Raw genomic sequence first — 57,671 nt, 5'->3', positions numbered from 1 at the left:
TAATCCCTTGTGGCTCTAAGGCTTAACCCTCGTAGACCACTGGACCACTAGGTTTCAAACTTTTGGCATGTGTCCCTCCGCCACCCTTAAATAATTAACACACTATAAAAGTTTTAGTAAAAATACGTGGTCTAGTGGTCCTTTAGGGGTCAAAGCACTGGTATGATAGGCTTTCAAGTGGACCACGTACGTGGTCCTTTAGTGGTCCTAGTGGTCCACTTTTACGTATCCGCGTCGCTTTATTCCCTTAATTGTCTTTCTTTTGTACTCCCAACCTTCTTTGTTATCCATGACATATTTGATTTTTTTTGCCATTTTAGGGTTGGTTGCGAGATTTTTTATGTCCAAAGCCTGATCAGCAATATCGAAACTAGTAATGAACTGAACGTTCGCGTTTTCCAAGAACTTATCAATTTGTTCTTCAAACGGTTCGATATAAACAAACTGTTCTCGATGCTCATCAAGCATTTTTTCTTCTGCTGCTGATAAATTAAAACTGAATCCATCACGGAATAAGTCCATTGCTTCACCCCAAACTTGATCAACCTCGTTCTGATCTAAGTATTCTACCGGATGAAGCATTTGCTTGGACTTATCAACAAGGTTTGGCAAAAACCTACGCGAACCTGTTTTATCCTTCAAGTATTGAACCTGATTGGTGGTACGTGCTAAAACAAAATTCTTATACTCGTTAGTGGTATTACGTCCGTAGGCTTTACGAAACTCAAGCTTTTCAGCACTGGCAAACTTCTTTAAATCCTCAAAACTACTTCTCGCTGTAGCAGTCATTTCATCATCATTAACAATCCACGCTCTCAGCATATTTACGTAAGAATCTTTATCTTTAAAATCTGAAAACTGATCTGTATACCAGCCGTTAGCTAACTTTTTAAGTAAGGTTGTTTTACCAGCACCTTGCCCACCAGCTAAATCTAAAACATAATCAAATTTAGCTTTAGGATTAAAAACCTTTGTCACGGCTCCAACTAAAAATAACTTAGTTTGGAGGGTGGTCACGTCCGACTTTTCAACTCCTAAAAACGTTGGTAAAAAATCTGCGAGACGTGGTTTCTTATCCCACTTTGAATAGCAATCTTCCAAATAATCTTTCATAGGGTTATAGCTATGGCTGCGTGCTTCATTTATTACTGCCATTTCAGTTAAATTTTTAGGAAATAGAACCTCAAATTTACTTTCCATGTACCACATTAAAGCTGGTGTATAATCGTCCTTCATCTGACCCTTTTCAATATTTAATTGTTTAACGTCTTTTTGAATTTCGATTTCATGAGTAAATTCATTGAAGGCGAATGTGCCTTTAAGCATTGGATCACGTTCAAGAATTAAACCGACATTTTTCAAGCTGTTTGCTTTAGGCTTACTGTACTGATTAAGCAGGAATGGATAAGGGAATGATGTTACCTTTTCTTCTTCTTGAACCTTTTGGAGTTTCTTAACCTTTTCTTCAACACTCAAACATTTGCCCCCCTTCTTCTGAGTTCCTTATTTAAAATCGACTCAAACGTTCTATTAAATTCTTTATCTGGTAAAGGCTCATCTGTATTCTCATTAGCTTGCATTGCCAATTGATAAGTAACACTAGCATCAACGTTTCTGAACAGCAAACCACCCACAAAACTAGTTAAATCGTTATTTCTGCTACCCTTTGAGCCAAAACCATTTACGATAGTTTCAAACAAATCAGTAGTTAGTGTCTTCTTGCCATTCAAATTTATTTTTGACGGATCGTAGTTTGAATTGTTATCTCTTTGGTTAATAAGCTGAATCAGCTCTCTACTGGCCGTAACGATAGGATTATGATTTTCCCACTCATAGAACTTTGAATTTCGTTCTGATGGTGCTACTACTACATAATTGTTAGGGTGGGCTTTTACATCAACGCCTGGTAACCAGCCAATATTTTGCCTAACGCAGATATCATCACGTTTTAAATAAAATAACTGTCTTCCACCACCAGCAGTCTTTTGAGAAAGCGTTGGAACTAATAAATCTTTATGACTAAACTCATCAATAGATTTAAACCCATCAGCACCACCATCGTGTTCATCTATATCAATCACAAAGAAATTAATTGTTCTTAATGCTAGTTGTGCATCTGGATATCTACTCCAAATGTGTTTAATTTCTTCTTGAGAAAGAGGAGGTTGGTTGGCAAACTTTATAAGCGGTTGTTTATTGTGCATTGGCAAAACGCTCATACCTTTTTTTGCATAAGCTAAGGCATAATTGACTAAATTAGTCATCTCAAATCACCTCACAAACAATTAAAATGGAAGGTCTGATTCTTTAACGTCAACTGGCTTAGATTGGTTAGGATCCATAGGATAGTCAGTTTTATAGTAATCCCAAAATGCAACTTCGTTACTCTTCTTGCCGTTGTACTCATTGATTCCTACTTTGATTTTCACTGCTTTACCACCTACTAACGTATCAAGGCTCTTAGCTGTGTTTTCAAATGGTGTTCCTTCTGGATATCCAGCAGCTTTCAATAGATTTAGACAAGATTCCGGTTGCAACATATACTCCTTATCATGATTTTTACCGTTACTAAACCAAATATCGCCCCAAATATAACGTCTGTGTTGTTTACCATTAGTTTTTGGAAGAGCCTGGTCTAAATCATCACGAATCTGCATATGAACTTGAATTTTTTCTTTACCGCTTGGTGTAGGTTGTCCTTCAATCACATCTACGATTTTTGCCTCGTAATAACCGGCTGGCATTGGCTCGTTGCTGTTATTGTTTGATTCTGTCATTTTTGAATAGTTTGTTGTAAATCGCATTTAAATTATTCCTTTCAATTTGGCTTGGTAGTAAGTCCAGCCATTCTTGTAATTTTTAGCTTTTTGGTAAGCCTTGAGTTCAGCCATTGTTTTTAATTCTGATGGCTTCTTAGTCAAAATATAATTAGTTGTGAAGCTGTCTGACTTTTTAATTTCTTTCAGTTCAACATCTTTTTTTACTTCTACTTCTTGTTCCTTGATTTCACACTTAGCACCGCAATATGGACAAACTTTTAAACCGGCCTTGAACACTCCAAAACATTTATCGCATTGATGAATAGAAATTGAATCTGTATTAGTTTTCTTCTTTGATTTCCTGACACCTTGCAATTGCCATTTATGTTCTGAATCAGGTAGTCCAAAACGTTCATAGTTAGCAACATGATCAATAATTATCGCCTGTTTTTTTGGCTTATATCTCATACAGCGCATTGATTGTTGAATAAATAGTGATAACGACTCGGTAGGTCTTAACATGATCACTGTTTGACAGTCAGGAACATCTACTCCCTCGCCATAAAGTTCAGCATTAACCAGTATTTTTACCTTACCCGTCTTGAAGTCACTCATAGCCTGTTCTCGAAGGTTCTTAGGGGTTTTTCCGTCAACTTGCAAGGAACTATAGCCTGCTTTATTGAACTCATCAGAAACCTTTTTGCTTGATTCAACGTTGTACGTGTAAACAATCGTTTTAGTGTTGTTTGCAATACGTTTGTACTCTTTAATAACATCCCCATAAATAATATTTTTTGAAGCATCGTTCATTGAACTAGAACTAAAATCACCTGTAGAATTATGCTTCAACTTCTTATTATCAATGAGGGTCACAGAATAATATTTGTAGGGTGCTAAAAAGTTATTGTCTATTAGCCATTCAATACTTGGACCAATGATTAAATCATCAAATACTTTTGATAGTCCTTGTCCGGATAATCTAATAGGTGTAGCTGTGAATCCCACAACGTTAGCTTGCTTAAAATAATCAAATATTCGAGTGTATGATTTAGCTAGTGCATGGTGGCATTCGTCAACAAGTATCAACTGCGGTTTGTCTAATTTTTCCAGTCTTCTCGTTACCGTTTGGACCATACCCACATAGCAGAGTTTCATATTCACTCCATACGCTTTGAACGTACTTTTAACTTGTTCAACAATCTCACGCCTGTGAACGATGAATAGAACGCTATTTTGCTTATCAGTTGCACCTTTGGCAATGGCTGCCATCGTTACCGTCTTACCTGAACCAGCTGGGGATTGAACCACTACATTGTGATTACCGTGAACTAAGGAATTCTTTAAGTCATTGATCAGTTTGTTTTGATAGTTTCTAAGAATGAATGTCATTCGGCATCTGTGGGCTTAGTTCCCCACTTAAATAGGTCTTCGATTGCACAAGCTTTTCTATCATCTAATCGATTCTTGGCATAAATCCCATCGTTACCTTCTAGGATTACTCCACGCTTGCCAGTATCAGGATTGACCATCACACGACCAACTACATCAGTTAATCCCATGAAAGTATCTCTAACTGAATCTCTCAGCTGTGGACTATATTGGTCAAATGTTTGACCAGTCATGGAAGTGAAATCATTTTGAGTTTCCCAAGCGGTAACCAGAATATTAATAGGTAACTTGTAAAATGAATCGATTACACGAATGAAGAAATTTGTCCATCCTGAGTAATCTTGTAATTCGTTTCTAATACCGCTTTTTGAGTTTCGACCTTGTTCAATGAACCAAGCTTTTTCCAAAGCTGATACGTTATCCAAAATCAAGTTGTTGAATCCCGTTAATTCCTTAGGTAGTTCTGTTACTAATCTTGCTAGTTCTTTAGTTGGAATCGATTTATCAAATGTTTCTGCTTCGATATTATCTAAACCGCCCAGGACTTTTTCAGAATTATCAAACGGGACAATGATTGATTTGCCTGTTAAATATTTAGCTGCTGATGTCTTACCTGTTCCGGGTTTTCCATAAATTGCGACTCGAAATTTATCCGTTTTAGAAACATCTTTCATTGAATGTAATGTCACTTATCTAAACCTTACCGATGACCCAGTTACTAGCTCAGCTCCTGGGACTTCGGTTCCTTTCTTCAATAATTCTTTGATTCTGGTCGTATCTGGAACGATATTAGTCTTAGTTAGATAAGCTGGAATCTGGCTCTCATCAGGAATCTTAAGAGCTGGTGGATTATTTTGAATATAAATAGTAAATTCAGGAGTTTTAATCTTTTCTGTTCCAGTCAATTCCATTGTGTTTTGCAAGCTTTGCTTTAAGTTCTTACGATTGTTAGCGATAGTCTTAGCACGTGCCGAAAATCGTTTAGCTTCTTCTTTAAGAGCTTTCTCATCTTTTGCTAACTCTTTATCGACTTTTGCATATCCGACTGCTTTGTCTTCGATTGCATCTGTGATACTGTCCATCGTGTCACTGAATAGTTGTGGGTCTGTTTCTTCCGCAAGCTCAGCTAACTGTAGATACTTGCCTGTTAGATCATATAAAGTTGCCATTAAACTCATTCCCCTCTCGTGGTATAATTTAACTAATAACTAGTTAATGTATGCGCCTCTGCTGATTGCCGTCAACAGGGCGTTTTTCTTTTGCTCTAAATCTTGAGCAGCCGATATGTACTTGTGCCTATTGTGTTCAGACATACACCACCTAAATACCAATTGCCTATTTCGGTAGTGAATCGATGCCATGATTATCTGATTCACTCGTTCACTGATTGTCACTCTCTCACCTCCCTTCAAGCGTAGTAATGGTCAAACGCTTCTCTAACATTCTTTTCGGCTCTAGCCTTATCAATCATCAAATCATCTCGATGATGCTTTAAACGCTCGATGTGATAGGTTATTGATTCATTCTCAATCCCTTGGACATTTTCCACATACTTCTTGGCTTCGTATGCTTCAATCTGCTCTGACTTACGTCCAATTTCCTCGCCGATTCGAACGAACTCATCTAAAGCATTCTCAATCGCTAACACGTCTTTATTGATATTCATGGTTAGCCTCCTGGAACGCTTTAATTAGCTTGCTTTCAATGTCATCATTCTCAGATTTATAACGGCTGTTCGTGACTTGCAGTCTTAAAATACAATTGCTGTATGCCTCCTCATCGTCTCGACTCTCAGCATTTGCCTGGAGTTGTCTTTGTTCATCGATTAAGGTTTCAGTGTATTCAATAGTTCTATTTATCTTTTTGTGTTCGGATAGTAATTCACTAAACTCTTTATAATTCACGTGGTTCATCTCCTGTTAATTTATCGTCCACATAAGTGTCATATGGTTCAGTATCACCGATTGGATTGTAGTCATCATCTGTTTTAATTCGAATATTGTTATTCATATGTTTGCTCCTTTGATATAATTTTTGACGGAAAGAGGTGAAAAAATGGATTTCACAATATCTTGGGATACCATCATCGGGGTACTTGCATTACTTGTAGCTATTGGTTCATACATTTATACTTGGCGGTTTAATCACTACGCAATTGACCTTATAAACCTAAAAGTTGATCAGATTTGTGAACACAACAATATATCATTTGAAATAGTGAATATATCTACCAAGCCAATAAAAATCACAGATATTACCTTATTTGATAATGCTGGCAAAAAAATTGTAGATAATGGTTTCAGCCCTAAACAGTTTAGAAAATATCAGAATTCACTAAATGCAAAAAAATGGGAAATGGAACATGCTAAGGATTTTATCCCCGGACTAAACCCTTATACATCGCCGATAAACAATATGAATTTATCCAATAGTTTAAACAATGATGAAAGTTGTCCATTCGACGAATCTACGTACTTGAAATCTGACGACTCAGAATATTTTTCATATTTTGTCGACACTTTTCCTAGTACAATTAAGGTAACAACAAAGCAACATATTAATTATTTTTCAAAATTCAAATCATTTTCTACTAATTTTAATAAGAGCAATTAGCGTTAATATATTGATTATTAATATTAGTAAAAATAAAGTTCCATCAATATTCATAAGACACCTCCTCTGATATAATTTTTCTTCACAGCTATTGAAACCGCTAAAGCAAGTCATTTGCCACCTGACTATTCTTCAGAACAATAACCGTATAGCTATCTGGTAAATCTAGCTTAGTTCCATACTTACTAACCAGTTCATAGGGCTGGTATCTTCCACAATTCAATAAAGTTATCTCATCACCACATGAGATGGCTTTTTTTAATGCACTCATAACATCCCTCCTTACATATAGAAATCTGTATACTTCTTTAACCAGTTTTTTAATCCACCAGTCTTAGTAAGCTGGTAAGTCACGAACCAGACTAAGATTGGTAACCATATAATCATTGGTACTGGAATACTTCTCATAAAATTTATACTCCCACGCTTGTTTTTTTATAATGATTTAATATATTCGTCAATTTCGTTCGGATCATAAAGTTTTATTGTGCCTACCGTATGAAATGGTAATCCTGGCAAGACTTCTCTAATTGTGCTATCAGCCATATTTAAATAGCCTGGTAAGTCTTTAGTTCTTAGCCATTTACGTGATACAACTTGAACGACGATTTTCTTTAGCTCGCTAAATTGTTCATCGTTTAGCCCTGGCTGTCTTGTTTGTGTGGATTCCATTAGTATTCGTTCTCCCAAACTTTATTTTTAATAGCGAAGTCTTTAACTACAGACATATAGATTTCTTTTAAACGTTTATCGTTTTCAATTACATCAAGCTTGTTGGCCTTATCTCGCTTACTCTTTGAAGCACCCTCTAATGCCATATTCTTACGTAAATTAGTAAGTCTAGTCTTCAAGTTAGATCCAGCACGTCTATCCGTTTCAGCGTAGGCATCACTAGCAACTTCTTTGTAAGCTCCATAACCACCTTGAGCTAAAGCAATCTTTCTAATAATTGATTGAGATGTCTTACGCCAATCGGTTGTGTTCAATGAAACAATTTCAGCGATATTATCAACTTTATGATTAAGTTTCTTATTCTCTAACTCTTGATTGGCCACTGATTTAAAGATTTGATTGAACATTTTAAGTTCTGGGCTTAATTCCTCTGTGTCAATTTGGTGTTGCTTATGTTCATTTTCAAGCTGATTAAAAGCTTCAATGTATTTGAGTTTGAATGTATCTGCTTTAGAGCCTGTGAATCCCATAGCGATGAAAGTAAAACCATCTCTATTCATGTAGTACATTTTTTGATTTCTTCCACGAGTATCTTGATAAGTTCCTTCGCAAAACATCTTTTTGTAATCGGCCGAATTTTCGGCTGATTGAATTTTGTTATCAATCGCTTCTAAAACATGCTTGTGACTCTTTTCGAAATTCTCTGCAACTTGTAAGCTACTTGTCACTGCCTGTTGATCTTTCATAATTACTAAATCGTTCATTATTTCTTGCCTTCTTTTTTATAGATTTAAAACTCGTGCAACTTGTTCACGTAACTCACGTGACTTAGGTGTCATGTCACCTTTAATAGCTCTATTCAACTGTTGTGGATTAGCATGAATCAATTCAGCTAACTCTTTTTGAGTCATATCTCGATTAAGCAATGCAATCTTAATTGATCGTTCAATGTCATGTGCTACCTTTGCGAATTGTTGTTCTGGCATGTAATCAACCCCTTTACTGTTATTTTTTCATCAAGTTATTGACCTTAATTAGCACAGGTGCTAATATGAAGACATACTAAATAAGCAATGAAAGACCTACTACTACCACAATTCTCGCCAAAGCATTGTATCGGTGGTCGTGTGTTTTTGTTGCTCAATTACTTGATGAATTAATTATTACGCATAAATGCTAATTTTGCAAGTACATTTACGCATTTGTGCTAATTAAATTCGTCAAACTTATGGAGAACATTGTTATGACAACGTTTGAACGAATTAAAAAAGTTTCAAAAGAACAGGGGTATTCCCTAACAAAACTAAATGACAAAGCTGGCTTAGGCACAAATTCCATATATCATTGGAAAACTAAGACGCCTAGTACTGAAAGCCTATCTAAGGTAGCTAATGTTTTACACGTATCTGTGGATTACCTTTTGGGAAAGACTGATGATCCAAGTACTAGTTCTAAGTCTAAAAAAGTAGACATTAAAGATGCTATGCAAGACGACTACACCATCATGAGTTATGGTGGTAGAGAAATACCACCAGAAGAATTAGAAATGATTAGACGTATCTTAGATGGGGGAAAATAATGTATGAGCGATGTTACAACTTATTTATTGAATTACGCACTAGATCATCACATAGGATTTGAATTTCTAAACGGTCTAGATTCAGACTGGCCCTCCGTGGCTATTCCAGAACGTAACATGATGTTTATTAATACGAATTGGTACAAGCAAGAGGAACTACCAATGGTGGTGGCTCATGAGATTGGTCATATGCTTAATGGTGATTCTTGCTATACGTATGACAAGTCTAGTGTGGGAAAAATTAATGCTGAAAGTGCTGCTAATAAAGTAGCCATAGATTTACTACTACAGTATTGCCGTGATAATGATATTCACTTTAATAGTTATATTATGTTCATTCAACAATTCTGTATACCTCTTCAATACGAGTATGTTGTTAGAAATAAAATGGCTGCTGTTTAATTTCTATCCCTTTTCTTCTGATATACTGAATTTATAAAATATGTTTTTATGGGGGAAATATTATGAGCAGCGATTTTGAAAAAACTGTCGTAACTAATGACAACTTGCCTAAACTTCTTTCAGAATGGACTCGGTATTTAAAAGATAGTGAGCCTGAGTCACTATTTGATGGCATGTCTAATAATGATATTAAAGAACAAACTTTTGGAGAAAAGGTGTATCAACTAGACAGTTTAGGATTCGTTACAATGGGGTTAATTCCGAATGTTAAGGATAACAAACTTTTTCTAACAAGCAACTTTAACAATGGAACTAATATTGATTTTGGATATGTGGACATGGATGAAGATGTAAAAAGCACGTTAGACCAAAAATATAATTTGACATTGATTCCACAAGGGGGCAAATATAAGCAAGTTATCACTGATGAAGACGGCACTCAAAGTGTAAAGCAATTTTTTGAACCTGTCTCATTAAAGCTCAGATTTACGGCTCATTTAAAAAATGAAAGAAAAACAACCGCTAAACAAGAAAATAACCAAACTATTACCCCACAAGAAATGCAAAGACGTGTGGCCAACGGAAAAAAAGAAGCTGATAACGATCAAGCTCTCGGAGGTTGTCTAGGAATGGTTGGACTTATAGGTGGTTTTGCCTTCTTTGTTTCTGGACATCCAATTATAGGAATTGCTTTCTTTTTAATTCTATTTGCTGGATCTATATATTCACTAATGCCACATTAATAATCATCGAAAATAAACTAAGTCTCACGCTAGGCTTATTTATTTTTACCAAAATTAAGGAGGTGATGCCTGTTTAAACTCTAAAATTTATGCTCCCACGCTAAATTTGGAGGATTAAAAATGGCAACAATTACAAAATATAAAATCAAATCAGGTAAAGAATTGTGGAGATGTGTCTACCCTAGTAGCATTGACCCATTAACTAAGAAAGTAAAACGTACTACTAAGCGTGGTTTCAGGACTAAAGCTGAATGTCAAAAGTTCTTAAATGCTAAGTTGTCCGAGATTGATAATCACGGATATTCAACTGATAACGATTTAACTTATAAGAATGTTTATGGTTACTTTCTTGATTCGTACAAGAACACGGTTAAGGAAAGCACGTTAAATCGTGTTAAGCACCACATCATACCCGCATTAGGAAAGTTCAAGGTAAAAAAAATAACCGCTCCTATGTGCCAGAAAGCGGTTAATAAGTGGTCTTCAAAGTTCTCATCGTTTAAGATGATTAAATACTACGCAAGCATGGTTTTTAAAGAAGCTATTCGATTAAGAATCATCTTTGAGAATCCAATGGATTTAATTATCATGCCAAGAAAGAAAACTAAGGTTAGTAATAAGCCTTTAAACTTTTGGACTAAAGAAGAAACAACTAAATTCTTTGACCAACTTTATAAGACATATTCTGATCATAACCAGAAAGCTATTGCAGCATTTCGAGTGCTATTCTTCACGGGTATGCGTAAAGGCGAATTACTAGCCTTACAGATTTCTGATGTTGACTTTAAGAATAAGACTTTATCAATCAATAAGTCCGTCAGTCGTGGAATCGACAATACACCAATCATTGACACGCCAAAAACTAAAACTTCAATTAGAACCATTGGACTTGATGAGCAAACTTTGAAGATTCTTAAATCTTGGATTTCATTTCTAAGAAAAGGCATGCTTGCTCGTGGATATAATATCGATACTGAACCTAACCAGCTATTATTTCCCAACACAGAAAATAAATTACTTAGCTTAACTAAAATCAACAAATGGCTACAGTTCATTATCGATGAATACAATAAAACTCATAAAGATGAGTTGAAACGTATTAACGTCCACGGAATCAGACATACAGCATGCTCGCTCATGCTTGAATCTGGATCAAGTATCAAGGCTGTTCAACTTCAACTTGGACATTCTGATACATCTCAGATAATGAAAGTCTATTGGCACATCTCTACTAAAACACAATTAGATACGGTTAACAACCTAGCTAAATTCGTTAATTTTTAAAGTGTGTCACGAGTGTGTCACGGATATATTTTAGTAGGCTGTAGCCCTTGTACCTATTGCTATTAAGGCATTTTGACCATTGAGGGTATAGTCCTCGTAGTTCGCTTCGTATAAAAATCCTTAAGCTGTTAGTCAATTGACTAATGGCTTTTATTTTGCCGTCAAACTAGTAATACCATTCAGAAACAGCTCTTTAAAAAAGTTGTATAATTCTTCGACTGTCATCTCTGGATGCTTGGTCCAATAAGCAATCAGACCTACTAAAGCAGACGAAATGTATTGTATCAATAGTTCTTTTTGACGCTGATCTAAACCATTGAACTCATTAGAATCTTCAATTACTTTAAGACCTTTCTGTGCCAAATAAGCGATAAAACGTTCATGAAAACGAGGATCCCCAAAGTCCCCCAATAAGAGACTTATCACTTTTTTGTTTTCATACACTAATTTAAAAATTTTTAGAATTCTATCATCCCTGTCAAATTCATGTATATCAATCTGATAAGTATCTTTTTTGGCTTGATCCAAGCGAATAAAGATATCATCCTCGATTGCTTGTAAAATTTGATATTTATCTCTGTATTTTTCAAAAATAATCTTACGCGCAATTTGACTCTTATCGGCAATCTCAAAAATTGTGATTTCTGCAATTGGTTCATGCTCTAGCAATTCTAATAAGGCCGCTTGAATTTTTAAATCTTGCTCCATAAAAACTCCCCCACACTCGGTCCTAATTTAATTTCTACATTGTCCGATATTTTTGAGAGCGATTCAACTTCAAATTTGAATTAAAAAATACCAAGATTTTTTATAAAGTTTAATCAAATACAATATAAAAAGTTAGGTCACCTATTCTATTAAAAATAGATGACCTAACTTTTTTTGATTAATTTAAAGACTGTCCCCATTTTAAGCAGTCTTAAGCTTGCTTACAGCTTCTTCAATTGTTTTGCCGTCTGCAGAAACATGTTTGTCTTTGTCTTCAACAGTAAACAATTGAGATTCAATATTTAACATTACACGATATTTCATTTGTCTACCTCCATCATTTATTCTTATATTGCTCAACGGATAATAAATGAAATTATATTCCTTATTTATTAAAATGCAAGCCCTTTCTTTTTAATAAAACTTGCATTTTTGATTTATGGTGGCATAATTTAAACAATCTCGATATAATGGATGTAGATAATAAGGAGAAGATGCAAAATGAAGAATATGTCCAAAAAAGAATATCCGTCGTGGTACCCTCATAGAAGAGGGCATAACACAGTAGAATTTAATAAACCAGATAAATGGTACGAATGGTCGGCCATTCTGGATGTTATCTTTTTTGCGATTTTTTTAATTATCATAACTCGTTAGAAATAAAGGACTTTGAATGATCAATCACTCAAAGTCCTTTTTGTATATTATTTTTTAAAAAGGTTTGTTTTAAATAGCTTTATCTCCTCATCTAAAACAAATACTTTGATTCTTGGATAATTTATCAAGTACTCCAATATAAACTGCTACAGGCTTTTTTTGAGCACATAGTAAATATCCTACGTTTCTTTAGTAATTTATCCCAAGATGCTTTGTAAGGCCTTACTTTTGCTATAATAAAAGCTAAGGGAGGCGGTAACATGGCTATAAAGATAAATTTAATAGACGGTACTACTATTGAAATTACTGAGGACACGTACATTATTGCATGGAAATATCAATCATCATTAATGGCAAGTAACGATGATCATTATTACTTAGATTGTATTTTCAAAGGAAACTTCGAGGATGGAAAAGTTTCTGAACAAGATGAAGAAAACAAAATAGAAGGTTTAATTAGTGCTGCTGATTGGATCACAATCGGTAAGGATAGCAAAAACTCCTTAAAAACAACCGCTGTTTTGAGTATTACTAGAGATTAAAACTAAAAAAAGGCCCCAACCAAAAACGGTTGAGGTCTTTATGCTCTCTGGGGGGAAAGCAGTAATCAGAATTTTGATTACGCCAAATCTTAACATTAAATTTTGGTAAATACCAGTGATTAGCCTATATAAAAATATTTAATTAAACATTGAATTAACAAGCTTTTGAAGGCGATTTCAAATCATCGCAACAAAAAAAGCTCGACCATAAGATCGAACTTTCGATTTTTAATATTGAGACATGTAAGTATCTCTTTCCCATTGAGAAACAGTTTGTTGGTATCTTGCCCATTCAGCATTCTTAGCAGCAAAGAAACTATTAGTTAGTCCCTTACCTAATGATTGTTGAACGTAATCATCTTTGCGAAGTGCTTTCAAGGAGTTATGCAAAGTTGATGGCAAGTCGATGATACCTTCCTCGCGACGTTTCTCTTCTGACATTTCATAAATATTATCTTTTACTTCTGGCATTAAGTCATAGTCACTGGCAATACCGTCAAGACCTGCATCAAGGATACATGCAATAGCGAGGTATGGATTTGTTGTAGGGTCCACACTTCTCATTTCGATACGTTTTGACTTACCTTTAGCTGCTGGTACTCGAATCAATGGTGAACGATTCTTACTTGACCAAGCAATGTAAGTTGGTGCTTCATAGCCAGGAACCAAACGTTTATATGAATTAACGGTTGGATTATTAACAGCTGTCAATGCACGTGCATGCTTCAATAAACCACTCATAAATTTCTTAGCAGTTGGTGAAAGCATATCATTAGCATCGTCAAAGATATTATCGTCGCCATTAAATAGTGACATATTGATATGCATGCCTGAACCATTGATACCTTGAACAGGTTTTGGCATGAATGTTGCGTATAAACCATGTTCTTTAGCGATTGTTTTAACTACCAATTTGAAAGTTTCGATACTGTCGGCGGCAGAAATGGCATCTTGATACTTGAAGTCGATTTCTTGTTGGCCAGGTGCAACTTCGTGGTGACTAGCTTCAACTTCAAAGCCCATCTTTTCTAATCCTAAAACAATATCTTTACGAACATTCACACCTAAATCAACTGGTGAGAAGTCAAAATAACTACCATCGTCATTTAGATGCAATGTTGGATTGCCATGTTCATCTGTATTGAATAAGAAGAATTCTGGTTCTGGTCCAATATTGAAATGAGTGTAACCCATGTCATGCATTTTCTTAATAATACGCTTTAAGTTAACACGTGGATCTCCTTCAAAAGGTGTTCCATCAGTTTTGTAGATGTCACAGATCAAGCGAGCTACCTTACCGTGCTCTTCTCCCCATGGGAAAATTAGCCAAGTTGATAAATCGGGATGCAAAAGCATGTCACTTTCTTCAATACGAGTAAAGCCATCAATTGATGAACCATCGAAAGTAATCTTATTTGCTAAAACTTTATCCAATTGTGATACCGGAACTTCAACGTTCTTGATGATCCCGTTGATATCTGTAAACATCAAACAAATAAATTCAACGTTTTCATCTTTTACCATTTTTGTAATATCTTCTGCAGTATACTGTTGCACTTTTAACCACTCCTATTGTATATACCGATTTTTTGAAGGTCGCTAATAAACGCCATCATCATAGCGTTTCATTAACAATATGATGATACTACCAATTACGTTTATCAGTGTCAAATATTTTCATTTAAATTTTCAATAAATTCCAATATTAAATAACAAAATAATCATATACGAAAATTCTATCACAATAAATAACTTTATTAACAGAATTCGATTGACTTCTTTCGATTTTCCAGTTAAATTATAGATACGAACGAAATGGAATATAAAAATAATAATTGTTCGTTATTAATGGAGTGGATAATAAATGCAAGTTTTTGATTACGAAGATATTCAACTAATTCCGAATAAATGTATCGTTGATAGCCGTTCTGAATGCGATACCACTATTAAATTTGGTCCAAAAACATTTAAGATTCCGGTAGTCCCTGCTAATATGCAAACGATCATTGATGAAAAACTAGCTGAAAAATTAGCTGCAAATGGTTATTTTTATGTCATGCACCGTTTCGAACCCGAAACCAGAATTGACTTCATCAAGACGATGAATGAAAAAGATTTATTTACCTCTATCAGTGTTGGTATTAAAAAAGACGAATATACTTTCATTGATCAAGTAGTTGCTGAACATTTAAAACCCGATTACATTACAATTGATGTTGCTCATGGACACAGTGACCGTGTTATTGACATGATTAAATACATCAAAAACAAATTACCTGAAACTTTCCTTATCGCCGGTAACGTTGGTACTCCAGAAGCCGTTCGTGAATTGGAAAATGCAGGTGCCGATGCTACTAAAGTTGGAATTGGACCAGGTAAAGTTTGTATTACCAAATTAAAGACTGGTTTTGGTACTGGTGGTTGGCAACTAGCCGCTTTGAGACTTTGTGCCAAGGCTGCAAGCAAACCTATCATTGCTGACGGTGGCGTTAGAAATGATGGCGATATCGCAAAATCAGTTCGTTTCGGAGCTGACATGGTTATGATTGGTTCTCTACTTGCCGGTCATAAAGAATCTCCTGGTAAAATTATTGAAAAAGACGGTCAAAAATATAAAGCTTACTTTGGTTCAGCATCTCAATACCAAAAAGGTGAATATAAGAACGTCGAAGGTAAAAGAATGCTCGTACCTTACAAGGGTGAGATCATGGACACCTTGACTGAAATGAAACAAGATTTACAATCATCGATTTCTTATGCCGGTGGTAAAGATTTAAGCTCTCTACGCAAAGTAGACTACGTAATTGTTAAAAATTCAATTTATAATGGTGACGTATATTAATTAATTCATAAAAAAAAAAGAAGTTGACGACTGGGTGTTCGTCAGCTTCTTTTTTATGAATGGGATAGTTCATGTTCAATTTGATAAGAATCGTTGTCCATCAAACAACTTAATAACTATCAAATTTAACATTACTGTAACACATAAATTAGGAATTAAAAAGCATGAAAGCTTTTAAGGTATAAAAGACTATTTCTTTTTTTATTTAATTATTAATTTGTCGTGCCGAAAAATGATGAATTCCTTTATTTCTTTCTTCAAATCCTTCGGTCTTGCTAACAATAAAACGAGGACGATTATTTACTTGATCCAAAACCCTACCTAAATAACTTCCTAGTATACCAATTGATAGCATCAATAATCCCAATGTGAATAATAACACTGTTACACCAATCGATGCAAAGCTGTAATTACTTGTAGCAATTAAGTATCCCAATGAGAATACCCCACTAGCTAGAGGCAAAACTGAGAACAAATTAACAAAATGCAAAGGTTTCATAGAAAACGATGTAATGCCGTCAACGGCTAGTTTGATCATTTTTGACAAAGGATATTTTGTTTCACCAGCAATCCGTTCCTGACGGTGATATAAAACACTAGTCTGCTTGAATCCAATCCAAGTTACTTGACCTCGTACAAAGGGGTCTTTTTCATGTAGTTTCAACAATTGCTGAACAGCACGTCGATCCATTAAACGAAAATCACCGGTATCTAATGGCATGTTGATCGTAGCTAACTTCTGGAAAGTTCGATAAAACATTTTAGCAGTGAATTTCTTAAAAATTGTTTCACCATCTCTTTGCATTCTTTTACCATAGACTATTTGGTAACCTTCATGCCATTTTTTAATCATTTGAGGAATCACTTCAGGTGGATCTTGCAAATCAGCATCCATAACCACGACCGCATCCCCTTTGGTATATTCTAAACCGGCTGTAATAGCCAACTGATGTCCAAAATTACGTGAGAATTCAACTAGTTTAATGTGATTATTTTGAGCCAAAGCTTTCTTAATGATTGCCACTGATTTGTCTCTTGATCCATCATCAACAAAAATCAGTTCATATTTTTCTTCTTGTTGTTCAATATAATTTAGTAATGTATCAATCGTAGCTTGAATACCCGCTTCTTCATTGAAAACCGGCAAAACGATTGAGATTAATTGATTTTTCATAAGAACATTCCTTCCATTGATTATTTATAAATACTTGATAAATCATAAAGTGTTCCTGATTGTCCTGGTCCACCTTGGCCTTGTCCTTGGTTTTGTCCTTGACCAGGTTGACCATTTTTCATAGACTTCTTCATTTTCTTCAATTGTTTCTTAGTCAACTTCTTCTTACCTGTTGGCTTTTGAGCATTACCATTTGGTCCTCCACTTGGAGCGTTACCACCTGGAGTATTTCCACTAGGAGTATTTCCACTAGGAGCATTACCACTTGGTGCGCTGCCAGCATTTCCTGAAGAACTAGGTTTTGATGGTGGATTACCATTTGGTGCTTGACTGTTTTTAATCTTTGAAGCAACCGTTACTGAACTAGAATTGTTAGTTTGTGTATTACTACTACTTAAAGTAACTTTTTTGGCGTGTTTCTTGATCCAATTTACGATTTTAGTATTAGAACCACCAGTTTTACCACCAGAATAGTAATACTTGACTTTGCCTTCTTTAACTAATTTCTTAAACTGCTTCAAAGTGATCGCTTTATCGGTTCCGTTGAATCCACCCATAGCCATGACCGCTTCACCAGTTTTAATTATGTAAGGAGCCGCAGTACTTGAATCATCAGTAGCAAACAAGTATTCCGCATTGCCTTGGTGTTTTTGCAAATATTTCAAAAGCGTCGTATCGACTTGGGAATTACCCATACCACCACCGCCGCCAGCTGAAGAAATTAAAGATGGTCCCGCACTAGGAATTCCATCACTGGATCCAGCAATTGTTGGTGTTAAAGACCACCAAGTTGGTGCTAGCATGACAATTATTAAAGCTGCAATTGGCCAAACTCGTTTATTTTTCAATTTAATTGCAATCCAAGGTAGGACGAATAGTGGGATTGAAATAATAATCCCAGCAATCAACAATATCCAGCTTAGAGTTGGATAGTAATCATTGAGATACCATGCTTGCAAGATACTTGTGGTCAAAATCGAAACTGGCAATAACATTGACCAAGGCGATTTTTCTCTCCATTGCTTGATCATTGTGAAGATTCCAATACCGGCTAGAGCTGCCATAGATGGAGCCAACATAATCGTATAGTATGGATGGAAGAAACTTGCAACGGAGAAGAATCCACCGACAGGAATCAACCAACCTAACCAGAGCCAAAGTTCTTTTCTTTGAGATGTTAAAGCATACCATTTCTTTTTTGGATCTCTGAAGTAGATATAACTTGAAATAACACCAAAAATTGCTAATAACATCAACCAACTAATTTGTGGTCCTAATTCTTTTTGTAACAATCTGAATGGACCAGCAGTACCGATATTAAAGGCACCACCGCCGCCACCAGTCATTCCACCTTGGGATTTTTTATTTCCTGAAGGGATACTTGAAGCATTGCCTTTCTTAGAACTAGGCTTTGCTGGTGGATTGTTCTTTGAACTAGATTTCTTAGTACCACTAGGTGGTGTTGGAGCACCATTTGCGGATTTCTTACCACTAGATTTCTTCGAGCTTGATGGTGGTGTCATCGATTTAGAGTTCTTAGATGATTTATTACCCATTCCTGGGAAAGCTCCACCTGTACCAGTTGTTTGACCTAGTAAACGCTGCGTTCCGTTGTATCCAAAAGCTAATTCCAAAGCAGAGTTAGTTTCAGAACCACCCTCATAAGGTCGACTAGAAGAATTAGTCATATCAACTGATAACGGCCAAATTAAAGTGAAAACTGCTAAAAAGACTGTTGCAACTGATAAGTGAGCAATTTTCTTTTTCCAATTAACGTTGGCACTTAACCAATAATAAAGATAAAGTGCTGGTAAAATCATAAAAGCTTGTAACATTTTTATATTGAAAGAAAAGCCGACTAAAGCAAAACCAATCCACAGATAGCGTTGCTGTTGCTTCAAGACTGCTTTTTGAACGAACCAGACTGATAATAGTAAGAAGAAAACTAACGTTGCATCCATATTATTAGTCCGAGAATCCGCTACAACAATTGGCGTCAAAGTCATAACTAACGCTGCAATTCTTGCTGGAATTTTACCAAAACGCTTAGATATTAGGCTGTAAATTAGATAAACCGAACCAATTCCAAATAGGATCGACGGCAAAACCACACTCCAGCCATGAACACCGAATATCTTGGCACTGATTGTCATGAACCATAATGCTACCGGTGGTTTATCAACAGTAATAAAACCGGCCGGATCAAAACTGGCATACCAGAAGTTTTTGAAACTCTTTGTCATACTGACAATGGCTGCCGTATAAAAATTATTAGCTTCACCTGCTTCCCAAATATTCCAGGCATAAAGAAAAGCTGCCAAAATCAAAATGGCAATCAGCCAATAATCATACTTAATATTTCTTAATTTATCGAAAAAACTATTTTGACGTCTTGTTTCACGTCGTGAGTCTTTTGATTCCATCATTTATCTTCTCCCATCTTTAAAAAGCAATATTTATAAAGAAACAAATGATTGAATAAACTAATATCGAAAATAAAATCGATTTTAAAGGTGATTTATTTTTCATCTGCTTAAGTTCCTTTCGTTATGACAAGGACAAGATTAGCCAAAATAGCTTAAATTAAGCTTAAATTAAAAAAAATGCCTTATAATTATATTCAGAATCAATAAAAGGAGTACAAAATGTCAAATAGTGTAAGAATTTTAGTAGTTGAAGATGATGAAAATCTCGCTAATAATATCGCCACCTTTTTAAGTGACTTTTCGCAAGTTGATATTGAAAGTGATGGTTTAAGTGGAAAATTTGCTGCAACCGAAGATGTTTATGACCTGATTATCTTGGATATCATGCTGCCTGAAATGAATGGTTACGACGTTTTGAAAAATATCCGCAAGGAAAAGATCAACACGCCTGTTTTGATTTTGACTGCCAAAGCCGACATTGACGACAAAGTCCACGGATTTAATTTGGGCGCGGATGATTATTTAACGAAACCATTCCATCGTGAAGAATTATTAGCTCGAGTCAAAGCACTTCTAAAAAGAAGTGGGACTTTAGCGGATGATTCCATTTTGCGAATTAGAAATATTAAAGTTAACTTGAACACGCATGAAACTACTTGTGATAGCGAGCCAATTGCTTTGAATGGTAAAGAATATGATTTATTAGTTTATTTATTACAAAATAAAAATACTATTCTTACCAAAGATCAAATATTTGAACGAATTTGGGGCTTTGATTCAGATACTTCCATAACGGTTGTTGAAGTTTATATGAGTAATTTGCGTAAAAAATTGCGTCCATCCCAAAATGACAATTTAATTAAAACTATCAGAAATGTTGGGTATATTTTCCAAGATGAAACTGAAGTCTAAACAATCAAAAATTACTCGCCGTCAACAATTCAAATTATTTTTATCTATCATGGCTGCCTTCGCCGTCCTCAGTTTGGCTTTAGGTTTGATAATTTTTAATTTGTTTCAATCATCTACTTATAAAAGTATTGATAAAGAAATGCGTGAACAAATAGCTTCTGTTCAAAAACAACCTAATATGCATCAGCAAAACGAGCCTAATCCTGGACCTAATCATCCCGAACAGCAAAATAAGCCCAATCCTAAAATGCCCTTTCAAGCTTCAATTTTAGTTTTTAGCGACAGTGGCAAACTACTGAATAAAAGTAGTTTAGGCAATCGTTATTCAGCCTTAAAAAATATCAATTTAAATAAAAAAAATATTAACAAGAAACAAACAATCGTTGTTCATAATATGAATTTTCGATCAGTTTTAATAAAAGTTTCCAAAAAAAATAATAATCCGATGTATGCGGGTCATTATGTTTTAATCATGCAAAACATTGATACTCAAATTCAAATTGTGGAAAACTTTGAAAAAATTCTTATTTTAACCTTCTTCATTTTTTGGATCATAGCTTTGGTAGTTTCATATTTCTTAGCACGGATCAATATGTTGCCAATCGTCAAATCTTGGAAACAACAAACTGAATTTGTTAATGACGCAGCCCATGAACTGCGAACTCCTTTGACTATCATTCAAGGTAAGCTCGAGTATATGTTGACTAAGCCCAACAAAAAAATCATCGACGAAGCAGAAGCTATTTCCGTTTCACTCGATGAAGTCAACCGACTCAATTCACTAACTAATAATCTGTTGGATTTAGCTCGTTTTGACCAAGCTACGACTAAATTGAATTTTGAATATACTAAACCACAACTATTTTTAAAAGATCCAATCGAACCGTTCAAAGACATTATCAATTCTCAGTCGAAAGTCTTTCAAATCAATCTCAATCACCAGCCCACTTTATATTTGGATCGTAATAAAATTAAACAATTATTGATAATTTTATTAGACAATGCTACTAAATATACTCCCAAAAATGGCACTATTAAAATTTACGATCAAATTGAAGGATCCAAATATCAATTCATTATTTCCGATACTGGCGTTGGTATTAAGGACAGTGATAAGAAGAAAATCTTCGGTAGATTTTACCGTGTTGACAAGTCCAGAAATCAAAGCAGTGGCGGACATGGCCTCGGTTTAGCAATTGCCAAACAAATTGTTTCTAACCACCAAGGACACATCTTTGTTCGTGATAATCTCCCTCATGGCAGTGAGTTCGTCGTTGAATTACCAATTAAGCATAAATAAAAAAGTAAAAAAATATTAACCAATCCTCACAATTGAAATTGGTTAATATTTTTTATTTTCTTTTTCATAAAACACTGTTCATTTCTCAAAAAATCAATTTTAAATTTTTGAATTAGTCGGTTCTTAATAAAATGATAAGATTTCAAAGTTGTATATGGGAGGAATCTTATGAAAAAGAAAAGCTTATTATTATTAATTTTAATCGGTAGTTTCTTGTTATTATTCAGCACTACTTCTGTCAAAGCAGAAACAACTGATACTCCTCTGACTGACGCTGATATTGCTCAAGTTTTCCCGCACAAGGACAACACTGAAATAATCATCAGCTACGTCCTTGAAGATCAAAAAGAATTAGTTTTAAAAACCACTGAAAAAAATGTACTCGATATTGATACTCTAAAAAAAGAGCTCGGTGAAGATAACGTCTTACCTGATTCTGAGAAGAATGAAACTATTGTCAAATTAGATCCTAAAAATATTTCTTTTAAATTATTCGTTGATAATCAAAAGCCATTTACTTTATCCGTTCATAAAATAACTGGTGAAGAAATTTTTAATTACGATGTCAACGATACAAATCAAACTAGAGATATCATTGCTCCAACTGATGACGATGAAGATGAATCTGGCTGGGTCTTCTCGGAAATGTTGAAAGTCAGTGAAGGTCCTATTCTTGAGCATAGTGATGGTTCCAGTACCCGCCCACTTTTATATTTTGGCGATTATAACTATGCTATCCAAAGAATGTCGGTCGGTGATGCTTTTGGTATTCGGGGGAAATCTCGAATCGATAGTTTAACGACTCCAGGAACTGCTGTTTTATATGCCAGCAAAGGCAGTCGAATCGAAGACGGTGCTAAAGGAAATGGAAATCACATTTATACTGACCATTACGGTGATCATCAAGAGAATGACTATGATATGCTCTCAGTTATCAATATGGGAATAAAAGAGGATCCCCGTGGCATTGAAGATCGATCAATTGGTTCCCCACGTAGTTATACCTCAAATAATCTTTATAACTACGTAGTCGAAAGTGATGGTAAAGGTGTACCCGGTGTTAGTGGTCCCAATAAAATCGGTGAAAGCTATGCCATGTTAGACACACCCAAATTTTATTATCGGACTAATCCACAAACTGGATTTGAAGAACAAAAAATGGTTTTTCATCAAAAGGCTTTTTATGCTTACAAAAAAGGTCGCAATAATCCAGAAATTACCACTACTATTAAATTGAGTTTCAACAAAGTTGGCCGTGTACAAACCAAAATTGCTTTTAAAAATACTGGAAAATATGCTTTTGGCAACTTCGTAGGTTTTTCCAATCATGATCTTTCTTTAAATAAAGATAATCAAGAAATTAGAGATAATCGTGGTAAGGGCATCGGAAATTACGTGAAATTACGTGCTCTTGGAAATCAACGTGGAATGTACATGCAATCTGGAGACAATCAAGTTCGAACTAGTTATTACCTAAATCGCGAAAATGGTCCTGCCGGTTGGGCTGGTCGTTCTTCCAGTAAATCTTATCTTGCTACCAAAGGGTTCATGCACAGTCCGGGATTACTTGAACTTATTGGTTCTTCTAATGAAAGATATTACCCATGGAAAGTTGGAAAAGACGATCATACTTGGAGCTTGCTAGGCGGTACTAAACCAACAAAGTTCTTCAATGATGATATCCCTGGCTATCGCTCACCATACGTTGCAGAAAAACTCTACAATGCTTTTTCAGATCACTGGGATAAAGGTGATCTTGAAAGAAAAGAAGTTGGTGGCCGTCTGGGGGTAAAGGAAAATGATTATACTTGGGATGCCGGCTTAACGATGCGAACATCTCCTAGAGATTTATTGACTGGGCAAACTATCAAACTAGAATATGAATCACAAATTGATGTTAAAGGAACAACTTTTAATCCTGTCTTTGAACTAGATTTACACGGAACTACCGACAATCCTCAAATAATTTCTGACAAAGAACTTCAAGACCGCAAAGGTAAATTGCCAATCACTGGTACTTGGTATGATTTTGATAGTACTGACGTGACAATGTATTACTCAATTGACAGTGAAGATCCTGAGGATGACCAAATTCTCTTTAATCGTTCGCAATCTCAAAATGACGCTTTTAACGGTAAGCTCAACGACATCACAAAAGTCAATTTATCCTTAAAAGGTTTAGATCCTGGTATGCATACAATTCGTTTCTATATGGTCGATAAAGAAGGACACCGTTCGCAAATTCAAGAACACTTCTTAAAAATCAGTAAACCAGTTACCAACGAACCACAAATTGATGTCACTTCTCCAAGAGCAACTTCTAAGAATCCTTATAAGGTCTATGGTGAATCAATCGATATTAAGGGAACTTGGTCCGATAAAGATAGTAAAAAAATCAAGTATATTTCTTATCAAATCAACAACCACGACGAAAAAATTATTCGTGAAAATATCCCCAATCCTACTCCAGGAAAACAAAACATTGGTGATATTGACGGCTTAGATATTTCTTGTTGCAATAACTTTGATAAAAATAAAATCGTTTTTACAATTGTTGATCAAGATGGTCTCGTTGGTACTGATAGCTTTTACTTCCAACACGTACCTGGAGGTCTAACTTTATCAGCACCAGAAGAAATTGACTTTGGAACTTTAGCAGTCTCTCCTACTGGCGGTACTCCAGTTAAACCAACTATTAAAGAAGGTAAAATCATTTTAGGAGATTACCGTCAACAAGACGCTCCTCCTATGTCAGTTAGCCTAAAAATGGACAAATTCTATAAAGAAGAAGAACACCATGATGATCAAGGCGGTGGCGATGATAGTTTAGCCAATATTGATATTCCAGATAAACCAGATACTAAAATTGAAATTCCTAAAGAAGCCTTAGTCCACGATATTTACTGGAAAGATAAACTGATTAGTGGCGATGAGTTGATTATTGGCCAATCAGCTCAAAAAACTGGTCCTCAATGGGAATACAAGACTAATTTGACTGAAGACGTTTTAAAGAACCTTAAGATCAGATTCAGATCTGGTGAAAATGGCGCTTCAAGTGGAAAATATGTCAGTCACTGGACTTGGCAAACTGTCGATTCTGTTCAATAATTTTTAACCACAAATTCAATTTGAATTTGTGGTTTTTTATTAAGTTATGTTTTAATAAAAATATATTGATATTATGAGGTGTCCAAGCATGGATAAAGAAAAAATCCAAGATTATTGGTTCAATTTTTTGCGTGATAAAAACTCGCTTTATTACCCACTAGGGGATATTACAACTTTTGGTGGCGAACCAGACAAACTAGCACATTTAGTTTATGATGGTATAAAAACAGCCACAACTTCCGCCTATGACTTGTATGAACCAAATGAATACATGCCCCAGGTCGGCGATTACAACATTATTTTAGATGGTGATGAGAATCCCCTTTGTATCACTGAAACATTGGTAACCGAAATCATTCCATTTAAATATGTCAGTGCTGAACATGCTTATCACGAAGGTGAAGGCGATCAGACCTTAGACTACTGGCGTGAAGTACACACTGACTTTTTCAAAAAAGAATACCAAGCAGCTGGCAAAGAATTCAATGATGAAATTCCTTGCTTGTGCGAAGTCTTTAAACGTATCTATTAAAAAAAGCGAGACTAGATATCACTCTAGTTTCGCTTTTTAATTGTCTTTCTTTTCATCTAAAGCTTCAGAAATCTTCTTTAAATACATGACCATCTCTTCTTGCTTATCTTCTTCTGGTTCAGCCTCTTCTTCATCACGACTCTTAATAATTTTGTTCATCACTTTAACTAGCAAGAAAACTACAAAAGCAATGATCAAGAAATTAATAATAGATTCAATGAAAGTTCCATACTTAAAAGTTGCATCCCCAACTTTGAAAACTAAATTGCTCAAGTCAATCTTACCTAAGAACAAACCAATCAACGGATTGATCAAGTTGCTTACCAAGGATTGCACGATGGCTGTAAAAGCAGCACCCATAATTACACCAACGGCTAAGTCCATAACATTGCCGCGGCTAATAAATTCTTTGAATTCCTTTATCATAATTCCAATCTCCTAAATTGATTTCTACCTTTAATTATGGCGGTTTTAGGGTCTTTTGTGCAAATTATTTACTAAATTTATCTGTACGAATCGTCAAAATTGGCCGTTTATATTCATTGATTTCATTTATAATGCTAGTAGAAAGGTTGTGGACACATGAATGACTTTGAAATGTACAAGATGATCTTAGAAATCATTTCTGATAAAAATCCCAAAGATTTGCAAGCACTACTCGACGAATCACAACATTACCAAATCGTTAAAGATTATATTGCTAGTGATGAACCTAATTCCTTTTTAATTCAAAATATCCAAGATATGACTTTAAGCATGATAAACGATGGTTTGATTTCAGCCGTTGTCAGTCCTTTAAAATACGTTACTTTAATCAAATTCAACGGTCTAACCGTCTTAGGTTTTCAATATTTAAAAAAGCTTAAGGAACAAGACACCAAACAACAAATTGAAACGATTCTCAATCAAGAAGGTCACATTATGTCTGCTAAAAATCTTACAGAAATTCTTTCAAAGCTCATTTTTAGTTAAGGCTAACTTATTTACAGTTGTCGATTAACTTAACTTTTGACACCTACCGAATTTAAGCTTACTCTGTATTTGTAACAAGTTTTCTAATAATACGGAGGTTTTTTTATGTCAAAGACTAATGTAGTAATTGTTGGTGCTTCACACGGTGGCCATCAATCAATTTTGGAATTATTAAAGCGTTATGATGACGTGGATATTAAATTATTCGAAGCTGGAGATTTTGTTTCATTCATGTCTTGTGGGATGGAACTTTATCTAGAAAATAGCGTTACCGACGTCAATGATGTTCGTAACTTTGCTCCTAGTGATTTTAAAGATGACAAAAATGTTGCAATTCTCAACAATCATCAAGTTACTAAGATCAACGCTGATAAGAAGACAGTCACTGTTATCAATACTCAAGACAACAGTCAAACTGAATATCCTTATGATAAATTAATTTTAAGTTCCGGAGTTACACCTAAATCTATCCCTGTTCCAGGTAATGATTTAGAAAATGTTTACTTGATGCGTGGCTATGACTGGGCTACTAAGATCAAGAATAAATTAGAAGATTCAAACGTCAAAAACATTACTGTTGTTGGTGCTGGATATATCGGTATCGAAGCTGCAGAAGCCAGTGTTAAAGCTGGTAAAAATGTAACCTTAATGGATGTCATCGACCGTCCGCTAGGTACTTACCTAGATAGTGAAATGACTGATATCTTGACTAAACACCTTGAAGAAAAAGGTGTCAAAGTCATCACAAGTGCTAATATCAAAGAATATGTTGGTTCTGACAAAGTTACCGCCGTCAAAACTGATAAAGAAGAAATTCCAAGCGATGTCGTTATCCAAGCTGCTGGTGTTCAACCAAATACTGATTGGCTCAAGGGTACTGTTGATCTTGATGATCGTGGCTGGATCAAAACTAATGAATATCTACAAACTAATTTGCCTGACGTCTACGCTATTGGAGATGCCACTTTAGCTTACTCAATCCCAGCTGACAATCACGTTCCTATCGCTTTGGCAACTGTAGCTCGTCGTGAAGCTAGATACGTCGTAAAGCATTTATTTGAAAAACAACATGCCCTACCATTTGGTGGTGTTGTTGGTTCTTCAGCTTTGAGTGTCTTCGATTATCACTTTACAGAGAGTGGTCTCAATAGCTTCACTGCTAAACGCTCTAACGTTGAAGTCGCTAAATCATTCTATACTGGTAGCTTAAGACCTGCTTATGTCCCAGCTGGAAAGGACAATCCCGAAGTCTGTGTTCAACTATTCTTCAACCCAAGTTCACACGTTCTCTTAGGTGGAGCCGTTCTTTCAACTTATGACATTACTGCTCAAGGAAATGTTTTAGCTTTGGCCATTCAACATAAACTAACCGTTGAAGATCTAGCCGATGCCGACTTCTTCTTCCAACCTGGATTTGATAGACAATGGAGCATTTTAAATATTGCTGCTCAACATGCACTAGGCGAAAAGGATTTCTAGAAAATAATCGAGCTAGAACTGTTTGAGGTTCTTTCTCAAGTTAGGTTACTGCTAGATGTCGTCGTCCGTTCTGCTTTGTGGATGTCGGAACGTACTGGGCGCAACTTTAAGCCAATTCCAGAATCGGGAACAATCTTAAAGCTTGACCTCTGGTAGAAATTTCGGTATTGAGCATTCACAAAGCTGCCACTACCGACTGGAAAACGTCTTTTATTATTTATTTCAAGTAAATCAAAATAGCATCAATTCAGATATAGTTGTTAACTATTTGTCTGAATTGATGCTATTTGTTTGATTACAGTCCTAGCTCTTTTTTTATACCGCTGGTGGGATTCGAACCCATACATGGAAATCCATACAACGACCTGAACGTTGCGCGTCTGCCAATTCCGCCACAGCGGCAAATAATACAAATAATCTCTCATTTAGATTACAATGAAAATGATACTACAAATGGAGGTTGTTGTAATGGAAAAAATTAGTAAAAATGTGTTAAATCAAGTTATTACCTCACGTGATCCTGAATCATATAAAGGAAATTACGGTAAAATACTTATTATTGCTGGATCAACTCAGTTTGGTGGTGCAGCTATCATGTGTAGTAGTGCCGCCATTCATAGTGGAGCTGGATTGGTAACCGTTGCTACAACTCCCGAAAAATTCACTGCAATTAATGTCAAAATTTCTGAAGCTATGACGATCGACTATCATGATAAAAAAGCCTTATTGACAGCTATTATTAGCAATCAAGTTATTGCAATTGGCCCAGGATTAGGCACATCAACCGTCGCCAAAGGACTGGTTAAAGCTGTTTTGAATAATACTAAAACAGATCAAACAGTTATTTTAGATGCCTCAGCATTAACAATCATTGCTGAAGAAAAAATTCCACTTCAAACAACAGCAAACATCATTTTGACTCCGCATCAAGGTGAATGGCAACGACTTTCTAACTTAGCCATCACTGAACAAATCGAGTTAAATAATCAAAATAATCTACATGAATTAAACCCAGATGCCCTGCTAGTCTTGAAGAAACATCAATCAGAAATTTACTATCACGACCAAGTTTCAAAAATCACTGCCGGAAATCCTGGTATGGCAACTGGTGGCATGGGAGACACTTTAACTGGCATCATTGCCGGATTTGTTGGTCAATTTGGTTTCTCTCTAGAGACGGTTCAGGCGGCCTTATTACTACACAGTGAAATCGGTGATAAATTAAACGAGAAAAACTACGTCGTCTTGCCCTCTTCAATTATAGAAAGAATCCCTAAATATATGGCTAAATTTAGTTCTAAGGATAAATAAAAAGCGTGATTAATTTCACGCTTTTTTTATTTCATTCTTAAGATTTGTCTGATACGATCAACTCTTGAACCAACGATTTTATCAGCTAAAGATGTCTTCAAGACTAAGTATCCATAAATAACTCCACCTAATCCTGCTTCCAAAACCAACACTACCACACTAATAATTCGATCCGAATTACCTACAAAATGGAAGACTATCCAATTTACTAATAATACTGAAACAAACATTATCAAGGAGAACAAAATGATTCCACTGATTCTTCTCGAAATTCGACCAGTATTGAAAGGATAAATTGCATGTAGTTTTGCTAACATAAGCCAGCATACGACGCCCATACCAATACTTGTGGCTACTAGTGGACCAAATTCGTGGAACAACCAAATCATTGGCAATTGAACGACCACTTTTACGATAAAGCCATAAACAAAATACTTAATAGCTAAGCGATTACGATATAACGCTTGTAAAACGGCTGACAAAACGGTGAATAATCCCAGCAATATCGAAATAACTGATGAAAATTGCAACATCAAAACTCCCAAAGCGTCATAACGGTAAAATGTCGTCCATAATGGTTGAGCTACTGCATACATCCCTAATGATGCAGGAATCATAATGAAGAAGAATAATTCCAAAGTATTCGAAATTTGGTTTTCAATTTTTTCTTTATTGCCTTTTGAATACAATCCCGATAGGATTGGCACCGCTGTAACGGCCATAGCGGTCGATAACGAAACGATGATCATAATCAATTTATTAGCCTGAAAACCAAACAATGAATAGTAATTATCCAACTGTGCACCACTAGCATTAACGAACAATCTCATAAATTGATTAAATGTTGATTGATCATACAAATTGAAAAATGTTATTCCGGCATCCAAAATAATGAATGGTAACGCCTGTTGGAAAATTTCACGAGTAAAATTATTCTCATTAACATCTGCAACAGGTTTCCCATTACGAGACAAGCTTCTCAGTCTTGGCAACCGCTTCAAAATCGCTAAAACGAGAATAATAATTGCCACTGCAGCACCAATAAAGGCTGCAAAGGTTGATTGAACAACGGCATTGATATAGTTGCCCTTACTTATTACCATGATCATGTAAGTCGCTATCAACATATAAATAACACGCGCAATTTGTTCGATAAATTGTGAAATTGCTGAAGGAGCCATATCAGAATATCCTTGCAAGTATCCTCTTAAGATACTCAAGATAGGAATAATCAAAACAGCTACCGCTAATGATTTAATAACGGGAATACTTCTTGGATCACCATCAGTAAACATAACCGCTAAGAGTGGCGCTCCAAAGAACATGATTGCCCCAAAAATGACTCCCATAAAAGTCATAATTTTGAGACCATGTTTAAATAATTTATTTCCAGTCGCATATTGATCTAATGCATTATAATGCGAAATTTGTTTAGAAATTGCTCCAGGAATTCCCGCCGTTGAAACAATCAGGAATAAACTATAGATATTATATCCTTTTGCGAACAATGCATTAGCTGCCGGATAATCAGACCCCATCCAGGCCATCCATGGGATAATATATATTGCTCCCAAAATACGAGAAAAAATACTACCAGCTGTCATCCAAGCTGACCCTTTCAACATCGTATCTTGCGAAGATTCAGGGTTTAAAACTGGCATTACTTCTTCTTGGCTTTTATTTACGCCCAAAACTTGCACCACCTTAAAAACTATCCATTTAATTATAGCAAAGTTCTTATCCTAAAAATTTTAAATTACTCTTAAATTACGTAAATTGCAAATTAATTTACAAAAGAACTGCTAATTTTACATAACGAATAAATTGTAAAGCTTTTTTGAGATTAATTCATGTTAGAATGAATTTGTTGTTTCGGAAGTAAGCCGTTTTAATACAACTCACCCACAGTTTCTGCATCATGCAATTATTCATAGCAATCAAACAAATTTTTCATTATTTTTTATCATCTCAGACAAGATAATAAAGAGCTTACTTCTTCGTTGCAACAAAAAAGGTTTCGGAAATATTTCCGGAACCTTTTTCTTTTGGTTCTATTTAACTACGATATTAACAATCTTATTAGGAATGACGATTACTTTGACAATATTCTTACCATCAATGAATTTTTGAACCTTTTCATCATTTCTAGCTAATTCTTCTAACTTAGCTTTATCTGTATCAGTAGCAACTTCTAATTTATCACGAAGTTTACCATTAACTTGTATGATGATTTCAACTGTATCTGAAACCAATTTACTTTCATCATAAGTTGGCCACTTAGCATATGAAATGGATTCATCATGACCAAATTTGCTCCAAAGTTCTTCCATCATATGTGGTGCGATTGGAGCTAATAATTGAACAAGTCCTTCAGCGTAAGCCTTTGGCATAGTATCAACCTTATGAGCTTCATTGACGAAGACCATCATTTGTGAAATGGCAGTGTTGAAATGCAAAGCATCGAAGTCTTCAGTTACTTTCTTAACTGTTTCGTTATAAACTTTATCCAATTTACCATCGTTTGTGTCAGTCAAGAAGCCTTCACGGATTGTGCTGTAGTCATCATCGTTGATGAATAAGTTCCAAACACGATCCAAGAACTTAGCTGAACCGGACAAGCCATTTTCAGACCAGGCGATTGATGCATCCAAGGGACCCATGAACATTTCATAAGTTCTCAAAGTATCGGCACCATAAGATTCAACAACATCATCAGGGTTAACGACATTACCCTTTGATTTAGACATCTTTTCGTGACCTTTACCAAGAATCATACCTTGATTGAATAGTTTTTGGAATGGTTCCTTAGTTGGTACGACACCCAGATCATACAATACCTTGTGCCAGAATCTTGCATACAACAAGTGAAGTACGGCATGCTCTGCACCACCGATATATAGATCAACTGGTAACCACTTCTTCAACAAGTCATAGTCAGCAAGTTTTTCATCGTTATGTGGATCAATGTATCTCAAATAGTACCATGATGAACCAGCCCATTGAGGCATTGTGTTAGTTTCACGACGACCCTTACGACCGTTTTTATCAACCACATTGACCCAATCTGTCAAGTTAGCTAATGGACTCTCACCTGTACCTGAAGGCTTGATATTTGAATCTTCAGGAAGTTTCAATGGCAATTCATCTTCTGGAACTAGTGAAGTTGTACCGTCTTCCCAGTGAATGATAGGAATTGGTTCACCCCAGTATCTTTGACGAGAGAAGACCCAATCACGAAGACGATAGTTAACTTTCTTTTCTCCATAACCCTTATCTTCAAGGTATTCAACAGCACGGTTGATAGCATCTTCTTTGTTCAAGCCATCCAAGAAATCAGAATTAATGTGCTTGCCGTCACCAGTAATAGCACCATTTTCGAGGTTTCCTTCAATAACTTGTGTCATTGGCAAGTCAAATTTTTTAGCAAAAGCAAAATCACGATCATCATGGGCAGGAACAGCCATAACGGCACCTGTACCATAAGTAACCAAGACATAATCAGAAATCCAAATAGGAATTCTCTTGCCGTTTACAGGGTTAATAGCGTATGCACCAGTGAAGACACCAGTCTTTTCGTCATTCAAATCAGTTCTATCAAGATCTGACTTGTGAGAAACTTCTTCCTTGTATGCTTCAACAGCAGCTTTTTGTTCAGGAGTTGTAATCTTATCGACCAACTTGTGTTCTGGAGCCAAAGTCATGTACTCAACACCAAAAATCGTATCGGGACGAGTTGTAAAGACATTAACTGAATCATCTGAGTCGGCAATTTGGAAAGTAATTTGTGCTCCGACTGAACGACCAATCCAGTTTCTTTGCATTTCCTTGATACTTTCTGGCCAATCAATATCATCAAGGTCGTCCAACAATCTGTCAGCATAAGCTGTGATCTTCAACATCCATTGACGCATAGGTTTTCTAACTACTGGGAAACCACCACGTTCTGTTTTACCATCAATGATTTCTTCGTTAGCGACAACAGTACCCAAGTCTGGTGACCAGTTAACCAAAGTTTCTGATTCGTAGGCTAAGCCTTTTTTGTACATTTGTTCAAAGATCCACTGTGTCCACTTGTAAAATTTAGGATCAGTTGTTTGAACTTCACGATTCCAATCATATGAGAAACCTAGTGAATTGATTTGACGCTTGAAGTTTTGAATATTCTTTTCAGTAAAATCAGCCGGATTGTGACCAGTATTAATAGCATATTGTTCAGCTGGTAGACCGAAAGCATCAAAGCCCATTGGGTGCAAAACATTGTATCCTTGAGCACGTTTCATTCTGGCGATGATGTCAGTAGCTGTATATCCTTCTGGATGTCCTACGTGAAGACCTTGTCCTGATGGGTATGGGAACATGTCTAAGGCATAAAAGTTCTTCTTATTTGGATCTTCAGTAGTTCTGAAAGTATCATGTTCCTTCCAGTACTTTTGCCATTTTTTCTCGACGGTGTTGTGATTGTACATATTTTTCCTCCTATAAAAAAAGTCCTATGACTATATAAATATAATCATAGGACGAATTATCGCGTTACCACCTAAGTTCCACACTCTCGTGTGACTCTCAAAATCCTTAACGAGGATCAATCGTAGTCACTTACTAAAGTTCAGCAACTATTATCAGTGGACGAGTTCGAAAATAAGAACCTACGCATTCACATCCCCATGCGCTTTCTGAAAAGTATTCTTATAATCTACTACTTCCGTTGCTTTATATCTTATACCAATAATGTTTGTCCGACAACCAATAAATCAGAATTTAAATTATTTAATTGTTTAATGTTATCGATTGAAGTACCAGCTTGTGTAGCGATGGAATCAATAGTATCGCCATTTTGAACAGTCACTGACTTATTTTGACTATCACTGTCAGAATCATTTGAACTGTAATCATTTTGAACATCGATTGTGGAAGAATCATCATCATTAGATGGTACATACTTCTTAACACCATCACGTTCATCTTGAACAAAGACTGGAGCCTGTTGGTCTCCGTATGCATCACCAACATTACCAGTATCATCCGAAGTCTTGTTAGACAAATTAGTCATAGTAACATTATTGTTTTCATTGCCAATAATCTTTGTCACTGTCAGAGTCTTGCCCGGATAAATATAATTGTCAGTCTTCAAATCATTCAAATTCATCAAAGTATCCGTCGACATATTAAATTTATCAGCGATTGATTGCAGAGTATCACCTTGAGCTACTGTATAAGTTTGATCTTTATCTGAATTATTAACATCGAACTGAGTCAAGTTATACTTTTCAATCATATTGTTAAGTTTGTCGGCATAAGTCGTATCGGTCGCATAACGGCCAGTCAAATACTTAGTTGCATCTTTATAAGATGTAGTATTGCTCTTCCAAGCACCAGCATAGAGCTGTGAATTACCACTAGTTCCACCTCGAAGTAATGAAACATAATCCTCTAGCGATTCCTTGTAAGAAGGATACTTTCTAAAATTAGAACTGATGGAATACAAACTACCTGTTCCATCATCTTCTTGAGTTCCCATGTTAACTGATTCGCCATTATAATCTCCCTTAATACCAAAGAGATTATAATTAGGTGCACTAGCTAAACCACTAGTTCCCCAGCCGCTTTCGACCATAGCTTGGGCAATCATGACAGAAGCGTACAAATCATTATTAGAAGCTAGCTTACGAGCCGAATTACCAATATAATCGATAAATTGCTCATCGCCAACTCCCTTAGAACTAACTGGCGTCACTGTCCCTGTTGCAATATTTTGATTTAACAAATTATTGACAGACAAAGCTTCAGCCTTAACTGGAGTAGGTTTTGAAAGACCAACCTCAGCTACTGCGGTACCAACGAACATACTTGACCCAAGAATCGTCAAATTTCTTCGTAAGTTTGCGTTCTTAGCTTTTTTATTATTTAATCTAGTCAAACGGCTATCTTCGAGTTTGCGTTCATAACGTGTAATAACCATAGATATGCTCTCCCTCAAAATCTTTATACTTTATTATATTTCTTAACAAAAACTTAAACAATAGAGAGATCAAAAAATATGAAAATATCTACAAAAATATCTGTTTTAAATTTATTTCTTTTAGGCTTATTTGTTTTTTGGGCTATAAATGTAGCTACAAATACTACTCTTATCAACAATTTCGATGATTTTTTTATCAATCAAATTTATCATCATAACAATTTGACGATTTGTCTTTTTTCTAATATTACGAATTTAGGTGACACTTTTCCTACGATTGGTGTAACCGCAGTCATCTTTTTGATTTTGATTTTCAAAAAGTATTATTATGCCGGAATATATCTCGTTCTCAATAAAGTAGTCATTGCAGGTCTTAATAGCTTAATAAAAATTATCGTCAAACGTCCACGTCCTAGCCATCACCATTACGTTGAAGCTGGCGGCTTTAGTTTTCCTAGTGGCCATTCAGCTAGTTCATTTGCCTTATACGTTTCACTTTTGATTATCAGTCTGATCATTTTTAAAAAAATCAGTACCAAAATCATCATTAGCACAATTTGTCTGTTAACAGTTATCTTAATTGGATATAGTCGAATCTTCTTAGGTGTCCACTACCCTAGCGATGTCTTTGGTGGATATCTCTTGGCAGCAACTGTCCTAACTTTCAATACTCTATTATTTAGAACTAAGAATTTTTTTATTCTTAAGCTCAAAGGCATTAAAAATTAACCCTAGTATCAATAGTACAAGACCAGCTACGTAAATATTGTGCAATCCAGAAAAAAGAATTTGTCGCATTTTGGGTAAAAGTTGATGTGGCAAGGAACTTGCGGTTTGTGGATCAATCAATTTATTCATCATATCAACTGAAATATTGCTATTTTCAGCAGCACCTTTAGCTAAAGCTGTATTCAAGACGATACCACAGACAGAAACCATCATTGATTGACCAATGGTTCTTACTAAAGTATTAAAACTAGTTGCAACACCCACATTTTCTGGTTCTACAACTGTTTGTGAAGTAACTGTTGTTGTTGTGATTGTCAATCCAAAACCACAGCCAAGTATTCCCGCTAACATACAGAAGTACCAGAATGGTGTAGTTGGATTGGCCAATAATAATAATCCATTCCCAACAAGTAAGAAGAAGAAACTAATGTAAATGACACGATTAGGTGCCATTTTTTTGATTAACGTCCCAGCCCAAAATGATCCGAAGATCCAAACAATCGAACTAGGTGTAACTGCAAATCCACCCATGGATGGACTTAAGCCTAAAATTCCTTGCATCCAAGTAGGAATATAAGCTTCAAAACTAATTAAGAAACCACTAACTAATAAGGCCATTAAGTTTTGTATCACGAAGGTCTTATTCTTGAATAAACCTAATGGTAGAATCGGATCACTTACACGTCTTTCTACTCTAATGAAGATAAAAATAGAAATAATTGAAATAGCGACCAAGCCAATTGGCAAGAAAACATTATTACTACCAATATTTTGTAGAGCTAGCATTAATGGCAACAAAACTAGTACTAATAAAATCGTACCAACATAGTCAATCTTAATTTTTTGATGTTCTCTCTTTTCTTCTTTAAAGAAGAACCAAATCAAAGCCATAGTTAGCAATCCTACAGGCAAATTAATCAAGAAAATCCAATGCCAGCTTAATTTTTCAACTATAAAACCACCTAATAACGGTGCAATAACGGCCGCAATTCCCCAGGCTGATCCGTTTAGACCCAGGATACGAGCTCTTTTTTCAAGTGGATAAATATCAGCAATAATTGTAAAGGTTAAGGGTTGAATTGCTCCTGAACCGATACCTTGGATCACACGTGCCAATATCAAAGTCAACATTGAATTAGACATCGCACACAGTGTTGATCCGATGACGAAAATCACTAATCCTATCAAAAGAATTGGCTTACGCCCGACAATATCTGATAATTTCCCATAAATAGGTGTTGCTACGGCAGTCATTAATAAGTAAATTGAGAAGACCCAATTCATCAAACTAACCCCATGTAAACTACCGATAATCGTTGGCATAGCAGTCGAAACGATTGTTCCCTCAATCGCTGTCATGAAGGTTGCAATGAAAACAGCAATCGTGACAATAACGACATTTGATTGTTTATTCTGTGCCATTAAATAATTCCTCCCATAAAAAAAGAGACCTTCCTAAAGTTTGCCTTTAAGAACGCCTCTGTAATCACCGATTAAATATTCAAGAATTTCTTAATATCATTAACTTTATCAAGTTTTTCCCAAGGTAAATCGATATCTGTACGTCCGAAGTGACCATATGCGGCCGTCTTCTTGTAGATTGGTCTTTGAAGATCCAACATTTTAATAATACCTAGTGGACGAAGGTCGAAGAATTTATTGATAACTGCTTCGATTTGTTCTTCGTCAAAATCACTAGTACCAAAAGTATCAACGTGAATTGACACTGGTTTTGCCACACCAATAGCGTAAGCAATTTGGATTTCAACTTTTTCAGCAACACCGGCAGCTACAAGGTTTTTAGCAATGTATCTAGCAGCGTAACTTGCTGAACGGTCAACTTTAGTAGCATCCTTACCTGAGAAGGCACCACCACCGTGACGTGCAAAACCACCATATGTATCAACGATGACTTTACGTCCTGTAAGACCGGAATCTCCTTCTGGTCCACCAATAACGAAACGACCTGTAGGATTGATTAAAATCTTAGTCTTATCGTCCATCATATTTGCAGGAACAACTTCGTCGATAACATACTTCTTGATATCTTTTTGAACTTGTTCCAAACTAGCCTCAGCTTTGTGTTGAGTACTTAAAACAATTGTATCCACACGAACAGGATGATCATTTTCATCATATTCGATTGTTACTTGTGACTTAGCGTCAGGCATCAAGTATGGGATAGTATGGTTCTTTCTAACTTCAGCAGTTTTTCTCATCAACTTGTGAGCTAGAGAGATTGGTAAAGGCATAAATTCTTTAGTTTCATTAGTTGCAAATCCGAATACGAAACCTTGGTCGCCGGCACCGATTTGATCCAATGGATCCTTATCGTTGTTGCCACGTTCTTCTAAGGCATCGTCAACACCTTGAGCAATATCAGGAGATTGTTCATCTAGTGCTACTAAAACGGCACAGCTATTACCATTGAAACCAGGGTTTGTTCCATCATAGCCAATATCAGTAATTGTCTTACGAACAACCGCCTGAATATCAACGTATGCAGAAGTAGAAACTTCACCAACAACTAGAACTAAACCAGTTGTAACAGTAGTTTCAACAGCAACACGTGCATCTTTATCCTTTGCTAAAATTGCATCGAGAATTGAATCACTGATTTGATCAGCAACTTTGTCTGGATGTCCTTCTGAAACTGATTCAGAAGTAAATAAATAATTTTTTGACATATCTTTTCCACCTTTTCGGTTACAGGGCTTCTCCTTTAAAATAAAAAAGGATCCCATCAGGAACCTTTTAATAGGTTAACACAAAACTAATTGGTTTTCATGAAAAAAATCAATTTGACGATAAAGTTTTTCTACATTAATATGATTTTATAACTAAAAGGAGTCGCTATGGATAAGTTAAACTCTAAAAAATTACTTGCAACTTTTATTGAATTCATTAGTTATCACATCTTTCCATTCATCTTTATTTTTATGCATGATTTGCATAACTATTCCTTGCATGGATTTTTAATTATTATGGTAGCCATGGTAGCTTTGTATAAGGAATTCATTTTAAAATTGAATCCTAATAGATATTTTCATATTTTATATAGTGCAATTTATCTACTGTTAGCAATCTTATCATTAAGATCATTAAATATCTTCGTTATCATTTTGATTTTCGCTCAATTAGCCTTTTTATATTTAATGAGGTACTTACCGGACAACAGTCAAAACTTCACGTCATTGGTAGAAAATTTTGTTGTTCCTAGCTTCATGTCCATTGCTATTGCTTTTACTTATATGCATTTTATTTCAGTTACCTTTGTTGTTCCTTTGTTGCTAGTCAATTTAGCAACAGTCCTCATCAACTACTTTGAAGGCACTAAGTTCGATTATATCGAATTAATAGCAATCTCGGCCTTGAGCCTAGTTTTATTTCTTTTGAGTTATATTAGTCTTTGGACAGCGCTCATCATTGTTATCTTTGTAGTTTCCATGTCATTATTAAAGCTCTTCAAGAATTTCAACCAATCTAATTTAATTTATCGCGTAATTGGAAATTTAATTTTAATTATTTAAGGATTTTCTGAAAATCCTTTTTTTATTGTACAAAAAAACATCTAACCGAAGTTAGATGTTTTATCTTTGGATGGAGGATACAGGGATCGAACCTGTGACCTCCTGCTTGTAAGGCAGATGCTCTCCCAGCTGAGCTAATCCTCCAAAATGACCCGTACGAGATTTGAACTCATGTTACCGCCGTGAAAGGGCGGTGTCTTAACCACTTGACCAACGGGTCATAAATATTTATTTATGTATTGCTCTCTCAAGCACAAGAAATATAATACAATAATAAATAAGGTCTAGCAAGCTTTTTTTTTAATTTTTTTGAATTTTTTTCAAAATTAGGAGGATAATTGATTTTGAACGTGCAAAAATACTTTGAAACCGGCAATACAATGGATATTGCTCAAGATATGTTGGGACATACTTTTTCATATAAATCTGATCAGGGAAACTTTTCTGGCATCATCGTCGAGACGGAGGCCTACTTAGGACCAATCGACATGGCAGCTCATAGTTACAATGGACGCCATACTAAAGCTAACGACCCACTTTATCAAGCTGGAGGAACAATCTATATTTATTCGATCCACAGTTGGTTAGATATGGACATCAGTGTTCAAAAAGCCGGAACGCCTAATGGAATCTTGATTCGTGCGCTTCAACCATTAGAGGGTGTGGACTTAATGGAAGAAAATCGAGGCAAGACTAATTTCGAAGCTACTAATGGCCCAGCCAAATGGATGGCAGCCTTTGGTATCAAAGATAAAACTTTATCAGGAACTGTTCTAAATACTGGCAATTTTGTCTTTTCATCAAAAAAAGTCCAAACTCCTAAAAATATTCTGGCAACACCTAGAATCGGTGTTAAGAATAAGGAGCCTTGGACTTCAAAAGATATGCGTTTTATTGTTGAAGGTAATCCCTACGTATCAAAATTACCTAAGCGAGACATGAATTTAGATTCTTACGGTTGGTTATAATCGATCACTTCTAGCACGGAGTGCATAAAGGATGGCTACAGTATCAACTACTTCTTGCAACATAGCTCCGATAATAGTAGGAATTAAGCCAAATGCTGCAATCAACATTAAGGCGATACAAATAAAGATACCAATCAAAACTGCCTCACGAGCGACTTTCATCGTATCGTGAGCAATTTTCACAGCGGTACTTACCTTGCTCAAGTCATCCTGCAAAATAACTGCATCGGCTGATTCACTAGCAGCATTAGCACCTTTATAACCCATAGCAATCCCGACATCGGCTAAAGCTAGTGCTGGAGCATCGTTAACACCGTCCCCAACCATAACTGTTGGATGATACTCTTTATCTAGACCATCGATAATCTTTACTTTATCAGCTGGCAAACTAGTTGGATATGATTTTGTAATACCTACTTCTGAAGCAACCATCTCGGTTGCTTCTTTTTTATCCCCAGAAATCATTAGGATATTTTTAATACCAAAATCTTTTAATTTAGCAATTGTTGATTTCGATTCTGGACGAATTTGGTCAAGCAAACTATAAACACCTGCGTACTGATTATCAATAGAAACATAAACTCCTGAGCCTTTGACTTCATCGACAACTTCTTTTGTAACAAAACCAGCTTGACCGACTTTGACAATATGCCCTTCAACTTTACCAACAATTCCTTCTGCTGTAACTTCTTTCAAATCATCAGTTTTTTTCAAAGCCACATTATTACTTCTAGCATAGTCTACAATTGCTTCTGCCATAACGTGACTCGAATTTTGTTCAATTGAGGCCGCATATGACATAACAGTCTTTTCATCAAAGTGATTCGTCGTTCTAAATTCATCGACGACCAGTTTTCCTTTGGTGATCGTACCAGTTTTATCAAAAGCTACCGTCTTAGCTGAATTAAGTTTCTCTAAGGCTGTTCCAGATTTGATAATGATACCGTTACGGCTTGTACGACTCATTCCTGAGACAAAGGCAATTGGTGCCGCCAAAATCAATGGACAAGGTGACGCTACCACTAATACTTGAGCGATTCTAACTGGATCTTTCGAGACATACCAAGCCACACCAGCAATGATGTAAGCAATTAAAGTAAATGGTACGGCGTAACGGTCAGCCAAACGAACAAATTTAGCTGGATGAGTTTCTGATTCCTTAACTAACTTAACAATCGCTTGATATTCTGAATCAGCCGCAATCTTTTCCGCCTTGATTTGGAAAGGATTTTCACCGTTGATAGAACCAGACATAACGTGGCTACCGTTCGAGACATTCACTGGAACTGATTCACCTGTCAATGAAGATTCATCAATTTCCGACTGTCCATCAATAACTAATCCGTCAACTGGGACTTGTTCTTTAGGACGAACCAAAATCTTGTCGCCTACTTTGACATCATCAATATCAACATCAGTAACATTACCATCCTTTAAAAGATGGGCCTTCGATGGTGTATTGTCCAAAAGTGATTTCAGTTCACTCTTAGCCTTATTGGCAGCATATTCTTCTAAGGTATCGCCACCTGTCAGCATCAACAATACGATCCAGCCAGCCCAGTATTGTCCCAAAACAATTGTGGCAACAATAGCTGTAATGGCTAATAAATCAATTCCAAAATTACCAGATTTTAAGACCTTGATCATATCAATAAACATAATCAAAGCTAATAATAAACCTAAGATACTGATAATTAATTGAGCATAGTTTGGCAAATGGAAAACAAACTCTAACACTGCCGCAATGAAACCAATAGTCAAAGTTCCATATAATTTAATCTTATCTGAGTTCATAAAAAACACATCCCTCTGATTATTATCCTTACCCAGATTATAACTGCTTTAAAAACATTTTTAAAGTCTTTTTTGGAATGATTCTCATTTAATTATCATTTTTAATAAAAAGTTGTAATAAGCTACATAAGTAGATTTCATGCCATAAAATTAATCTGGAAAGAAACTAATTTAGCTTAAATTATGTCGTATTTAGGTCAAAAAAGGCAAAGAAAATGGCATCTATTTGCTTTAAAATAGATGCCATTTATCAATTGATAATTCTATTTAATTAATTTATCCCAAATTACAACGCTACCACTAGCCAAAGACTTGGGTACATCAATGATTCTTTGATTAGATGAACCTCTGAATTGTAACGATAGATCCTTTTTCCTGAGTAAAAATCGTCCATCAACTAAGATATCGATCAACGATAATAATTCTAATTTATCGGAGGACTCTTGCATCATCTCATCCCAAGAATAACCTGTCCAAGACCAAATATCTTTGTCATGTCCGAATTCTTTTCTAATTCGTTTGCATAACGATAAGCATACTTCAGTATTCAAAAAGGGTTCCCCACCTAACAACGTTAGTCCCTGCACGTAACTTTGACTCAAATCCTTAATAATTTGGTCTTCTAATTCTTTAGTATATGGCTTACCATAACGAAAATCTTGAGCAGCAACGTTATAACACCCAGGACAGCGAAAAAGGCAACCTGATACATAAAGACTGCATCTAACCCCTTCTCCATCGACGAAATTAAAAGGTTTATAATCAGCAATCCTTTTAAGACTGTGGTCCGCGCTCAACCATTCTTTGGGAGTCGGATTGTTTGGTTCTCTCATATTTGGCCGCATTTTTTATCATCTCCGAAGTCATATTCTTTTTCCGTGAAGCTATTTCTACATGTCTTCCATGAATCATTGGTCTTTGTTGAGGATTACCCAAGTAGCCACAAGTTCTTTTTACAACATCACAAAACTCCGGATCATTATTGCCACAGTCTGGGCAAGCAAATCCTCTTGGTGTAGCTTTAAATTCACCTCGAAAACCACATTTAAAACATTGATCAATTGAAGTATTAGTTCCTAAATAACCTACGTGATCATAAGCCCAATCCCAAACAGCTTCTAAGGCTTTCGGATTCTGACGGAGATTAGGATACTCACAATAATGAATAAAACCACCTGATGCATATTTAGGAAAGACTTCTTCAAAGGTCAATTTCTCAAAGGGATTTGGATGCTTTCTGACGTCAAAGTGAAAGCTATTCGTATAGTATTCTTTGGCTGTAATATCAGGAATGGAGCCAAATTTCTCTAAATCATCCCGACAAAAAGTATCAGTTAACGACTCTGCTGGCGTCGAATACAGACTATAGTGATAACCGCTCTCTTTTGCCCATTTGCTACATTTTTCATTCAAAGCTTTCGTGATACTCTCAGCAAAATCATGTGCCTGAGGATTTTGTTCCCAGTCGTTGCCAAAGAAACATGTGCAAACTTCATATAGACCGATATAGCCTAACGAGACCGTAGCCCGACCATTCTTGAATAATTCATCAACAGAATCTTCTTTCTTAAGACGCTTGCCGAAAGCACCATACATGTATAATAACGGTGCATTCTCAGGTTTAGCCTCTTTAGTCCGTTTGATTCGATATTCTAAAGCAGTGTGACAAATTTGCATTTTTTCTTCAAATATTTCCCAAAACAGCTCAATATCACCTTTTGATTCCAAAGCAATTCGAGGCAAATTAACCGTTACAACGCCTAAATTCATCCGACCCGAATTAACCTCTCGACCATTTTCATCTTGCCATCCTTGTAAAAATGACCGACATCCCATCGGAGTTTTAAAACTACCAGTAATTTCAACAATCTTGTCATACATCAAAAGGTCTGGATACATTCGCTTGGTCGAACATTCCAAAGCCAATTGTTTTATATCGTAATTAGGGTCTTCCGGATTTAAATTCAGACCACGTTTAACCGTAAAAGTTAATTTAGGAAAAATAGCTGTTCGATGTTCCTTTCCTAAGCCTTTAATACGAATTTCTAAAATAGATTTTTGAATACTACGTTCGATCCAACTCGTCCCTAAACCGAAATTTATCGTCGTAAACGGCGTTTGTCCCTGTGAGGAATAAAGAGTATTGATTTCGTATTCAAGTGCTTGCATGGCATCATAAATGTCTTTTTTCGTCTTTTCTCTGGCAAACTCAACTTGCTTATCCTTGGTAATCCATTTTTGAGCATCCTTAAGATGTTTTTGATAATTTAATTTTGCATAAGGTGCTAACAATTGATCGATTCGATTAGCTGAACAGCCACCATATTGTAACGATGCCACGTTAGCGATAATCTGAGACATTTGAGCTGTAGCCGTCTGAATAGACTTTGGTGAAGATACCCAAGCATTACCAATTTTGAAGCCATTAGTCAGCATCTCATCAAAATCGATCAAACAACAATTAGTCTCCGGCGTAACTGGAGAATAATCTAAATCATGCCAATGAATATCACCTCGTAAATGAGACTTAGCTACAATATCTGGTAGCATTTTTAATCCTAAGGCTTTACTTGCTACGCCAGCTTCCAAGTCACGTTGAGTATTGAAGATATTGCTATCCTTGTTGGCGTTCTCGTGCACCACTTGCTCATTGCGATTAAATAATTTCTCAATATTTAATTTCACATTAGTTGCTCGAGCAAATTTTTCTTGTTCCTTTATAAAATAGTCTTGATAAGATTTTGCAGCTTGATTCAAATTTTGAGAAATCAAACTATCCGTGATAACTTGTCGCATTTGTTTGGTTGTCATCAAATCAGATTTGATAAATTTAGATACAAAATTCTCAATCAAATTATCTTGTTGATCTTGAGATAAACCCAATTTAGCTATAACAAATTCAATCTTATATGGATAAAATTTAGTTTTGAAGCCACTTCTTTTTTCAACTGGGATCTTTATCAATTGAATTAATTGCGTGGTCATTTATATCTCCCCAATCTTTAATCTATACAACCATTTTATAAAATTTTAAATAATAAAAAAGACTACTAAATACCATATGTTGGTGTTATATAACACAAGCATACAATATATAGTAGTCTTATTTTTGATTTCTAAAAAATATCATTGAAGCAATTTCACAATCAACCGTTATAACCTACAGTTTTACTCAATAATATTGAATTTCATTATGTTCAAATATTTTTAACAAAATAGATTTTATAACGTTGTAATGATTTAAATCATTCTTTTTCACGAGCAAAATAAAATGTGACTGCTGCATAAATAAAGACGATTGCAGTAATAAATAAATGTACTCCATAAAGCGTTGAATTAGTTGGACCATTGGAAATATTGTTAAAGAATCCCAAGGCGTTAATATCTGTAAAGTAACTGATGAAGTAAATCGTTGTCATATAGATCAACTGTTGCGATACATTTCCGACACAGGACAGTTGATACTTAATCAAGAAAGCACGCTCAGAATCTAAATCGGGATCGGTATAAAGCGCATCATTTAAAATACGATTATCAGTTCCTACGAATACCGCTAACAAGAACAAGCCAACAAAGTACGTATAGTTAAACAATGCCAAAACTAAACCTATTAACAATAAAGGATAGCGCCAATTTTGATGTTTTTTCAACAGAGTTGGTCCTAACTCAAAACCAACTAGATAGAGCGTATAAACTAGCATCAAAGTATTGAATTTGAAACGGATCGTACTATCGAAGATGGCATACAACATAACGTAGTTCATAACCACACCACGATTGATTGCCACTAAACTAACCGGAAACATCTTTTTATGAACTCCTAGTTGATAGTACGCAAGGATCAAGAACAAGACGATGGCAGCGATACTGATCACTAAGTCGATCGTATTGGAAACTTCCTTTAAACGTGTATAGCGAATGATGAATAACAACATGACCAAACTCGCTAACACAATCAAATTAAAAAAGGAATTGATCCGAAATTTAGGCTTTTTCTCCAAACCTTGATAGAAGGTCAAACGATGCGTTACGTTCATACCCCCAACCATCGCAGCAAAGAATAAGAAAGCTAACAAAATAAATGATAAACTCAATAATTTAGTCTTTGTGGCAATCAATTCAACAATTAATAATAAGATAATTGTCAAAACCATCGACAAAGTATGCATACGATTGAACTTAAATTCCTTGTCCATCTTACCTCGAGACCGAACCGTCAAATAATATGGCCAAATCCAACTAGAAGCCAATCCTAAGAATACCCCACCAATAATACCAAAGACCGGGTTGCTAGCCCCTAACATACAGAGTGAACCAATCACCCCAAACAAATTCGACATTGAAAGCATCGTCGAAGCTGGCAAAGTAATAAAAGTTGTCAAAAGCATCCCCAAAGCTCTGAAAGTATAGAGCATCAAAAATGGCAACGCAAAGACAAAAATATTCTTATTTTGGTTATATAACGTCAAACAGAAAAAATACGGAATCGCAACTCCAGCGTTAGCCAACAGGTCTAAAACGCCCTCATTAAATACATTTATTATTCGCTTCATTTTTTTCTCACCTGAAATTAAATGTCTCTTAACATTTTAACAGAAATAACAAAAAAAATATGGAACGCAGGCTTATTTCTGCATCCCATATTGATTTATTTATTTTACACGAACTAAATCATCAGCAACTAGTCTTTCAGCAATTTGAACTGTATTCCAAGCTGCACCCTTCAATAAGTTGTCAGAAACGACCCACATGTTGAAAGCTCCATCGTTTTCCAAATCCGGACGGATACGACCAACAAAAGTGTCACGACTATTCACTGCATTGATAGGTTGTGGATAAACTTGATGCTTAGGATCATCTTGCAAGACAGCTCCTGGAGCATCTTTGATTAATTGTTGAATTTGTTCAGTTGTAGCTGACTTATCTTCAACTTCAATATAAATTGATTCACCGTGGCTAATTGGCACTGGTACTCTGACACAAGTTGCAGTGACTTTGATCTTAGGTGAATTCATATCGCCTAGCATGATCTTCTTAGTTTCATGGATCATCTTCCATTCTTCGTGAGAATAAAGATTATCTTCCAAAACATCGATCTGTGGTAAGAGGTTGAAAGCTAAAGGATAATGCTCCTTATCGCCCTTCGTTGGAAAAATATCGGCTTTCATGTCTTTACCATCAAGATAATCTTGAGCTTCAGCGTACAATTCGTTCAAAGCACTTTGACCAGCACCACTGGCAGCTTGGTAAGTTGAAACAATAATTTGCTTCAAGCCAAAAGCTTTTCTGATGGGTTCTAGAGCAACCATCATTTGGATAGTTGAACAGTTAGGATTGGCGATAATACCGTGGTGATTATAAAGTGCAGCTTCGTTCACTTCAGGAACGACCAATGGAACATCTTCTTCCATTCTAAAAGCACTAGTATTATCAACACAAACAGCGCCGCGTTTGACAGCTTCTGGTAAAAACTTCTTAGAAACTGCTCCACCAGCTGATGCCAAAACTAAATCGACACCATCAAATGATTCGGGTTTGGCTTCTTCAACGGTCACATCTTGGCCCTTAAATTGTAAAACCTTTCCTGCTGAACGACTTGATGCTAATAACTTTACTTTTGAAACAGGAATAGTTGATTGTTCTAATTGTTGAATTAAACGTGTTCCAACGGCACCTGTGGCACCCAAAATTGCTACTGTATATTCATCACTCATAAATCTTCATCCCTTAAATATTATTTATAAACTCTCTGTAAACTTTCTCAAGCGCTTCATAGCTTCTTGAATATCTTCCATTGAAGCAGCGTAAGAAATTCTGAAATGACCTTCGCCGCCTTTACCAAAAGCAACACCTGGTGTTACACCAACGAGACCTTCAGTAGCCAATTTATCGGCAAATTCGATTGAACTCAAACCGAATTTTTCAGGAATCTTAGAGAACGTGTAGAAAGCACCTTCTGGCAAGATTGTTTCGTAACCCATGTCATTTAGTTGATCAACTAAGTAATCACGACGTTCTTGATAAATTTTCTTCATTGCGATTGGATCATCGATACCATTCTTCAAAGCTTCTTCGGCAGCAAATTGAGCTGGATTAGAAGGAGCTGTAACTGTGAAGGCGTGCATCTTATTGGCTTGTTCAACGAAATCTTTTGGTCCAGCAATATAACCGATACGGTAACCAGTCATAGCGTGTGACTTAGATAATCCATTGATCAAAATTGTTTTGCCGGGCAAAAGTTTTGCCATTGAGAAATGCTTGTGACTGTAAGTCAATTCAGCATAAATTTCATCAGAAACAACGTACATGTTCTTGTCTTTGACAACGTCGACAAGTTCTTGCAATTGATCCTTTGAGTAAACAAAACCGGTTGGATTACCAGGGAAGTTTAGCATCAAAGCTTTAACCTTATCTTCGCCTTCTTCTTCGATAACCTTAGCCAAGTGTTTTCCAGTCAATTGGAAACCATCAGCAGTCGTATCAACCTGAACTGGGATTCCACCAAGAATTTTAACGATTGGAATGTATAGAGCAAAAGTTGGTGTAGGAATAATTACCTTGTCTCCAGGATTGATGATAGCAGCAAAAGTATCAAAGATTGCTTCTGTAGCACCAATAGTTACGACAACTTCTGATTCAGGATCGTATTGAAGATCGAATTGCTTATCCAAGTAACCTGAGATAGCTTCTCTAAGGCTCAAGAAACCTTTTTGGTCTGAATAGTGAGACTTGTTTTCCTTGATACTTTCAATGGCAGCGTCTTTAACGTGTTCAGGTACATTAAAGTTTGGTTCGCCAAGTGTCAATTTAACTAGACCAGGAATCTTTGCAAATTTTTCAGCAAATTCTCTGATCATTGATCTACCCATAGGGGCAATCGTTTCGTTTACTACATTTTTTACTGATGAATCTAATTCTGGCATTCTTCAACACTCCTTAAAAATTAAATGTAGTTTAATTCTAATACAAAACTGCTTAAATTATTAGAGTTTTTGTAATTTTTTGAAATAATTTCTAAATAATTTGTTCGAGACCGATTACTAAATGATCCAATTTAACTACTTCATCGATAGCCAACTTAACGCCGGTCATAAATGATTGACGGTCAGTCGTACTTTGAGAAATTGTCAAAGTTTCACCAACCCCACCAAAGATAACTTCTTCATCAGCAACAAAGCCTGGCAAACGTAAAGCATGAATCTTAGTTCCATGATAATCGCCACCACGTGTCTGTAACGGATCATCAGAGCTATGCTGAACTTGATCATGACCTCTAGCTTGATAGATTAATCTAGCAGTATTTAAAGCGGTTCCTGAAGGTGCATCGATTTTGTCTTCGTGATGCTTTTCGACAATTTCTGACTCTTCAAAATACTTAGCTGCTACTTGAGCAAATTTCATCATTAAGACAGCTGACAAACCAAAATTAGAAGCAATAATACCACCCAAACCTTTTTGATCAGCCAATTTCTTTAATTCAGCAGTTTGCTCTTCACTCATTCCACTAGTACCAATTACCGGACGAATGTCATGTTCAATTGCAAATTTAGTGTTTTCGAAGACAGCACTAGGAATTGAAAAATCGATCCAAATATCTGCATCTGTTTTAATATCAGTCAATTTATTAAAAATTTTCACATCTTTGTCAAGATCATAAGTTTCAGGATTTAAATCCGTCACGATAGGATTAAAACCAGCTACTAATTGTAAATTTTCTGCATCATTGACCATTTTGACGGCTTTTTGACCCATCGAGCCAGAAAAGCCAGAAATAATAACTTTTATCATAAAAAACTCCTAAAGATCTAAAATTTTAAATAACTTAGTTTGTTCTGTTTCATTCAAAGGCAAAATTGGCAAACGACAACCACCAACTTGATAACCAACATGATTCAAGGCCGCCTTAACTGGTGAAGGTGAAGGATACATGAACAAAGCAGCCATCTTTGGCGTCAATTGACGTTGAATTCTACCAGCAATTTGATAGTTGCCTTCATCCAAAGCTTGGTACATCTCGCTCATTTCTGTTCCATAAAGATGAGAAGCAACGGAAACTACTCCATTAGCCCCAATAACTTTAGCAAAGAGTGCTTGAGCATCCTCACCACTGTAAATATTAAAATCCTTTGGAGCATGTTCAACGATATATTCCAAATCTTCCATCGTATTGCATTGCTTTACACCTTGAATATTAGGGTTCTTGGCTAATTCAACGACAGTTTCTTTTTCCATCAAAACGCCGGTTCGACCAGGAATGTTATAAATCATAATTGGCAAGGGCGAATTCTTGGCAATCGTTTCAAAATGAGCTTTCATCCCACGTTGATTGGGTTTGTTATAGTAAGGCACTACGACCAAAGCCATATCGATTCCCTTGATCTGACTGATTTTCTTAATGAAATCAATCGTCTGAGCGGTATTATTACTACCTGCACCAGCAATGATAGGAACTCGACCGTCGACAATTTCAACAAACTTTTGATAAAGCTCCAACTTTTCAGCTTCAGTCAAAGTTGGTGTTTCACCGGTCGTGCCACCAATGACAAAGCCTTTACTGCCTGTAGCCAGTAGATGTTCAGTCAATTTTTTCAAGGCTGGAAAATCAATCTTTTCATTATCATTAAACGGCGTAATTATCGCTGTCATTAAATCAACATTTTCAAACATCTAATCTTCCTCCAAATCCATGCGGTAATTTAAGAAACCGACCATCGCATCAATTCCTTTTTTGATTGCAGCTTCATGTGGCAAGAAGTCTGCTGAATGAAGTGCACCTTTACTATCAACGCCAAGCCAAAACATTGTTCCGGGAATCTTGTTGATCAAGTAACCAAAATCTTCACCAGTCATTTTAGGCTCAGTTTCTTCAAAATCAATTTGAGAATTGTTCTTCATATAATTAATAAAACGTTTCGTCAAAGCAGGATTATTTTCAACTGGGTAATACCCGCCTTGATTGTATTCCACTAAAATTTCACAATTAAACGACTTCTCTAACCCTTCGGCAATTTCTCTAATACGTTGGCGGATAAATTCAATCATATCTTGAGTTAGACCTCTAATTGTACCCTCCAAACGGGCTGAACCGGCAATAACGTTACGAATCACACCGGCTTCCATCTTGCCAAAGGTAATCACACCACATTTTACTGGATCGATGCTACGAGAAATCACTGTTTGCACTTGTTGAATAAAGTTGGCTGCAATCACAACAGCATCATTTGCCAAATGCGGATAAGCAGCATGACCACTCTTACCTTTGATAGTGACATTTACTTCCGTCGTTCCAGCAAATAAAGTACCATTGTGACAACCAATCACACCGGTTTTTAATTGAGCATTGTCATGAAGACCATAAAATTCATCAACATGAAAATCTCCAGTAAATGCTCCTAAATCGTAAGCAACCTTGCCACCACTATCGGCTTCTTCAGCTGGTTGGAAAAATAAAACTAAATTATCAAGTGGTTGATGCTCACTGAAATAACTTAAAATCCCTAAGCCAACCGTCATATGAATATCATGACCACAAGCATGCATCACGCCAGGATTTTTTGAAGCATAGTCCAAGCCGTTTTCTTCAGTTACTGGTAAAGCATCCATATCGCAACGATAACCAAGATTACGCTTAGGATTTGATCCTTTGACTAACACCAACAGAGCAGTTGGTAGTTCTGGTAGCTCTTTAATTTCCAAATTAGTCTGGTCAAATTGCTTTATCATTTCGAGAAGATAGGCATGTGTCTTTACTTCCTGCATCGATAATTCAGGAATGGTATGCAAATGTCTTCTTATCTTAATTAATTGCTCCTCTGTTAAAGCCATAATTATAACTTCCTTAAAGTACTCTCAATTTTAGTTTTATCAGTTGTCTTTTGATCTTTAACTTTGAGGACTCTAGCGGGAACTCCAGCCACAACTTCATTTTCAGCAACATCCTTAGTTACGATAGCACCAGCACCGACGACTGCATTGTCACCAACTTGAACGCCTTCTAGGACGACTGCATTAGCACCAACAATAACGTTATCGCCAATTCTTACTGGTTGAGCAGAAGCAGGTTCAACGACACCGGCCAAAACAGCATTAGCTCCGATATGAGAATTCTTACCAACAATGGCACGGCCACCGAGAACGGCTCCCATATCGATCATGCTCTTGTCGCCAATTTCTGCACCGATATTGATAACTGCACCCATCATAATTACAGCGTTTTCGCCAATTGAAACTTGATCACGAATGATTGCACCTGGTTCAATTCGAGCATTGATGTGTTTGATATCTAGCATTGGTACAGCTGAATTTTGAGCTGCTGTTTCAACATAAACATCGTTCAAATCATTATCTTTTAAAATTGGTTCAATTATTTTGTAATCACCGATTAAAATTGCTAAATCATTACTCTTAAAAACTTTGATATCTGAAGGAAAATTCACATTTGAAACATCCCCTTGAACATATACTTTAACAGGGGTAATTTTCTTAGAGTTTCCTATATAATTAATAATTTCTTCTGCACTCATTTTTTTCATAAATCTTTCCTCCAAATTAATAATCCAAATCTAAACTAGTTAAATCTTGATAAGTTTCTCGTTTAACAACTAGTTTGTCTTGACCATCTTCAACAAAGACTACCGCCGGTCTAGGATTGCGATTGTAATTCATGGCCATCGAATATCCATAAGCACCAGTATCTAACATCGCTAAGATATCACCTGGTTTTGTTTTAGGCAATTGTTGCTGATCAATTAAGATATCGCCTGATTCACAATACTTTCCAGCCACGTGGACGGTTTGCTCATTTGGTTGATCCATCTTATTAGCAATAACGGCTTCATATTTAGCTTGATACAAAGCAGGTCGGATATTATCGCCCATACCACCATCAACTGACAAATAAGAAGTTAAATTAGGAATGTCTTTTCTTGAACCAACGGTATAAAGCGTATAGCCTGCAGGACCAACGATAGAACGACCAGGTTCGATCCAAATTTCTGGAACATCATTATTTGTTTTTTTCAATTCATTAGCAATTTGACCAATGAATTCATCTGCAGTGATTGGATCATCATCTTCGTTATAGCTAATTCCAAAGCCACCACCAAGATTGATAACTTCAGGCCAATAATTAAATTCAGCTTGGAATTTCTTGGCAATTTCCATCATCTTCTTAGCCAATATAACGAAACCCTTTGTACCAAAGATTTGAGAACCGATATGAGCATGAATACCAAGAAGTTCCATATTCGTATCAGCCAAAACTAATTTCATAGCCTTGTCTGCTTGACCAGATTCAACATCGAAACCGAATTTACTATCAGTTTGACCAGTTTGATCATATTTATGTGTATGTGCGGAAATTCCTGGAGTCAAACGTAACATTACTTTAATCGTAGCTTTTTCTTGTTTTAAGATTTGTGATAGCAAGTCGATTTCGTGGAAGTTGTCTAACATGATTACCCCGACGTGTTCTTTGACTGCCATCAACAATTCATCATAAGATTTATTGTTGCCATGGAAACTGATTTTTTCACTTGGAAAACCAGCACTCAAAGCAGTATATAACTCGCCACCAGAAACAACATCGATATGAACATCTTCTTGTTTCATTACTTGATAGATAGCTTTAACAGCGAAGGCTTTACTGGCATAACTAATTTGATATTTTAAATTATTCTTTTCAAATGCGGATTTAAATTTTTTTATTTGGCTACGGACTTGAGAAATATCAAAAACATAAAGTGGAGTTCCATATTTTTTTGCTAAATCAACACTATCGACGCCACCAATCATCAAATGGCCATTTTCACTCTTTAAATCATCTATTATCATAATCACTGCTCCTTTTACCAAATAAAAAAGATCTCCTTGCTTAATAACAAAGAGATCCATAAATAATCTGCATCAATTTTGTCATAAGCTCAACGTGACCGACTTTTGATCACGACAGTTCGTATCATCTTGTAATACGCCCCAGCTCGCTAAATCCTGTAAAATTTAGTGCTTCGGCAACTTCCCCTTTCAATAAGTTCAAAGCTCTTACAGAAGCTCCCTCATTTACTCATGTCGATTGCGACCTCTTTTGTTGGTATTAAGATTATAACAACACTCATAATACGTCAAGTGATATTAAAAATATTCTCATATTTCTAATAAATAACATTTTTTTCTTGTCATAACAGGGAAAAATGATACACTCATCATTAAAAACTATTTAATTTTAGAGGTGTAAGTTATGAAGGTCGTTAAGTTTGGGGGCAGTTCCCTCGCAACCGGAGAACAATTTGAAAAGGTCATTAATATTATTAAAGATGACTCAGAACGAAAGGTGATCGTAACCTCAGCTCCCGGAAAACGATACCACGGCGATACGAAAGTTACTGATTTATTGATCGAGTATGCTAATGAAGTTATTGAAAATGAAGATCATACTAATATTATCAAGGAGATTATCTCAAGATATCACGAAATAAGCGACTATTTTAAACTTGATGATTCCGTCATAAAACTTCTAAAAGATAAATTAGTCAATTTAGCAAAAACAGATTTTTCAGATAATGAACATTTAATGGCAGCGTTTAAAGCTCACGGAGAATTTCTCAACGCTATTTTATTGAATGAAGTTCTGAATTCTCAAGGTATCAAATCAATTTTTGTTGATCCTAAAAAAGCTGGTATTATCGTTCACGGAAAGCCAAATGATGCTGATATTTCACCAGATACATACCGTAATTTAGAAAATTATAAACTACCAGAAGATAGTCGTTTAGTTTTCCCAGGATTTTTTGGCTACAGTCAAGATGGTAGTATTTTCACCTTCTCTCGTGGTGGTTCAGATATTACCGGAGCAATGTTGAGTCGTGGATTGCATGCAGACTTATACGAAAACTTTACTGATGTTGATGCCATTTATGTTGCTAACAATCACGTTGTCAAGCATCCACAGGCAATCAAGAAGATGTCTTATCGGGAAATGCGAGAACTATCTTATGCCGGATTTTCAGTTTTCCAAGATGAAGCCATCATTCCAGCAGTCAAAGGACAAGTTCCGGTCAATGTTAAAAATACCAATAATCCTAGCGCTGAAGGAACTCTGATTGTTCCTGAACAATTTCTTTTCAACCCTGCAAACGAAATCACCGGGATTGCTTGTTCTAAGCGCTTTTCGGCCCTTTATATCCATCGCTACTTGTTGAATAAAGAGGTCGGCTTTACTTTGAAACTCTTGCAACTCTTTTATAAATACAATATCTCTTACGAACACATGCCTTCTGGTATTGATGATTTAACAGTTATCTTCGATCGTACTAAATTAGATAAAACTACTATCAGCAACCTTTGTCACGATGTCAAAGAAGTCTTGCAACCCGATTACTTAGAATGGATCGACGATTACGCTATCATCATGGTCGTCGGTGAAAGCATCGCTCACAACGTCAATACGATTGGCAAAATTATTGATTCATTAACTAACAACAACATCGCAATCCACATGATCAACCAAGGTGCATCACGAATTTCTATCATGCTAGGTGTGCAGGAATCGGATGCGGACGAAGCTGTTAGACAAATTTACAAGAAATTCTTCAATTAATGAGGTGGAAAAATTGGTAAAATTACTCAAAGTTCATGGTTCAGAAAATAAGTTTTTCATCCTTGATCAAACTTTATTAGATACTCCCTTAACTGATGTTGAATTAAAAGCTTTAGCTATTAATTTATGCAAAAATACACTTGGTGGTGCAGACGGACTCTTAGTCGTCGATACTAGCGAAAACTGTCTTGGAAAAATGCATGTCATCAACGCTGATGGTAGTGAGGCCAAAATGTGTGGCAATGGTTTACGAACAGTTAGCCGTTATCTATCTGAAAAATACCATCTAAATGAATTCAAAGTTGAGACACTCGAAGCTTCCTTAACAGTTTCTAAAGCCGAAAATTTTTACACAGGTGTACCAGCTTTTAGCGTCGAAATTGCTCCTATATCTTTTAACAACACGGACTTACCTTTCAGTTATCAAAAAATGTCTGAAATGATAGATCAAAATATTCCAGAATTTTTACCTAATCAAAAATTTTCTGCCGTAGCTGTTCCTAACCCTCATCTAATCAGCTTCGTATCAGAGGTCAATGAAGATGATCTAGGAACCTTAGGCAAAACTTTGAATGCAGCTAATCCCTATTTTCCTGAAGGCGTTAACGTCAGTTTTGCTAAAATATTAGATACTAATAAATTGTTTGTTCAGACTTATGAACGTGGAGTTGGCTTTACGAACGCTTGTGGAACTGGCATGTCAGCTACTAGTTTAATTTTTGCCTTACTTCACTCTAATGAATTTGATCCAACACAAGATATTTCAGTTTATAACCCCGGTGGTATGGTTAAAACTCATGTAAATCTAAATTCCGTTAAAGAACTCAGTGAGTTACATTTAATCGGCAACGCAACTTTCACCCATGAAATCCAAATCAGCGAACTGAATTTACACAATAACAACTTGAGTAATTTAACTGTCACTGAAACTGGCGAACAAAAAAGCTATCAAGCCTTTGTTGATAGTATCTCTAATTAATTAATAAGGAACATCTTCAATCGAGATGTTCTTTTTTTGTATAAAAAAAAGACTTATGAGAATAATCTCATAAGTCTTAAGTAGTGCGCCCAGTAGGAGTCGAACCTACAACCTTCTGATTCGTAGTCAGACACTCTATCCAATTGCGCTATGGGCGCATATCACCAACTCAACGATACTAATTATATCATATACATTATAATAGTGTATACATTTTATAAAAAAATATCGATAAGTTTGTAAGCCCTGGAGTAAACCGATAAAAAATGTCTCTGCAACAACTGCAAAGACACTAAGCTTACGGAGAGTAGGGGATTTGAACCCCTGATACAGGTCAATACCCGTATACATGATTTCCAATCATGCTCCTTCAGCCACTCGGACAACTCTCCAGGGTAAAAAAAAACTCCGGATGTCAGACTCGAACTGACGACACCCTGATTAACAGTCAGATGCTCTACCAACTGAGCTAATCCGGAATAATAAAACAGCGTGGCAGCTCCCTATCCTCGCGGGTAGTTTCCCACCAACTACTTTCGGCGCGGAGAAGCTTAACTTCTGTGTTCGGCATGGGAACAGGTGTATCCTTCTCACTATCGCCACCACACTATTTTGCCTCGTACCTTCAAAACTAGATATTAAGTTAATGATCATAACACTTCGAACTGCTGTAAACTCTTACTCGATTAAGTCCTCGATCTATTAGTACTGCTC

At 35.9% G+C, this 57,671-nt stretch carries 54 protein-coding genes, 6 tRNA genes, 1 rRNA gene, 2 riboswitches and 1 other annotated feature; of the genes, 19 read left to right on the top strand and 42 right to left on the bottom strand.

All coding sequences use genetic code 11. From position 1 onward, the window contains the following. Positions 1-207: 207 nt before the first annotated feature. The 8 genes from FFM65_RS04305 to FFM65_RS04270 form a co-directional block, all read right to left on the bottom strand. The gene (locus FFM65_RS04305; RefSeq protein ID WP_119317819.1) at positions 208-1,476 is read right to left on the bottom strand and encodes a virulence-associated E family protein; all 1,269 of its coding nucleotides are present in this window, start codon (positions 1,474-1,476) and stop codon (positions 208-210) included. Further along, complete coding sequence (locus tag FFM65_RS04300; protein WP_119317818.1) at positions 1,473-2,264, bottom strand: bifunctional DNA primase/polymerase; 792 nt, start codon at positions 2,262-2,264, stop codon at positions 1,473-1,475. Before FFM65_RS04300 ends, FFM65_RS04305 begins: the two co-directional genes overlap by 4 nt. A gap of 21 nt (positions 2,265-2,285) precedes the next feature. Continuing rightward, a complete protein-coding gene (locus FFM65_RS04295; RefSeq protein ID WP_119317817.1) occupies positions 2,286-2,804 on the bottom strand; it encodes a DUF669 domain-containing protein in 519 nt (172 codons plus the stop codon). Continuing rightward, on the bottom strand, positions 2,805-4,148 hold the full coding sequence (locus FFM65_RS04290; protein ID WP_119317816.1) for a DEAD/DEAH box helicase: 1,344 nt from the start codon (positions 4,146-4,148) through the stop codon (positions 2,805-2,807). It lies immediately after the preceding gene. Next, the gene (locus FFM65_RS04285; protein ID WP_174795669.1) at positions 4,145-4,822 is read right to left on the bottom strand and encodes an AAA family ATPase; all 678 of its coding nucleotides are present in this window, start codon (positions 4,820-4,822) and stop codon (positions 4,145-4,147) included. Before FFM65_RS04285 ends, FFM65_RS04290 begins: the two co-directional genes overlap by 4 nt. Before the next feature lie 15 nt (positions 4,823-4,837). Then, positions 4,838-5,317 carry a siphovirus Gp157 family protein gene (locus FFM65_RS04280; protein WP_119317814.1) on the bottom strand — a complete coding sequence of 160 codons (480 nt, stop codon included), beginning with the start codon at positions 5,315-5,317 and terminating at the stop codon, positions 4,838-4,840. Positions 5,318-5,556: 239 nt separating this feature from the next. Beyond that, positions 5,557-5,814 (bottom strand): hypothetical protein, encoded by a 258-nt coding sequence (locus tag FFM65_RS04275; RefSeq protein ID WP_119317812.1) that lies wholly within the window; start codon positions 5,812-5,814, stop codon positions 5,557-5,559. After that, on the bottom strand, positions 5,801-6,052 hold the full coding sequence (locus FFM65_RS04270; protein ID WP_119317811.1) for a hypothetical protein: 252 nt from the start codon (positions 6,050-6,052) through the stop codon (positions 5,801-5,803). The genes FFM65_RS04275 and FFM65_RS04270 overlap by 14 nt, the downstream gene beginning before the upstream one ends. 151 nt (positions 6,053-6,203) lie before the next feature. On the opposite strand from FFM65_RS04270, the gene FFM65_RS04265 reads away from it, so the two are divergent. Then, positions 6,204-6,761, top strand: coding sequence for a hypothetical protein (locus FFM65_RS04265; protein ID WP_119317810.1), 558 nt, complete (start codon positions 6,204-6,206; stop codon positions 6,759-6,761). A 100-nt stretch (positions 6,762-6,861) separates the two neighbouring features. On the opposite strand, the gene FFM65_RS12095 is transcribed toward FFM65_RS04265, so the two are convergent. Genes FFM65_RS12095 through FFM65_RS04250 form a run of 5 tightly spaced genes read right to left on the bottom strand, consistent with a single transcriptional unit; the run spans position 6,862 to position 8,419 of the window. Continuing rightward, the gene (locus FFM65_RS12095; RefSeq protein WP_162897912.1) at positions 6,862-7,032 is read right to left on the bottom strand and encodes a hypothetical protein; all 171 of its coding nucleotides are present in this window, start codon (positions 7,030-7,032) and stop codon (positions 6,862-6,864) included. 11 nt (positions 7,033-7,043) lie between these two features. Continuing rightward, a complete protein-coding gene (locus FFM65_RS12290) occupies positions 7,044-7,169 on the bottom strand; it encodes a hypothetical protein (RefSeq protein WP_255311482.1) in 126 nt (41 codons plus the stop codon). A gap of 27 nt (positions 7,170-7,196) precedes the next feature. Continuing rightward, on the bottom strand, positions 7,197-7,433 hold the full coding sequence (locus FFM65_RS04260; RefSeq protein WP_119317809.1) for a hypothetical protein: 237 nt from the start codon (positions 7,431-7,433) through the stop codon (positions 7,197-7,199). Then, positions 7,433-8,197, bottom strand: coding sequence for a Rha family transcriptional regulator (locus FFM65_RS04255; protein WP_119317808.1), 765 nt, complete (start codon positions 8,195-8,197; stop codon positions 7,433-7,435). The genes FFM65_RS04260 and FFM65_RS04255 overlap by 1 nt, the downstream gene beginning before the upstream one ends. Before the next feature lie 18 nt (positions 8,198-8,215). After that, the gene (locus FFM65_RS04250; RefSeq protein ID WP_054642070.1) at positions 8,216-8,419 is read right to left on the bottom strand and encodes a helix-turn-helix domain-containing protein; all 204 of its coding nucleotides are present in this window, start codon (positions 8,417-8,419) and stop codon (positions 8,216-8,218) included. Between the two features lie 257 nt (positions 8,420-8,676). Here FFM65_RS04250 and FFM65_RS04245 point away from each other — a divergent pair, with 257 nt between their 5' ends. The 4 genes from FFM65_RS04245 (at position 8,677) to FFM65_RS04230 (ending at position 11,441) form a co-directional block, all read left to right on the top strand. After that, entirely contained in the window at positions 8,677-9,012 is a 336-nt protein-coding gene (locus FFM65_RS04245; protein ID WP_119317807.1) for a helix-turn-helix domain-containing protein, read from the top strand. A 3-nt stretch (positions 9,013-9,015) separates the two neighbouring features. Then, positions 9,016-9,414 (top strand): M48 family metalloprotease, encoded by a 399-nt coding sequence (locus tag FFM65_RS04240; RefSeq protein WP_119317806.1) that lies wholly within the window; start codon positions 9,016-9,018, stop codon positions 9,412-9,414. A 62-nt stretch (positions 9,415-9,476) separates the two neighbouring features. After that, positions 9,477-10,157 (top strand): hypothetical protein, encoded by a 681-nt coding sequence (locus FFM65_RS04235; RefSeq protein WP_119317805.1) that lies wholly within the window; start codon positions 9,477-9,479, stop codon positions 10,155-10,157. Positions 10,158-10,277: 120 nt separating this feature from the next. After that, positions 10,278-11,441 carry a site-specific integrase gene (locus tag FFM65_RS04230; RefSeq protein ID WP_119317804.1) on the top strand — a complete coding sequence of 388 codons (1,164 nt, stop codon included), beginning with the start codon at positions 10,278-10,280 and terminating at the stop codon, positions 11,439-11,441. Between the two features lie 150 nt (positions 11,442-11,591). Here FFM65_RS04230 and FFM65_RS04225 read toward each other — a convergent pair whose 3' ends face one another. Both FFM65_RS04225 and FFM65_RS12285 read right to left on the bottom strand, forming a co-directional pair. After that, on the bottom strand, positions 11,592-12,149 hold the full coding sequence (locus FFM65_RS04225; RefSeq protein ID WP_119317803.1) for a TetR/AcrR family transcriptional regulator: 558 nt from the start codon (positions 12,147-12,149) through the stop codon (positions 11,592-11,594). A 201-nt stretch (positions 12,150-12,350) separates the two neighbouring features. Then, positions 12,351-12,473, bottom strand: coding sequence for a hypothetical protein (locus FFM65_RS12285; RefSeq protein WP_255311481.1), 123 nt, complete (start codon positions 12,471-12,473; stop codon positions 12,351-12,353). 593 nt (positions 12,474-13,066) lie between these two features. Between FFM65_RS12285 and FFM65_RS04220 the strand changes: the two genes are divergently transcribed. Further along, positions 13,067-13,348: a hypothetical protein gene (locus FFM65_RS04220; RefSeq protein WP_119317802.1), complete on the top strand. Its 282-nt coding sequence runs from the start codon at positions 13,067-13,069 to the stop codon at positions 13,346-13,348. 228 nt (positions 13,349-13,576) lie between these two features. Here the strand turns inward: FFM65_RS04220 and glnA are convergent, their stop codons facing one another. Beyond that, a complete protein-coding gene (gene glnA, locus FFM65_RS04215; RefSeq protein ID WP_119317801.1) occupies positions 13,577-14,905 on the bottom strand; it encodes a type I glutamate--ammonia ligase in 1,329 nt (442 codons plus the stop codon). A gap of 307 nt (positions 14,906-15,212) precedes the next feature. Between glnA and FFM65_RS04210 the strand changes: the two genes are divergently transcribed. Then, complete coding sequence (locus FFM65_RS04210) at positions 15,213-16,190, top strand: GMP reductase (RefSeq protein WP_119317800.1); 978 nt, start codon at positions 15,213-15,215, stop codon at positions 16,188-16,190. 205 nt (positions 16,191-16,395) lie between these two features. Here the strand turns inward: FFM65_RS04210 and FFM65_RS04205 are convergent, their stop codons facing one another. Both FFM65_RS04205 and FFM65_RS04200 read right to left on the bottom strand, forming a co-directional pair. Continuing rightward, on the bottom strand, positions 16,396-17,364 hold the full coding sequence (locus tag FFM65_RS04205) for a glycosyltransferase family 2 protein (protein ID WP_119317799.1): 969 nt from the start codon (positions 17,362-17,364) through the stop codon (positions 16,396-16,398). A 20-nt stretch (positions 17,365-17,384) separates the two neighbouring features. Then, positions 17,385-19,787, bottom strand: a complete 2,403-nt coding sequence (locus FFM65_RS04200; RefSeq protein WP_119317992.1) for a glycosyltransferase family 39 protein — start codon at positions 19,785-19,787, stop codon at positions 17,385-17,387. Between the two features lie 222 nt (positions 19,788-20,009). Here FFM65_RS04200 and FFM65_RS04195 point away from each other — a divergent pair, with 222 nt between their 5' ends. From FFM65_RS04195 to FFM65_RS04180, 4 genes are all read left to right on the top strand, one after another. Continuing rightward, positions 20,010-20,702 (top strand): response regulator transcription factor, encoded by a 693-nt coding sequence (locus FFM65_RS04195; protein ID WP_119317798.1) that lies wholly within the window; start codon positions 20,010-20,012, stop codon positions 20,700-20,702. Then, the gene (locus FFM65_RS04190; RefSeq protein WP_162897911.1) at positions 20,686-22,002 is read left to right on the top strand and encodes a sensor histidine kinase; all 1,317 of its coding nucleotides are present in this window, start codon (positions 20,686-20,688) and stop codon (positions 22,000-22,002) included. Before FFM65_RS04195 ends, FFM65_RS04190 begins: the two co-directional genes overlap by 17 nt. A gap of 168 nt (positions 22,003-22,170) precedes the next feature. After that, a complete protein-coding gene (locus tag FFM65_RS04185; protein ID WP_119317796.1) occupies positions 22,171-25,110 on the top strand; it encodes a hypothetical protein in 2,940 nt (979 codons plus the stop codon). 88 nt (positions 25,111-25,198) lie between these two features. Further along, positions 25,199-25,642 carry an ASCH domain-containing protein gene (locus FFM65_RS04180; protein ID WP_119317795.1) on the top strand — a complete coding sequence of 148 codons (444 nt, stop codon included), beginning with the start codon at positions 25,199-25,201 and terminating at the stop codon, positions 25,640-25,642. Positions 25,643-25,678: 36 nt separating this feature from the next. Here FFM65_RS04180 and mscL read toward each other — a convergent pair whose 3' ends face one another. Beyond that, entirely contained in the window at positions 25,679-26,068 is a 390-nt protein-coding gene (gene mscL / locus FFM65_RS04175; RefSeq protein WP_059073503.1) for a large-conductance mechanosensitive channel protein MscL, read from the bottom strand. Between the two features lie 156 nt (positions 26,069-26,224). On the opposite strand from mscL, the gene FFM65_RS04170 reads away from it, so the two are divergent. Next, a complete protein-coding gene (locus tag FFM65_RS04170) occupies positions 26,225-26,614 on the top strand; it encodes a hypothetical protein (RefSeq protein ID WP_119317794.1) in 390 nt (129 codons plus the stop codon). Between the two features lie 105 nt (positions 26,615-26,719). After that, positions 26,720-28,093, top strand: a complete 1,374-nt coding sequence (locus FFM65_RS04165; RefSeq protein WP_119317793.1) for an NAD(P)/FAD-dependent oxidoreductase — start codon at positions 26,720-26,722, stop codon at positions 28,091-28,093. 318 nt (positions 28,094-28,411) lie between these two features. Here FFM65_RS04165 and FFM65_RS04160 read toward each other — a convergent pair. Continuing rightward, positions 28,412-28,495: transfer RNA gene (locus tag FFM65_RS04160), tRNA-Leu, on the bottom strand. 66 nt (positions 28,496-28,561) lie between these two features. On the opposite strand from FFM65_RS04160, the gene FFM65_RS04155 reads away from it, so the two are divergent. Beyond that, entirely contained in the window at positions 28,562-29,404 is an 843-nt protein-coding gene (locus FFM65_RS04155; protein ID WP_119317792.1) for an NAD(P)H-hydrate dehydratase, read from the top strand. A gap of 26 nt (positions 29,405-29,430) precedes the next feature. Here the strand turns inward: FFM65_RS04155 and FFM65_RS04150 are convergent, their stop codons facing one another. The 3 genes from FFM65_RS04150 to FFM65_RS12405 form a co-directional block, all read right to left on the bottom strand. Further along, on the bottom strand, positions 29,431-31,065 hold the full coding sequence (locus FFM65_RS04150) for a putative polysaccharide biosynthesis protein (RefSeq protein ID WP_119317991.1): 1,635 nt from the start codon (positions 31,063-31,065) through the stop codon (positions 29,431-29,433). A 390-nt stretch (positions 31,066-31,455) separates the two neighbouring features. Next, on the bottom strand, positions 31,456-33,870 hold the full coding sequence (gene leuS, locus FFM65_RS04145; protein WP_119317791.1) for a leucine--tRNA ligase: 2,415 nt from the start codon (positions 33,868-33,870) through the stop codon (positions 31,456-31,458). Positions 33,871-33,914: 44 nt separating this feature from the next. Beyond that, positions 33,915-34,123, bottom strand: a binding site (T-box leader). Further along, the gene (locus FFM65_RS12405) at positions 34,122-35,363 is read right to left on the bottom strand and encodes a glucosaminidase domain-containing protein (RefSeq protein WP_119317790.1); all 1,242 of its coding nucleotides are present in this window, start codon (positions 35,361-35,363) and stop codon (positions 34,122-34,124) included. It overlaps the preceding feature by 2 nt. A 78-nt stretch (positions 35,364-35,441) precedes the next feature. Here FFM65_RS12405 and FFM65_RS04135 point away from each other — a divergent pair, with 78 nt between their 5' ends. Then, the gene (locus tag FFM65_RS04135; protein ID WP_119317789.1) at positions 35,442-36,092 is read left to right on the top strand and encodes a phosphatase PAP2 family protein; all 651 of its coding nucleotides are present in this window, start codon (positions 35,442-35,444) and stop codon (positions 36,090-36,092) included. Here the strand turns inward: FFM65_RS04135 and FFM65_RS04130 are convergent. Further along, positions 36,039-37,514, bottom strand: a complete 1,476-nt coding sequence (locus FFM65_RS04130) for an MDR family MFS transporter (protein ID WP_119317788.1) — start codon at positions 37,512-37,514, stop codon at positions 36,039-36,041. The two genes, FFM65_RS04135 and FFM65_RS04130, sit on opposite strands and share 54 nt — an antisense overlap. A gap of 71 nt (positions 37,515-37,585) precedes the next feature. Continuing rightward, complete coding sequence (gene metK / locus FFM65_RS04125; protein WP_119317787.1) at positions 37,586-38,779, bottom strand: methionine adenosyltransferase; 1,194 nt, start codon at positions 38,777-38,779, stop codon at positions 37,586-37,588. Further along, a riboswitch (SMK box riboswitch) is annotated at positions 38,777-38,855 on the bottom strand. It overlaps the preceding gene by 3 nt. Positions 38,856-38,947: 92 nt before the next feature. Between metK and FFM65_RS04120 the strand changes: the two genes are divergently transcribed. Beyond that, entirely contained in the window at positions 38,948-39,622 is a 675-nt protein-coding gene (locus tag FFM65_RS04120) for a hypothetical protein (protein WP_119317786.1), read from the top strand. Positions 39,623-39,693: 71 nt separating this feature from the next. Here the strand turns inward: FFM65_RS04120 and FFM65_RS04115 are convergent. Both FFM65_RS04115 and FFM65_RS04110 read right to left on the bottom strand, forming a co-directional pair. Then, positions 39,694-39,766 (bottom strand) — tRNA-Val (locus FFM65_RS04115). A 4-nt stretch (positions 39,767-39,770) separates the two neighbouring features. Beyond that, positions 39,771-39,842: transfer RNA gene (locus FFM65_RS04110), tRNA-Glu, on the bottom strand. A gap of 130 nt (positions 39,843-39,972) precedes the next feature. Here FFM65_RS04110 and FFM65_RS04105 point away from each other — a divergent pair. Further along, entirely contained in the window at positions 39,973-40,590 is a 618-nt protein-coding gene (locus tag FFM65_RS04105; protein WP_245954230.1) for a DNA-3-methyladenine glycosylase, read from the top strand. Here the strand turns inward: FFM65_RS04105 and FFM65_RS04100 are convergent. From FFM65_RS04100 to lysA, 11 genes are all read right to left on the bottom strand, one after another. After that, a complete protein-coding gene (locus tag FFM65_RS04100) occupies positions 40,585-42,384 on the bottom strand; it encodes a heavy metal translocating P-type ATPase (protein ID WP_119317785.1) in 1,800 nt (599 codons plus the stop codon). The genes FFM65_RS04105 and FFM65_RS04100 overlap by 6 nt on opposite strands. Before the next feature lie 263 nt (positions 42,385-42,647). Continuing rightward, positions 42,648-43,217: an anaerobic ribonucleoside-triphosphate reductase activating protein gene (gene nrdG, locus FFM65_RS04095; RefSeq protein WP_371851274.1), complete on the bottom strand. Its 570-nt coding sequence runs from the start codon at positions 43,215-43,217 to the stop codon at positions 42,648-42,650. Further along, complete coding sequence (gene nrdD, locus FFM65_RS04090; RefSeq protein ID WP_119317783.1) at positions 43,159-45,369, bottom strand: anaerobic ribonucleoside-triphosphate reductase; 2,211 nt, start codon at positions 45,367-45,369, stop codon at positions 43,159-43,161. Before nrdD ends, nrdG begins: the two co-directional genes overlap by 59 nt. A 260-nt stretch (positions 45,370-45,629) precedes the next feature. After that, positions 45,630-46,937, bottom strand: a complete 1,308-nt coding sequence (locus FFM65_RS04085) for a hypothetical protein (RefSeq protein ID WP_119317782.1) — start codon at positions 46,935-46,937, stop codon at positions 45,630-45,632. Between the two features lie 99 nt (positions 46,938-47,036). After that, positions 47,037-48,098, bottom strand: coding sequence for an aspartate-semialdehyde dehydrogenase (locus FFM65_RS04080; RefSeq protein ID WP_119317781.1), 1,062 nt, complete (start codon positions 48,096-48,098; stop codon positions 47,037-47,039). Between the two features lie 24 nt (positions 48,099-48,122). Continuing rightward, a complete protein-coding gene (locus tag FFM65_RS04075) occupies positions 48,123-49,307 on the bottom strand; it encodes an aminotransferase class I/II-fold pyridoxal phosphate-dependent enzyme (protein ID WP_119317780.1) in 1,185 nt (394 codons plus the stop codon). Between the two features lie 91 nt (positions 49,308-49,398). Next, the gene (dapB, locus tag FFM65_RS04070) at positions 49,399-50,172 is read right to left on the bottom strand and encodes a 4-hydroxy-tetrahydrodipicolinate reductase (protein ID WP_119317779.1); all 774 of its coding nucleotides are present in this window, start codon (positions 50,170-50,172) and stop codon (positions 49,399-49,401) included. A gap of 9 nt (positions 50,173-50,181) precedes the next feature. Then, a complete protein-coding gene (gene dapA, locus FFM65_RS04065) occupies positions 50,182-51,051 on the bottom strand; it encodes a 4-hydroxy-tetrahydrodipicolinate synthase (protein WP_119317778.1) in 870 nt (289 codons plus the stop codon). After that, positions 51,052-52,209: an N-acetyldiaminopimelate deacetylase gene (locus tag FFM65_RS04060; RefSeq protein ID WP_119317777.1), complete on the bottom strand. Its 1,158-nt coding sequence runs from the start codon at positions 52,207-52,209 to the stop codon at positions 51,052-51,054. It lies immediately after the preceding gene. 2 nt (positions 52,210-52,211) lie between these two features. Beyond that, on the bottom strand, positions 52,212-52,916 hold the full coding sequence (gene dapD, locus FFM65_RS04055; protein ID WP_119317776.1) for a 2,3,4,5-tetrahydropyridine-2,6-dicarboxylate N-acetyltransferase: 705 nt from the start codon (positions 52,914-52,916) through the stop codon (positions 52,212-52,214). Positions 52,917-52,932: 16 nt separating this feature from the next. Then, complete coding sequence (gene lysA, locus FFM65_RS04050) at positions 52,933-54,216, bottom strand: diaminopimelate decarboxylase (protein ID WP_119317775.1); 1,284 nt, start codon at positions 54,214-54,216, stop codon at positions 52,933-52,935. Between the two features lie 77 nt (positions 54,217-54,293). After that, positions 54,294-54,474, bottom strand: a riboswitch (Lysine riboswitch). A 145-nt stretch (positions 54,475-54,619) separates the two neighbouring features. On the opposite strand from lysA, the gene FFM65_RS04045 reads away from it, so the two are divergent. Then, positions 54,620-55,978, top strand: a complete 1,359-nt coding sequence (locus FFM65_RS04045) for an aspartate kinase (RefSeq protein ID WP_119317774.1) — start codon at positions 54,620-54,622, stop codon at positions 55,976-55,978. Between the two features lie 13 nt (positions 55,979-55,991). After that, positions 55,992-56,957, top strand: coding sequence for a diaminopimelate epimerase (gene dapF / locus FFM65_RS04040; RefSeq protein ID WP_119317773.1), 966 nt, complete (start codon positions 55,992-55,994; stop codon positions 56,955-56,957). A gap of 84 nt (positions 56,958-57,041) precedes the next feature. Here dapF and FFM65_RS04035 read toward each other — a convergent pair. The 4 genes from FFM65_RS04035 to rrf all read right to left on the bottom strand — a co-directional run bounded on the left by FFM65_RS04035 (position 57,042) and on the right by rrf (position 57,564). After that, positions 57,042-57,115 (bottom strand) — tRNA-Arg (locus FFM65_RS04035). Positions 57,116-57,258: 143 nt separating this feature from the next. Further along, positions 57,259-57,349 (bottom strand) — tRNA-Ser (locus tag FFM65_RS04030). Positions 57,350-57,363: 14 nt separating this feature from the next. After that, positions 57,364-57,436, bottom strand: a tRNA-Asn gene (locus FFM65_RS04025). Between the two features lie 11 nt (positions 57,437-57,447). Next, positions 57,448-57,564, bottom strand: a 5S ribosomal RNA gene (gene rrf / locus FFM65_RS04020). Positions 57,565-57,671 lie beyond the last annotated feature (107 nt).

Source organism: Companilactobacillus formosensis (assembly GCF_005405305.1).
GTDB lineage: Bacteria > Bacillota > Bacilli > Lactobacillales > Lactobacillaceae > Companilactobacillus > Companilactobacillus formosensis.
Note: the sequence above shows the minus strand (reverse complement) of the source record. Positions and strands in the feature narration are given on the sequence as shown.

Coding starts and splice junctions, on each gene's coding strand:
- FFM65_RS04100 (WP_119317785.1), bottom strand. CDS start 42,384: ATGAACTCAGATAAGATTAAATTATATGGAACTTTGACTATTGGTTTC.
- FFM65_RS04075 (WP_119317780.1), bottom strand. CDS start 49,307: ATGCCAGAATTAGATTCATCAGTAAAAAATGTAGTAAACGAAACGATT.
- FFM65_RS04150 (WP_119317991.1), bottom strand. CDS start 31,065: ATGCCAGTTTTAAACCCTGAATCTTCGCAAGATACGATGTTGAAAGGG.
- nrdG (WP_371851274.1), bottom strand. CDS start 43,217: ATGAGAGAACCAAACAATCCGACTCCCAAAGAATGGTTGAGCGCGGAC.
- FFM65_RS04195 (WP_119317798.1), top strand. CDS start 20,010: ATGTCAAATAGTGTAAGAATTTTAGTAGTTGAAGATGATGAAAATCTC.
- FFM65_RS04135 (WP_119317789.1), top strand. CDS start 35,442: ATGAAAATATCTACAAAAATATCTGTTTTAAATTTATTTCTTTTAGGC.
- leuS (WP_119317791.1), bottom strand. CDS start 33,870: ATGTACAATCACAACACCGTCGAGAAAAAATGGCAAAAGTACTGGAAG.
- FFM65_RS04190 (WP_162897911.1), top strand. CDS start 20,686: ATGAAACTGAAGTCTAAACAATCAAAAATTACTCGCCGTCAACAATTC.
- FFM65_RS04170 (WP_119317794.1), top strand. CDS start 26,225: ATGAATGACTTTGAAATGTACAAGATGATCTTAGAAATCATTTCTGAT.
- FFM65_RS04155 (WP_119317792.1), top strand. CDS start 28,562: ATGGAAAAAATTAGTAAAAATGTGTTAAATCAAGTTATTACCTCACGT.
- metK (WP_119317787.1), bottom strand. CDS start 38,779: ATGTCAAAAAATTATTTATTTACTTCTGAATCAGTTTCAGAAGGACAT.
- FFM65_RS04290 (WP_119317816.1), bottom strand. CDS start 4,148: ATGACATTCATTCTTAGAAACTATCAAAACAAACTGATCAATGACTTA.
- mscL (WP_059073503.1), bottom strand. CDS start 26,068: ATGATAAAGGAATTCAAAGAATTTATTAGCCGCGGCAATGTTATGGAC.
- FFM65_RS04250 (WP_054642070.1), bottom strand. CDS start 8,419: ATGCCAGAACAACAATTCGCAAAGGTAGCACATGACATTGAACGATCA.
- lysA (WP_119317775.1), bottom strand. CDS start 54,216: ATGATAATAGATGATTTAAAGAGTGAAAATGGCCATTTGATGATTGGT.
- FFM65_RS04120 (WP_119317786.1), top strand. CDS start 38,948: ATGGATAAGTTAAACTCTAAAAAATTACTTGCAACTTTTATTGAATTC.
- FFM65_RS04060 (WP_119317777.1), bottom strand. CDS start 52,209: ATGGCTTTAACAGAGGAGCAATTAATTAAGATAAGAAGACATTTGCAT.
- FFM65_RS12290 (WP_255311482.1), bottom strand. CDS start 7,169: ATGAGAAGTATTCCAGTACCAATGATTATATGGTTACCAATCTTAGTC.
- FFM65_RS04085 (WP_119317782.1), bottom strand. CDS start 46,937: ATGAAGCGAATAATAAATGTATTTAATGAGGGCGTTTTAGACCTGTTG.
- FFM65_RS04230 (WP_119317804.1), top strand. CDS start 10,278: ATGGCAACAATTACAAAATATAAAATCAAATCAGGTAAAGAATTGTGG.
- dapD (WP_119317776.1), bottom strand. CDS start 52,916: ATGAAAAAAATGAGTGCAGAAGAAATTATTAATTATATAGGAAACTCT.
- FFM65_RS04220 (WP_119317802.1), top strand. CDS start 13,067: ATGGCTATAAAGATAAATTTAATAGACGGTACTACTATTGAAATTACT.
- nrdD (WP_119317783.1), bottom strand. CDS start 45,369: ATGACCACGCAATTAATTCAATTGATAAAGATCCCAGTTGAAAAAAGA.
- FFM65_RS04275 (WP_119317812.1), bottom strand. CDS start 5,814: ATGAATATCAATAAAGACGTGTTAGCGATTGAGAATGCTTTAGATGAG.
- FFM65_RS04210 (WP_119317800.1), top strand. CDS start 15,213: ATGCAAGTTTTTGATTACGAAGATATTCAACTAATTCCGAATAAATGT.
- FFM65_RS12095 (WP_162897912.1), bottom strand. CDS start 7,032: ATGAGTGCATTAAAAAAAGCCATCTCATGTGGTGATGAGATAACTTTA.
- FFM65_RS04225 (WP_119317803.1), bottom strand. CDS start 12,149: ATGGAGCAAGATTTAAAAATTCAAGCGGCCTTATTAGAATTGCTAGAG.
- FFM65_RS04235 (WP_119317805.1), top strand. CDS start 9,477: ATGAGCAGCGATTTTGAAAAAACTGTCGTAACTAATGACAACTTGCCT.
- FFM65_RS04185 (WP_119317796.1), top strand. CDS start 22,171: ATGAAAAAGAAAAGCTTATTATTATTAATTTTAATCGGTAGTTTCTTG.
- FFM65_RS04200 (WP_119317992.1), bottom strand. CDS start 19,787: ATGGAATCAAAAGACTCACGACGTGAAACAAGACGTCAAAATAGTTTT.
- FFM65_RS04240 (WP_119317806.1), top strand. CDS start 9,016: ATGAGCGATGTTACAACTTATTTATTGAATTACGCACTAGATCATCAC.
- FFM65_RS04295 (WP_119317817.1), bottom strand. CDS start 2,804: ATGCGATTTACAACAAACTATTCAAAAATGACAGAATCAAACAATAAC.
- FFM65_RS12285 (WP_255311481.1), bottom strand. CDS start 12,473: ATGAAATATCGTGTAATGTTAAATATTGAATCTCAATTGTTTACTGTT.
- FFM65_RS04255 (WP_119317808.1), bottom strand. CDS start 8,197: ATGAACGATTTAGTAATTATGAAAGATCAACAGGCAGTGACAAGTAGC.
- FFM65_RS04045 (WP_119317774.1), top strand. CDS start 54,620: ATGAAGGTCGTTAAGTTTGGGGGCAGTTCCCTCGCAACCGGAGAACAA.
- FFM65_RS04080 (WP_119317781.1), bottom strand. CDS start 48,098: ATGAGTGATGAATATACAGTAGCAATTTTGGGTGCCACAGGTGCCGTT.
- FFM65_RS04180 (WP_119317795.1), top strand. CDS start 25,199: ATGGATAAAGAAAAAATCCAAGATTATTGGTTCAATTTTTTGCGTGAT.
- FFM65_RS04280 (WP_119317814.1), bottom strand. CDS start 5,317: ATGGCAACTTTATATGATCTAACAGGCAAGTATCTACAGTTAGCTGAG.
- FFM65_RS04300 (WP_119317818.1), bottom strand. CDS start 2,264: ATGACTAATTTAGTCAATTATGCCTTAGCTTATGCAAAAAAAGGTATG.
- dapB (WP_119317779.1), bottom strand. CDS start 50,172: ATGATAAAAGTTATTATTTCTGGCTTTTCTGGCTCGATGGGTCAAAAA.
- FFM65_RS04165 (WP_119317793.1), top strand. CDS start 26,720: ATGTCAAAGACTAATGTAGTAATTGTTGGTGCTTCACACGGTGGCCAT.
- FFM65_RS04205 (WP_119317799.1), bottom strand. CDS start 17,364: ATGAAAAATCAATTAATCTCAATCGTTTTGCCGGTTTTCAATGAAGAA.
- FFM65_RS04130 (WP_119317788.1), bottom strand. CDS start 37,514: ATGGCACAGAATAAACAATCAAATGTCGTTATTGTCACGATTGCTGTT.
- FFM65_RS04265 (WP_119317810.1), top strand. CDS start 6,204: ATGGATTTCACAATATCTTGGGATACCATCATCGGGGTACTTGCATTA.
- FFM65_RS04285 (WP_174795669.1), bottom strand. CDS start 4,822: ATGAAAGATGTTTCTAAAACGGATAAATTTCGAGTCGCAATTTATGGA.
- dapA (WP_119317778.1), bottom strand. CDS start 51,051: ATGTTTGAAAATGTTGATTTAATGACAGCGATAATTACGCCGTTTAAT.
- FFM65_RS12405 (WP_119317790.1), bottom strand. CDS start 35,363: ATGGTTATTACACGTTATGAACGCAAACTCGAAGATAGCCGTTTGACT.
- FFM65_RS04245 (WP_119317807.1), top strand. CDS start 8,677: ATGACAACGTTTGAACGAATTAAAAAAGTTTCAAAAGAACAGGGGTAT.
- FFM65_RS04260 (WP_119317809.1), bottom strand. CDS start 7,433: ATGGAATCCACACAAACAAGACAGCCAGGGCTAAACGATGAACAATTT.